The 57,671-nt window shown below is 33.2% G+C and carries 66 protein-coding genes and 1 tRNA gene (2 of these 67 running past the window's edge); 14 read left to right on the top strand and 53 right to left on the bottom strand.

Annotation, left to right across the window (positions count from 1 at the left end):
* From hflX to C5F47_RS08700, 4 genes are all read left to right on the top strand, one after another.
* Nucleotides 1–838: the 3' portion of a GTPase HflX gene (gene hflX / locus C5F47_RS08685; RefSeq protein ID WP_179360673.1), read on the top strand. The gene continues 284 nt to the left of window position 1, outside the view; 838 of the gene's 1,122 nt are visible here — the last part of the coding sequence; its start codon lies off the left edge, out of view; it ends in the stop codon at nucleotides 836–838.
* The gene (locus C5F47_RS08690) at nucleotides 828–1,361 is read left to right on the top strand and encodes a tRNA (cytidine(56)-2'-O)-methyltransferase (protein ID WP_179360674.1); all 534 of its coding nucleotides are present in this window, start codon (nucleotides 828–830) and stop codon (nucleotides 1,359–1,361) included. Before hflX ends, C5F47_RS08690 begins: the two co-directional genes overlap by 11 nt.
* Nucleotides 1,362–1,387: 26 nt before the next feature.
* Entirely contained in the window at nucleotides 1,388–1,903 is a 516-nt protein-coding gene (locus C5F47_RS08695; protein ID WP_179360675.1) for a transcription factor, read from the top strand.
* 79 nt (nucleotides 1,904–1,982) lie between these two features.
* On the top strand, nucleotides 1,983–3,374 hold the full coding sequence (locus tag C5F47_RS08700) for an NAD-dependent succinate-semialdehyde dehydrogenase (RefSeq protein WP_179360676.1): 1,392 nt from the start codon (nucleotides 1,983–1,985) through the stop codon (nucleotides 3,372–3,374).
* A gap of 18 nt (nucleotides 3,375–3,392) precedes the next feature.
* On the opposite strand, the gene C5F47_RS08705 is transcribed toward C5F47_RS08700, so the two are convergent.
* The 12 genes from C5F47_RS08705 to C5F47_RS08760 form a co-directional block, all read right to left on the bottom strand.
* Nucleotides 3,393–3,701 (bottom strand): hypothetical protein, encoded by a 309-nt coding sequence (locus C5F47_RS08705; RefSeq protein WP_179360677.1) that lies wholly within the window; start codon nucleotides 3,699–3,701, stop codon nucleotides 3,393–3,395.
* A 2-nt stretch (nucleotides 3,702–3,703) separates the two neighbouring features.
* A complete protein-coding gene (locus C5F47_RS08710; RefSeq protein ID WP_179360678.1) occupies nucleotides 3,704–4,261 on the bottom strand; it encodes a hemerythrin domain-containing protein in 558 nt (185 codons plus the stop codon).
* Between the two features lie 100 nt (nucleotides 4,262–4,361).
* A complete protein-coding gene (locus C5F47_RS08715) occupies nucleotides 4,362–4,637 on the bottom strand; it encodes an SWIB-MDM2 domain-containing protein (RefSeq protein WP_179360679.1) in 276 nt (91 codons plus the stop codon).
* Between the two features lie 36 nt (nucleotides 4,638–4,673).
* Nucleotides 4,674–5,330, bottom strand: coding sequence for a 2,5-diamino-6-(ribosylamino)-4(3H)-pyrimidinone 5'-phosphate reductase (locus tag C5F47_RS08720; RefSeq protein WP_179360680.1), 657 nt, complete (start codon nucleotides 5,328–5,330; stop codon nucleotides 4,674–4,676).
* Entirely contained in the window at nucleotides 5,317–6,507 is a 1,191-nt protein-coding gene (locus tag C5F47_RS08725; RefSeq protein ID WP_179360681.1) for an amidohydrolase family protein, read from the bottom strand. The genes C5F47_RS08720 and C5F47_RS08725 overlap by 14 nt, the downstream gene beginning before the upstream one ends.
* Nucleotides 6,501–7,253, bottom strand: a complete 753-nt coding sequence (locus C5F47_RS08730) for a GTP cyclohydrolase IIa (RefSeq protein ID WP_179360682.1) — start codon at nucleotides 7,251–7,253, stop codon at nucleotides 6,501–6,503. The genes C5F47_RS08725 and C5F47_RS08730 overlap by 7 nt, the downstream gene beginning before the upstream one ends.
* The gene (gene ribH, locus C5F47_RS08735; RefSeq protein WP_179360683.1) at nucleotides 7,250–7,666 is read right to left on the bottom strand and encodes a 6,7-dimethyl-8-ribityllumazine synthase; all 417 of its coding nucleotides are present in this window, start codon (nucleotides 7,664–7,666) and stop codon (nucleotides 7,250–7,252) included. The genes C5F47_RS08730 and ribH overlap by 4 nt, the downstream gene beginning before the upstream one ends.
* 2 nt (nucleotides 7,667–7,668) lie before the next feature.
* Complete coding sequence (gene ribB / locus C5F47_RS08740) at nucleotides 7,669–8,334, bottom strand: 3,4-dihydroxy-2-butanone-4-phosphate synthase (RefSeq protein WP_179360684.1); 666 nt, start codon at nucleotides 8,332–8,334, stop codon at nucleotides 7,669–7,671.
* 77 nt (nucleotides 8,335–8,411) lie between these two features.
* A complete protein-coding gene (locus C5F47_RS08745) occupies nucleotides 8,412–8,996 on the bottom strand; it encodes a riboflavin synthase (protein ID WP_179360685.1) in 585 nt (194 codons plus the stop codon).
* Nucleotides 8,997–9,037: 41 nt separating this feature from the next.
* Nucleotides 9,038–9,736 (bottom strand): tetratricopeptide repeat protein, encoded by a 699-nt coding sequence (locus C5F47_RS08750; RefSeq protein WP_179360686.1) that lies wholly within the window; start codon nucleotides 9,734–9,736, stop codon nucleotides 9,038–9,040.
* A 71-nt stretch (nucleotides 9,737–9,807) separates the two neighbouring features.
* The gene (locus C5F47_RS08755) at nucleotides 9,808–9,951 is read right to left on the bottom strand and encodes a hypothetical protein (protein WP_179360687.1); all 144 of its coding nucleotides are present in this window, start codon (nucleotides 9,949–9,951) and stop codon (nucleotides 9,808–9,810) included.
* Nucleotides 9,952–10,019: 68 nt separating this feature from the next.
* Nucleotides 10,020–10,370 (bottom strand): response regulator, encoded by a 351-nt coding sequence (locus C5F47_RS08760; protein ID WP_179360688.1) that lies wholly within the window; start codon nucleotides 10,368–10,370, stop codon nucleotides 10,020–10,022.
* Between the two features lie 58 nt (nucleotides 10,371–10,428).
* Between C5F47_RS08760 and C5F47_RS08765 the strand changes: the two genes are divergently transcribed.
* Complete coding sequence (locus tag C5F47_RS08765) at nucleotides 10,429–11,040, top strand: transcriptional regulator (RefSeq protein ID WP_179360689.1); 612 nt, start codon at nucleotides 10,429–10,431, stop codon at nucleotides 11,038–11,040.
* Nucleotides 11,041–11,056: 16 nt separating this feature from the next.
* On the opposite strand, the gene C5F47_RS08770 is transcribed toward C5F47_RS08765, so the two are convergent.
* From C5F47_RS08770 to C5F47_RS08830, 13 genes are all read right to left on the bottom strand, one after another.
* A complete protein-coding gene (locus C5F47_RS08770) occupies nucleotides 11,057–11,911 on the bottom strand; it encodes an HpcH/HpaI aldolase/citrate lyase family protein (RefSeq protein WP_179360690.1) in 855 nt (284 codons plus the stop codon).
* A gap of 7 nt (nucleotides 11,912–11,918) precedes the next feature.
* Entirely contained in the window at nucleotides 11,919–12,998 is a 1,080-nt protein-coding gene (locus C5F47_RS08775) for a zinc-binding dehydrogenase (RefSeq protein WP_179360691.1), read from the bottom strand.
* A 41-nt stretch (nucleotides 12,999–13,039) separates the two neighbouring features.
* Nucleotides 13,040–13,321 (bottom strand): DNA-binding protein, encoded by a 282-nt coding sequence (locus tag C5F47_RS08780; RefSeq protein WP_179360692.1) that lies wholly within the window; start codon nucleotides 13,319–13,321, stop codon nucleotides 13,040–13,042.
* Between the two features lie 7 nt (nucleotides 13,322–13,328).
* Nucleotides 13,329–13,781 (bottom strand): 30S ribosomal protein S19e, encoded by a 453-nt coding sequence (locus C5F47_RS08785; RefSeq protein ID WP_179360693.1) that lies wholly within the window; start codon nucleotides 13,779–13,781, stop codon nucleotides 13,329–13,331.
* Nucleotides 13,782–13,812: 31 nt separating this feature from the next.
* A complete protein-coding gene (locus C5F47_RS08790; RefSeq protein WP_343045168.1) occupies nucleotides 13,813–14,079 on the bottom strand; it encodes a ribonuclease P protein component 4 in 267 nt (88 codons plus the stop codon).
* 87 nt (nucleotides 14,080–14,166) lie between these two features.
* Nucleotides 14,167–14,240, bottom strand: a tRNA-Gly gene (locus C5F47_RS08795).
* A 22-nt stretch (nucleotides 14,241–14,262) separates the two neighbouring features.
* Nucleotides 14,263–14,934, bottom strand: coding sequence for a ribosome biogenesis protein (locus C5F47_RS08800; protein WP_179360694.1), 672 nt, complete (start codon nucleotides 14,932–14,934; stop codon nucleotides 14,263–14,265).
* 1 nt (nucleotide 14,935) lies between these two features.
* On the bottom strand, nucleotides 14,936–16,054 hold the full coding sequence (locus C5F47_RS08805) for an SRPBCC family protein (protein WP_179360695.1): 1,119 nt from the start codon (nucleotides 16,052–16,054) through the stop codon (nucleotides 14,936–14,938).
* A 46-nt stretch (nucleotides 16,055–16,100) separates the two neighbouring features.
* Nucleotides 16,101–18,752 carry an adenosylcobalamin-dependent ribonucleoside-diphosphate reductase gene (locus tag C5F47_RS08810; RefSeq protein WP_179360696.1) on the bottom strand — a complete coding sequence of 884 codons (2,652 nt, stop codon included), beginning with the start codon at nucleotides 18,750–18,752 and terminating at the stop codon, nucleotides 16,101–16,103.
* Between the two features lie 232 nt (nucleotides 18,753–18,984).
* A complete protein-coding gene (nrdD, locus tag C5F47_RS08815) occupies nucleotides 18,985–21,153 on the bottom strand; it encodes an anaerobic ribonucleoside-triphosphate reductase (protein ID WP_179360697.1) in 2,169 nt (722 codons plus the stop codon).
* 110 nt (nucleotides 21,154–21,263) lie between these two features.
* Nucleotides 21,264–21,425, bottom strand: coding sequence for a hypothetical protein (locus C5F47_RS08820; RefSeq protein WP_179360698.1), 162 nt, complete (start codon nucleotides 21,423–21,425; stop codon nucleotides 21,264–21,266).
* A gap of 70 nt (nucleotides 21,426–21,495) precedes the next feature.
* Complete coding sequence (locus C5F47_RS08825; protein WP_179360699.1) at nucleotides 21,496–21,861, bottom strand: Zn-ribbon domain-containing OB-fold protein; 366 nt, start codon at nucleotides 21,859–21,861, stop codon at nucleotides 21,496–21,498.
* 1 nt (nucleotide 21,862) lies between these two features.
* A complete protein-coding gene (locus tag C5F47_RS08830) occupies nucleotides 21,863–23,026 on the bottom strand; it encodes a thiolase domain-containing protein (RefSeq protein ID WP_179360700.1) in 1,164 nt (387 codons plus the stop codon).
* Between the two features lie 47 nt (nucleotides 23,027–23,073).
* Between C5F47_RS08830 and C5F47_RS08835 the strand changes: the two genes are divergently transcribed.
* Nucleotides 23,074–23,541: a DNA topoisomerase gene (locus tag C5F47_RS08835; RefSeq protein ID WP_179360701.1), complete on the top strand. Its 468-nt coding sequence runs from the start codon at nucleotides 23,074–23,076 to the stop codon at nucleotides 23,539–23,541.
* Here C5F47_RS08835 and C5F47_RS08840 read toward each other — a convergent pair.
* The 11 genes from C5F47_RS08840 to C5F47_RS08890 all read right to left on the bottom strand — a co-directional run bounded on the left by C5F47_RS08840 (nucleotide 23,525) and on the right by C5F47_RS08890 (nucleotide 33,666).
* Nucleotides 23,525–24,331 (bottom strand): carbon-nitrogen hydrolase family protein, encoded by an 807-nt coding sequence (locus C5F47_RS08840; protein WP_179360702.1) that lies wholly within the window; start codon nucleotides 24,329–24,331, stop codon nucleotides 23,525–23,527. The two genes, C5F47_RS08835 and C5F47_RS08840, sit on opposite strands and share 17 nt — an antisense overlap.
* Nucleotides 24,332–24,498: 167 nt before the next feature.
* Nucleotides 24,499–24,675 (bottom strand): tautomerase family protein, encoded by a 177-nt coding sequence (locus tag C5F47_RS08845; RefSeq protein WP_048114848.1) that lies wholly within the window; start codon nucleotides 24,673–24,675, stop codon nucleotides 24,499–24,501.
* A 33-nt stretch (nucleotides 24,676–24,708) separates the two neighbouring features.
* Entirely contained in the window at nucleotides 24,709–25,476 is a 768-nt protein-coding gene (locus C5F47_RS08850; RefSeq protein ID WP_179360703.1) for a rhomboid family intramembrane serine protease, read from the bottom strand.
* A 40-nt stretch (nucleotides 25,477–25,516) separates the two neighbouring features.
* On the bottom strand, nucleotides 25,517–27,073 hold the full coding sequence (locus tag C5F47_RS08855; RefSeq protein ID WP_179360704.1) for a peptidase: 1,557 nt from the start codon (nucleotides 27,071–27,073) through the stop codon (nucleotides 25,517–25,519).
* A 192-nt stretch (nucleotides 27,074–27,265) separates the two neighbouring features.
* Nucleotides 27,266–27,928, bottom strand: coding sequence for a CHRD domain-containing protein (locus C5F47_RS08860; RefSeq protein WP_179360705.1), 663 nt, complete (start codon nucleotides 27,926–27,928; stop codon nucleotides 27,266–27,268).
* A 59-nt stretch (nucleotides 27,929–27,987) separates the two neighbouring features.
* Nucleotides 27,988–29,259, bottom strand: coding sequence for a peptidase (locus tag C5F47_RS08865; RefSeq protein ID WP_246271097.1), 1,272 nt, complete (start codon nucleotides 29,257–29,259; stop codon nucleotides 27,988–27,990).
* Nucleotides 29,213–29,713 carry a winged helix-turn-helix transcriptional regulator gene (locus C5F47_RS08870; RefSeq protein WP_179360706.1) on the bottom strand — a complete coding sequence of 167 codons (501 nt, stop codon included), beginning with the start codon at nucleotides 29,711–29,713 and terminating at the stop codon, nucleotides 29,213–29,215. Before C5F47_RS08870 ends, C5F47_RS08865 begins: the two co-directional genes overlap by 47 nt.
* On the bottom strand, nucleotides 29,706–30,098 hold the full coding sequence (locus tag C5F47_RS08875; RefSeq protein WP_179360707.1) for a hypothetical protein: 393 nt from the start codon (nucleotides 30,096–30,098) through the stop codon (nucleotides 29,706–29,708). The genes C5F47_RS08870 and C5F47_RS08875 overlap by 8 nt, the downstream gene beginning before the upstream one ends.
* A gap of 63 nt (nucleotides 30,099–30,161) precedes the next feature.
* The gene (locus C5F47_RS08880; protein WP_179360708.1) at nucleotides 30,162–31,763 is read right to left on the bottom strand and encodes a peptidase; all 1,602 of its coding nucleotides are present in this window, start codon (nucleotides 31,761–31,763) and stop codon (nucleotides 30,162–30,164) included.
* Complete coding sequence (locus tag C5F47_RS08885; RefSeq protein WP_179360709.1) at nucleotides 31,720–31,926, bottom strand: hypothetical protein; 207 nt, start codon at nucleotides 31,924–31,926, stop codon at nucleotides 31,720–31,722. Before C5F47_RS08885 ends, C5F47_RS08880 begins: the two co-directional genes overlap by 44 nt.
* A 33-nt stretch (nucleotides 31,927–31,959) precedes the next feature.
* On the bottom strand, nucleotides 31,960–33,666 hold the full coding sequence (locus C5F47_RS08890; RefSeq protein ID WP_179360710.1) for a peptidase: 1,707 nt from the start codon (nucleotides 33,664–33,666) through the stop codon (nucleotides 31,960–31,962).
* Between the two features lie 114 nt (nucleotides 33,667–33,780).
* Here C5F47_RS08890 and C5F47_RS08895 point away from each other — a divergent pair, with 114 nt between their 5' ends.
* Entirely contained in the window at nucleotides 33,781–34,599 is an 819-nt protein-coding gene (locus tag C5F47_RS08895; RefSeq protein ID WP_179360711.1) for a CFI-box-CTERM domain-containing protein, read from the top strand.
* A 57-nt stretch (nucleotides 34,600–34,656) separates the two neighbouring features.
* The gene (locus C5F47_RS08900) at nucleotides 34,657–35,538 is read left to right on the top strand and encodes a PEFG-CTERM sorting domain-containing protein (protein ID WP_179360712.1); all 882 of its coding nucleotides are present in this window, start codon (nucleotides 34,657–34,659) and stop codon (nucleotides 35,536–35,538) included.
* Nucleotides 35,539–35,552: 14 nt separating this feature from the next.
* Here C5F47_RS08900 and C5F47_RS08905 read toward each other — a convergent pair whose 3' ends face one another.
* Nucleotides 35,553–36,182, bottom strand: a complete 630-nt coding sequence (locus tag C5F47_RS08905; RefSeq protein WP_425489566.1) for a hypothetical protein — start codon at nucleotides 36,180–36,182, stop codon at nucleotides 35,553–35,555.
* A gap of 101 nt (nucleotides 36,183–36,283) precedes the next feature.
* Here C5F47_RS08905 and C5F47_RS08910 point away from each other — a divergent pair, with 101 nt between their 5' ends.
* On the top strand, nucleotides 36,284–39,070 hold the full coding sequence (locus C5F47_RS08910) for a copper resistance CopC/CopD family protein (protein ID WP_179360714.1): 2,787 nt from the start codon (nucleotides 36,284–36,286) through the stop codon (nucleotides 39,068–39,070).
* Here the strand turns inward: C5F47_RS08910 and C5F47_RS08915 are convergent.
* The 3 genes from C5F47_RS08915 to C5F47_RS08925 are packed head-to-tail and all read right to left on the bottom strand — an operon-like array spanning nucleotide 39,060 to nucleotide 41,526.
* Entirely contained in the window at nucleotides 39,060–39,848 is a 789-nt protein-coding gene (locus tag C5F47_RS08915; RefSeq protein ID WP_179361838.1) for a metal ABC transporter permease, read from the bottom strand. The two genes, C5F47_RS08910 and C5F47_RS08915, sit on opposite strands and share 11 nt — an antisense overlap.
* Before the next feature lie 32 nt (nucleotides 39,849–39,880).
* On the bottom strand, nucleotides 39,881–40,603 hold the full coding sequence (locus tag C5F47_RS08920) for a metal ABC transporter ATP-binding protein (protein ID WP_179360715.1): 723 nt from the start codon (nucleotides 40,601–40,603) through the stop codon (nucleotides 39,881–39,883).
* The gene (locus C5F47_RS08925) at nucleotides 40,597–41,526 is read right to left on the bottom strand and encodes a metal ABC transporter solute-binding protein, Zn/Mn family (protein WP_179360716.1); all 930 of its coding nucleotides are present in this window, start codon (nucleotides 41,524–41,526) and stop codon (nucleotides 40,597–40,599) included. Before C5F47_RS08925 ends, C5F47_RS08920 begins: the two co-directional genes overlap by 7 nt.
* 90 nt (nucleotides 41,527–41,616) lie before the next feature.
* On the opposite strand from C5F47_RS08925, the gene C5F47_RS08930 reads away from it, so the two are divergent.
* Nucleotides 41,617–42,000, top strand: a complete 384-nt coding sequence (locus C5F47_RS08930; RefSeq protein ID WP_179360717.1) for a CopG family ribbon-helix-helix protein — start codon at nucleotides 41,617–41,619, stop codon at nucleotides 41,998–42,000.
* Here C5F47_RS08930 and C5F47_RS08935 read toward each other — a convergent pair.
* The 3 genes from C5F47_RS08935 to pyrB are packed head-to-tail and all read right to left on the bottom strand — an operon-like array spanning nucleotide 41,997 to nucleotide 45,053.
* Entirely contained in the window at nucleotides 41,997–43,361 is a 1,365-nt protein-coding gene (locus C5F47_RS08935) for a PEFG-CTERM sorting domain-containing protein (RefSeq protein ID WP_179360718.1), read from the bottom strand. The genes C5F47_RS08930 and C5F47_RS08935 overlap by 4 nt on opposite strands.
* Nucleotides 43,362–43,363: 2 nt before the next feature.
* Nucleotides 43,364–44,071 (bottom strand): LON peptidase substrate-binding domain-containing protein, encoded by a 708-nt coding sequence (locus tag C5F47_RS08940; protein WP_179360719.1) that lies wholly within the window; start codon nucleotides 44,069–44,071, stop codon nucleotides 43,364–43,366.
* 52 nt (nucleotides 44,072–44,123) lie between these two features.
* A complete protein-coding gene (pyrB, locus tag C5F47_RS08945) occupies nucleotides 44,124–45,053 on the bottom strand; it encodes an aspartate carbamoyltransferase (RefSeq protein WP_179360720.1) in 930 nt (309 codons plus the stop codon).
* A gap of 41 nt (nucleotides 45,054–45,094) precedes the next feature.
* Between pyrB and pyrI the strand changes: the two genes are divergently transcribed.
* Nucleotides 45,095–45,556, top strand: coding sequence for an aspartate carbamoyltransferase regulatory subunit (gene pyrI, locus C5F47_RS08950; protein ID WP_179360721.1), 462 nt, complete (start codon nucleotides 45,095–45,097; stop codon nucleotides 45,554–45,556).
* Between the two features lie 38 nt (nucleotides 45,557–45,594).
* Here the strand turns inward: pyrI and C5F47_RS08955 are convergent, their stop codons facing one another.
* From C5F47_RS08955 to C5F47_RS08975, 6 genes are read right to left on the bottom strand one after another with little or no spacing between them, the layout of a single operon-like run.
* Nucleotides 45,595–45,903 carry an ATP synthase subunit C gene (locus C5F47_RS08955; RefSeq protein WP_179360722.1) on the bottom strand — a complete coding sequence of 103 codons (309 nt, stop codon included), beginning with the start codon at nucleotides 45,901–45,903 and terminating at the stop codon, nucleotides 45,595–45,597.
* A gap of 55 nt (nucleotides 45,904–45,958) precedes the next feature.
* Nucleotides 45,959–46,084, bottom strand: coding sequence for a hypothetical protein (locus tag C5F47_RS09830; RefSeq protein WP_281361078.1), 126 nt, complete (start codon nucleotides 46,082–46,084; stop codon nucleotides 45,959–45,961).
* 2 nt (nucleotides 46,085–46,086) lie between these two features.
* Complete coding sequence (locus tag C5F47_RS08960) at nucleotides 46,087–46,716, bottom strand: V-type ATP synthase subunit D (RefSeq protein ID WP_179360723.1); 630 nt, start codon at nucleotides 46,714–46,716, stop codon at nucleotides 46,087–46,089.
* A gap of 4 nt (nucleotides 46,717–46,720) precedes the next feature.
* The gene (locus C5F47_RS08965; protein WP_179360724.1) at nucleotides 46,721–48,106 is read right to left on the bottom strand and encodes a V-type ATP synthase subunit B; all 1,386 of its coding nucleotides are present in this window, start codon (nucleotides 48,104–48,106) and stop codon (nucleotides 46,721–46,723) included.
* Nucleotides 48,103–49,881 (bottom strand): V-type ATP synthase subunit A, encoded by a 1,779-nt coding sequence (locus tag C5F47_RS08970; protein ID WP_179360725.1) that lies wholly within the window; start codon nucleotides 49,879–49,881, stop codon nucleotides 48,103–48,105. The genes C5F47_RS08965 and C5F47_RS08970 overlap by 4 nt, the downstream gene beginning before the upstream one ends.
* Before the next feature lies 1 nt (nucleotide 49,882).
* Entirely contained in the window at nucleotides 49,883–50,497 is a 615-nt protein-coding gene (locus C5F47_RS08975) for a V-type ATP synthase subunit E (protein ID WP_179360726.1), read from the bottom strand.
* A gap of 77 nt (nucleotides 50,498–50,574) precedes the next feature.
* Here C5F47_RS08975 and C5F47_RS08980 point away from each other — a divergent pair, with 77 nt between their 5' ends.
* A complete protein-coding gene (locus C5F47_RS08980) occupies nucleotides 50,575–52,674 on the top strand; it encodes a V-type ATP synthase subunit I (protein ID WP_179360727.1) in 2,100 nt (699 codons plus the stop codon).
* Nucleotides 52,675–52,710: 36 nt separating this feature from the next.
* Here the strand turns inward: C5F47_RS08980 and C5F47_RS08985 are convergent, their stop codons facing one another.
* Together C5F47_RS08985 and C5F47_RS08990 are read right to left on the bottom strand one after the other, a co-directional pair.
* Entirely contained in the window at nucleotides 52,711–52,908 is a 198-nt protein-coding gene (locus C5F47_RS08985; RefSeq protein ID WP_179360728.1) for a hypothetical protein, read from the bottom strand.
* 47 nt (nucleotides 52,909–52,955) lie between these two features.
* Nucleotides 52,956–53,747, bottom strand: a complete 792-nt coding sequence (locus tag C5F47_RS08990; protein ID WP_179360729.1) for a hypothetical protein — start codon at nucleotides 53,745–53,747, stop codon at nucleotides 52,956–52,958.
* A 290-nt stretch (nucleotides 53,748–54,037) separates the two neighbouring features.
* Here C5F47_RS08990 and C5F47_RS08995 point away from each other — a divergent pair, with 290 nt between their 5' ends.
* Entirely contained in the window at nucleotides 54,038–54,475 is a 438-nt protein-coding gene (locus C5F47_RS08995) for a universal stress protein (RefSeq protein WP_179360730.1), read from the top strand.
* A gap of 67 nt (nucleotides 54,476–54,542) precedes the next feature.
* Here C5F47_RS08995 and C5F47_RS09000 read toward each other — a convergent pair whose 3' ends face one another.
* Together C5F47_RS09000 and C5F47_RS09005 are read right to left on the bottom strand one after the other, a co-directional pair.
* Complete coding sequence (locus C5F47_RS09000) at nucleotides 54,543–55,319, bottom strand: sulfurtransferase (protein WP_179360731.1); 777 nt, start codon at nucleotides 55,317–55,319, stop codon at nucleotides 54,543–54,545.
* A gap of 71 nt (nucleotides 55,320–55,390) precedes the next feature.
* Nucleotides 55,391–56,953: an ammonium transporter gene (locus C5F47_RS09005; RefSeq protein WP_179360732.1), complete on the bottom strand. Its 1,563-nt coding sequence runs from the start codon at nucleotides 56,951–56,953 to the stop codon at nucleotides 55,391–55,393.
* Between the two features lie 127 nt (nucleotides 56,954–57,080).
* Between C5F47_RS09005 and C5F47_RS09010 the strand changes: the two genes are divergently transcribed.
* Nucleotides 57,081–57,671 carry the 5' portion of a hypothetical protein gene (locus tag C5F47_RS09010; RefSeq protein ID WP_179360733.1) on the top strand. The gene runs 90 nt beyond the window's last position, so only the first 591 of its 681 coding nucleotides appear in the window; its start codon is at nucleotides 57,081–57,083; its stop codon lies off the right edge, out of view.

A 57,671-nucleotide genomic window follows, 5' to 3' on the forward strand; every position in this document is an offset into this window, starting at 1 on the left:
TGAAATTTTTGAAAGTAGAGCATCTAGTGCGGAATCAAAATTACAAGTGAAACTAGCACAGTTGAGATATGAAATGGCAAGAGCTAAAGAGAAAGTTAGACTTGCAAACTTGGGCGAACAACCAGGATTCATGGGAATAGGAAAATTTGAAGTCGATGTGTATTATAACGATATCAAACATAGAATGCAAACAATAAGATCTAAGCTAGAAAAAGCTGGAAAACAAAGAGAGCTTCATAGACAAGGAAGAAAGAGAATGGGATTCAAAACCATATCACTTGCAGGATATACTTCTGCAGGAAAGACTACATTGTTTAACAAGACAACTGGTGAAACAAGAACTCAAAGCAAAGAATTGTTTACCACTCTAACTACAACTACACGTAGACTAATGATAGATCAAGAACCATTTCTAATTGCAGACACAGTTGGTTTTATCAGTAAATTACCAGCCTACATGATTGATGCATTCAAATCAACATTAGAGGAATTAATACATACAGATGTGATTGTTTTAGTAATTGACATTAATGATTCAATTGCTGAATTAAAAAAGAAATTTTCTAGTTGTATGAGAACTTTAAGTGAATTAGGAGTAGAACAAGACAAAGTAGTGTATGCTTTAAACAAATCAGATTTATTAAAAAATGAAGAAATTCAAAGGAAAGTAGAATTTCTTAATTTATCTGAAAATAAAAAATTGGTTTCAGTTTCTGCAAAAACTGGAAAAAATATTACAGAATTAAAAGGATTGATCAAAGAAATTATTGAAAGTCAGAGTTTCCATAAACCAAAAACTAACGCATGGGAAGGAGTTGAAAAAACATTTGGTAATTGAAGTAGTTAGAATTGGACAACGCCTAGTAAGAGATGACAGGGTAACAACACATGTTGCACTAGTTTCTAGAGGATTTGGTGCAGAGCGAATTTACATGACAGAGATAAATCCTGAGATCAAAGACACCATTGGGAAAATTAACAATACTTGGGGAGGTAATTTTGAGATAGAGTATATTGAAAAATGGAAACCAGTTGTAAAAAAGAAAAAAGAGGAAGGATTCAAAATTGTCCATCTTTCAATGTATGGTGAAAATATCAATAATGCACAAGAAAAAATTAGAAATGAAGAAAATTTGTTAATTGTTGTAGGTGCTGAAAAAGTTCCAAGAGAAATTTATGAATTAGCAGATTATAATGTCGGAGTTGGAAGTCAACCTCATTCAGAAATTAGTGCTTTGGCAATTCTTTTAGATCGTATCCAAAATGGAAAACAATTTGAAAAAGAGTTTCCCAATGCAAAAAGAAAGATCATTCCTACCAAAAATGGGAAAAATGTGCAGGTAAAGGAAACAAGGGATTAATAGTAGAAAATCAGGAGTGATTAGAGTTGGTAGACAAATACGAAGATCCTTTTGTAAGAATTGCTTCAATGATTGGAGGAGATGAATATCTCAAAGTAGCAAGATCTCTTCTAAAGGCCGAAGATGCTACAGATGAAGAAATAGCAAGTTCTACAGGTCTTAGAATTAACATGGTAAGAAAAGTATTGTATGACCTATTTGGAAAATCACTAATTACTGGAATTAGAGTCAAAGATGAACGAAAAGGATGGTTTGTCTATAGATGGAGAACCAGAAGAGAAGAAGTAGAGCATTTTATTGAAAATCAAAAGAAGAAAATTGATGAAAGGTTACAACAAAGATTAGATTATGAAAATGCTTCAGATTTCTATCACTGTGGAAACGAAGATTGTCCTAGAGTGACATTTGAAAATGCACTTGATGGAATGTTCAAATGTCCATCATGTCAGAATGTATTAAATCTAAAAAAGAATGATAAGTCTAAAAAAGCATATCAAAAGAAAATTGATGAGATCAAAAAAGACATGCAACAAACTTTTTGAAAATTTTTGAAATTATATTAAATAAAAAAATTGAAAACCAGGTTACTAGAATAAATAGGAGAAAATCGTCGGAATATCCTTGAGTCAAATAGCTACAGTAAATCCATCAACAGGAGAAGAAATTAAAACATTCTCAGCAATGGACAAAAATCAAGTATTTGATTTAGTGGGAAAAGCAAAAAGAGCATATCCAGAATGGAAAAAAGATTATGAAAAACGTAGAAGTTACATTTACAATTTAGTAGAATATCTAAAGAAGAATAAAACAAAACTTGCAACCGTAGCTACATCTGAAATGGGAAAACCACTCAAAGAATCAATTGGAGAGATAGAAAAATGTGCATGGGCTTTAGAATTTTATGCAGATCATGGAGATAGTTTTCTTTCTGATGAAGTATTAAACACGGATGCAAGAAAGAGTTTTCTAACTTTTGAACCACTTGGTGTAATAGGCTCCATTATGCCATGGAATTTTCCATATTGGCAAGCATTAAGATTTGCAGCTCCATGTTTAATGGCAGGAAATGTGATTGTGATGAAACCATCTAGAGTCACAATGCAATCAGGTATTGAAATTGAAAAAGCATTTACTGAATCTGGAATGCCTGATGGAATATTTCAAACAGTTGTTGGAAGTGTCGAATCTGCAAATCATCTTATAGATTCAGATGTTAATGCTGTAACTTTTACTGGAAGTACTAATGCCGGAGCAAAAGTAGGTGAAAGAGCTGCAAAGAATTTGAAAAAATGTGTATTAGAATTAGGAGGGAGTGATCCTTTCATTGTATTAGATGATGCAATTATTGAAAAGGCTGCTGAAGGTGCTGTAAAAGGTAGATTCATCAATTGTGGTCAAAGTTGTGTTGCATCAAAAAGATTTTTTGTTGGAAAAAATATTGCAGATGAATTTATTGAATTATTTATTAAAAAAGCATCTCAGCTCAAAGTAGGAGATCCCATGTCAATTGAAACAGATGTTGGGCCATTATCAAGTAAAGACGGTTTGGAAACAATTTCTGGAATAGTTGAAGATGCAAAAGAAAAAGATGCTGAAATTCTTTTGGGAGGATCTAAAATTGATGGAAAAGGATTCTTTTACAAACCAACAATTCTTAGAAATATTAAATCAGATATGAGAATTGCAAAAGAAGAAACTTTTGGTCCAGTAGCTCCAATTACAATTGTTGAGAATGAAAGTGAGGCAGTCAAACTAGCAAATGAGAGTGAATTTGGTCTTGGTGCAAGTATTTGGACAAAAGATCTTGCTAAAGCAGATAAGATGTCAAGACGAATAGAATCAGGGATTGTGAGTGTCAATAATGTTGTAATTTCAGATCCAAGAATTCCATTTGGAGGAATTAAGCATAGTGGATTTGGAAGGGAATTATCAAGATATGGTATGTTAGAATTTGTAAATTTGAAATCAGTTAGATTTTATGATAATTTAACTCATCATCACTACGTAGAATAGATATTTTTAATTTAAAAATTATTCCTCAGAATCTGATTCATCATCAAATTCTTCATCTTCCTCTAAGTCATCTTCTTCATCATCACATTCTTCTAATTCAACATAAGTTGGATTACCATCTTCTCCAAAGAAAATCTCAATGCAGATATCAGTATCTAAAGTGGAGACTAGGGTTTCGATTAATTCTTTAGGAAAATTTCCCAGTCGACTTGGATCAGATGAATATCGATATGTTGTTAACTCATTTTCATGGTAAAAATCAACTTCAATATCACCAGTGGTAAATTTTCTGACTGTTGTAACTTGACCAAATATACTTGTAGGCAAATTTAACTTCCTTGTTCAGAAACATCTTTTGTAAGATTTTCAGCTAATTGTTCATAATGTTCTCTTGTTTTACCAAGTTCATCAAGTTTTGATTTTTCAATTTCAGTTAATTCTTTATCAACTTTTTCAGATACATATTGTAACCTTGCTTCTGCCATCATGAATAATTTGTTATTCTCCTTCCACAAATGTTCAGTAATATGTTCTACATATTGTTGCATATCACTAACCAATTTTGTTGAATCACCTGATGCAAGATATTCTTTTGCTGATGCTTCCATTTCAGTGCCAATTTCTCTTGAACGTTGATGATCAATTAACATCATTGCAATTGGTCCCATATTGGTAGGTAATCCTGCTTGTTCTAAAGCAGGGAATAATGATTTTTCTTCTTTACTATGATGACAAACATCTGTAAAGTTTTTTGAAAAATCAATTACAGGTAATAATATTGATTCAGGAATTTGTTTATTATCGTTCAATAATTGAATGGTAGACTCCATTGCTTTGATGACTTTTTCAATCAATTCATGATCGCGTCTTAAAGATGCAGTTGACATGTAAATTATAAATTAAATCCAATATCTATACCTTATTCATTTTAAACTAAAATAATTAAAAGATAGAAATTAGTTAACGAAAATTCGTTAACATGTGGGTTTAACGATTAGAAAGGCTTTTTGATTTTACAAATGCCCAAATCTTTTTAGTCATTTCACTTGGAGCAATTGGTTTTTTACCAAAGACTTGTTCTACTGTTTCAGAACGTCCTGCAAAACTTATTGCATATCCACCAAATGCTGGTTTCTTAGATTTTGATTTGGTTGCTTTCTTTTTTGGAGCTGCTTTTCTTTTTGGAGCTGCTTTTCTTTTTGGAGCTGCTTTTCTTTTTGGAGCTGCTTTTCTTTTTGTTGTAGTTTTCTTTTTTACTGCCAATTTCTTGTAATTTTATTTCAAATAAAGTATAATAACTTACACTTTGAGATAATTCAAAACCAGATGATTTTTGAGCCTCTTGATAGATTTAAGACGAAGATGGGGAGATTTTGAAATTTTATCAAATCCAATTCCTTGAACAAGAGATATTGTATTATTTCCTCCAATCAGATAAGGTGACAGGGTGATTATCATTTCATCAAAAAGATTTTGCTTAATGAATTCCCAGTTTATTGTTCCACCTCCTTCTACCAATAGAGTATTCATATCTTTAGCTGAGAGTTTTTTCAATAGAGATTTGATGTTAACAGATTTTTCACCTGTTATAATTACCTCTACAGGAAATTTATTCAATTTTTGAAGATTTGATTTTGAAATAGTTTTTGACACAGCTATTATTGTAGGGATTTGTTTTGATGTTTGTAATATTTTTGATTTAGAAGAGATATTACCTTTAGAATCTAAAATTATTCGGACAGGATTTTTTCCTTTAGTATGTCGTACAGTTAACAAAGGATTATCTTTTATCACTGTATTTTTTCCAACAATAATTCCATCTACTTTACTCCTAAGTTTATGTAATCGAATAAAATCTTCAGAGGAAGATAATTTAGAATCCCCTGATCTAGTTGAAATTTTTCCATCAATGGATATTGCAGCACTTAAAATTACATGTGGTTTAGAGTTTGCCATGAACTAACTTTCCTCCTATCATTACAGCTTTGATGGTAGATTCAGATGCTCTATGAACAATTGATGCATGTGAATCATGCATTGGTTCTAAATCTAATGCATGTTTATCTAGAAATATACAATCTGCAATTTTTCCAGATTGAATAACTCCAATTGGTTTATTCAAAATTTTTCCACCATTTACAGTAGCCATTTTAAGAATTTCTTTTGCATCAATTCTTTTTTTATGAATTCCCATAGTTACTTTCCAAATGAAATCCATTTCTCTAAACATATCAGGAGAATTAATCATCACATTATCCGTGCCTAGAGCTAGCGTACAGCCTGATTTTTGCATTAATTCAATATCAGGAATTCCTTCTGCAAGAGCAGAATTGGCTCTTGGACAAATTACTATTCCTCTTGTTTTTTTAGAAGATTTTTGAAGATCAGTTTTTGAAGCATAAGTCATATGAACTAAAAAATCAGGTTTTAGTGTTAATGCTCTAATTGTTTCGGATTTTCCTGTAACTTTTTTGGATGTACTAGTACTTTGTTTAGTTTCAGCAGAATGAATTGCTTTTAGTTTAGTTATTTTTGAATAGTGATTTAGAACTGAAGTACTATTTTCATTTGCACCACTAACACCAATTCCATCACATTTTTTCAATAAATTAAGAAATTCAGTATTTTTTGTGCTTGGAAAAGATATGTTTTTTTTAATTTCCTTACTATTTTGATAAAATTCCATCCGTCCTAAAATAATTGAACGAATAGGTATTTCTTTTGTAACTTTTTTCAGTAGATTAACGCCATCTAATCCCCCTTCTCTAAAATCTACAAAAGTGGTGATTCCCTTTCTAATCATAGAATAACAAGTATTTTTCATGAAATTTCCTAGATTTTCATCAGAAGTATTTTTTAGAATTTTTGATTTTGCACCAAATACAGGATGGATTTTTTCATCTACTGTTTTGTTTAATGAAACATCTTTTCCTATTGAATCTCCAATGTGGGTATGAGCATTTATGAATCCAGGAATCATTAAAAGGCCAGAACAATCTATAGAATCTTCTTTTGTAATTGGTTGAATTTTTGAGCTGATTTTTTTTATTTTGTTATTAGAGATTCTAACATCAGTTTTTGAAACATAATCTAAGTTATCTCCAAATAGTATGCTGATATTTTTTATTAACATGATAATTCATAAACTTCAGGTTTTTCCTTGCCTGAATCTCGAATTTCTCTTATAGTATCAAGTGATTTTGTGGCTAATTTAACAGCCTCTCGTCCAGATTTTGCATTGCCAATTCCACAATTCAAAGAAATTTGATCATTATTTTTTACAATATTGATGAAATCTTGCACAGAATTTTTTGCTTCATTATCTGCTACTACCATGAAATTATCACCACCCATAAAAAATGTTAGAGAATTTTTTTCTAGAAAATAGTTAGACATCTTAGAATACAATTCAAAAATTATCGATGAAATTTCATAAGGAGAATCTGTTTTCCTTCTAGATGTAAGATCATCTACATCTAAATGCATTATTGAGACTTCTGAATCAGATGTTTCGTTCACAAATCCAAAAATATTATGTTCTGTGTTTAAAATGATTTTATTTTTCTTTCCTTCATATGCTTTCAAATTTGCTTCAAATGGAGTATTTCCAAAACCAATTGAAATTGTCAAACCAACATCAAATGATTTTTCAAGAATTTTTTGGATTTGAATATGATCCTCCAAAGTAAGACCATTTGAAACAACAAAAAATTCATCAGCCCGATTGAGAAATACAATGCAGTTTTTATCAGAAAATAATTTTTGAACTTGTTTATAGAGAGATGCTTGAAGCATTTGAAGTTCATGTTCTCTGTCACTGCCCAATGTCAATGTCCATGGACCATATTCTGTAATTTTTAAGATACTTAGCTGAATCATTTTTGAATCCTTTTTAGTTCATCAGAGATTTTTACTACAGCCTCTACTGCACGTTCTGCGACAGGTCTAATTCTAGCATATGCATGTCTCTCCTGCATTCCTGGTCCTGAAATGCCTAAAGAAACGGGTTTTTTGTATTTTAACGATAGATCAGTTAATGCCTGTGCTGCTGCATGAGAAATGACTTCATCATGTTTTGTTTGACCCTTAATGATAGCACCCAAAGTGACTACAGCATCAACATCTTTTTTGTTCAATAAAGCATCCACAATTATAGGCATATCATAGGCTCCTGGAACCACACAAGTATGAGTAATTTTTAATTTCAATAATTCTGCTTTTTCTTTAGCTATTGCAAGCATCCTAGACGTCACTTCCTCATTGAATTCAGAAGATACTATTGCAATATTCAAAACTAATTCACCTTAGCGTATTCTAACAATTCTTTTCCATCAATTAATGGAATTCCATTTTGTTTTGCAAATTTTTCTGCCTTATCAACAGATAATGCGGTATAAGTTTCAGCATCCATCATTTCACAAATTGCTGTAACAGGAGTCAAACCAGCTACTTGAGCTAAGTAAACTGACATTTCTGTATGACCTTGACGTGCTGCCAATAATCCTTTTGAGGCGATTAACAACGGAACATGTCCAGGGGTCTTGAATGATGATGCAAATTTTTTCTGTTTATTTTCAACATTATGGATTTTAGCCATTTCACTAATTGTCAACGCTCTATCTTTATCGGTGATTCCGGTGTATGTCTGATAATGGTTTACAGACAATGAAAAAGTTGGATGATCACCATAAGGCGCTAATCCCATAATCATTTCTTTATTTGAAATGGAGGATTCTGAAAGAATTTCATGCATATATTGTAAATCTAAAGAGGTTGCAAAATTATTATCAATTGCAATACACAATAATCCCCCAGCATGTTGACGCATTCTTGCTACATGTTCAGGAGTTACAAATTCTGCAGCTACTACCATATCAATTTCATTTTCTCTACCAGCAGAATCAAACAATAAAACAAATTCTCCACGTTTTAATGATTGTAATGCAGATTCAAGAGTCATATGAAAAAACTTCTTAATCTAATTATAAAGTTTACTAAAAAATTGGTAATTACCACTAAAATTGTAAGTAATTGGCTTTATTTTAGAATGTATTTTCCAAGGATGTCAGTTTCAATATTAACTTTATCGCCTACTTTCTTGGTATGAAAATTAGTAACATCAATCGTATGAGGAATCAATGAAACGGATGCAAGAGAATTTTTGATATCAGTAACAGTCAAACTAATTCCATCAACTGCAATAGAACCTTTTTTGACTACAAACTTTGATAATTTTTTTGGAACTTCAAACCAAACTTGTACTTCTTTAGGTTTTTTTAGAATTTTTTTGATAATTGCCACTCCATCAACATGACCTAAAACAAAATGTCCTTCAAGTCTATCCCCTGCTTTCAAACTACGTTCAATGTTTACAACTCCACCAACTGTTAAATTTCCAAGATCAGTTTTTTTTGTTGTTTCTTCAATCATTTCAAAAATACAGCTATTTTTTGAAAGTTTTGTTGCTGTAAGACAAACTCCATTTAGAGCAACGCTCTGTCCAATTTTTAAACCCTTTCCATATTTTCCTAGATTTACAGTCATTTGAATAGCACTTCGATTTTTTGTATTGCGCGATATTTTTTCTACTTTACCAATTCCTTCAACAATACCTGTAAACATTACAAATTCTGAAGTGTTTCTGTATAAAATTATTTTGTTATTTAGTTTGATTTTTCAAATTCATCATTACAAAATTGATGAAAAACAGAACATTTGTTTTCTTTAGCCTCATTTTTTATTTTTTCCATGTCTTTGTTTAAAATTCCCTGTGCGGCTAAAAATGCGTCATCACTCATACCTAATTTTTCAAATAATTTGGATTTTGCAAGAGGTAATTCTTTTAATTTTGAATCGATCATTTGAGCCTGATCATAATAATGGATGGCATCTTGATAATTTCCAAGATGACTAAGAGAATTAGCTTTATTCATTAATGCCGTAATATCTTTAGAATCTATTAGAAGAGATGTGTCATAACATTCTAAGGCTTCCTTGTGTCTGTCTAACTCATTTAATGCAATTCCCAGACTGTTTAGAGCCCAAATATCCTTTGAATCAATCGAAAGAATTTGTTTACAGAATTTTATTACTTGTTCATATTGTTTTAAATTTTCAAGAGCAAATATCTTATTTTTTAGAGCATAAATATCAGAATTTTTTATTTCTAAAACTTTATTGCAATAATCAATAGATTCATCAAATTTTTTTAAATAAATCAAAGATAATGAGATATTTTGAAGTGCAAGCATATCATTTGGATTATTTTCAAGTAATTCCTTACAATAATTATACATCTCATCAAATTTTTCAGCATCAAACAACCTAGTAATTACATTTGAAGGATCAAGGAGATCTATCATTATATAATAAATTAAAAATACATCATCTTTAATCTATTCTACTTAAAATACAAACTTGTAGAAGGATTTTATTATTTCAAAACTTTACGAAGCGTTTCATTCAAGACTTTAGAATAGCTGTATGAAGACTGTTCTTGTTGAATTAGTTTGGCTTGACGTAATCTAAGTTTCTTATCAAGATCTTCATCAATCATAATTGTTACTCGTTTACTCATTCTTATCACAGTAATGGTATGAAGTTTTGAATATAACATTATATGAAAAGTTCCAAAAATGGGAAAAATTAGTTTTTAATGATAGAAATTATTTGATCCATTTTGAATGGTTTTTGAATAAGAGGGATGTTGAGTTTTTCTAATTTTTCTTCAGTCGCAAAACTTCCATCAGCAGTAACAGCAATAATTCGTGCTTTTGGATTAATGTCTTGAATTTTTTTTATTGCATAAAATCCACTTCCATTAGGCATATTCAAATCGATTAAAACAACATCAGGTTTAGTTTCCTTGAATAATTTAACAGCAGTAACACCATCAAATCCATTTCCAATTACGTTGATATCATGTTCTTCAAGAAATTCACTGAATAATCTAACTGTATCTTCATCATCATCAATTACAATTACTGATTTAGACATGTCTAGTCATAGTACAAAGAGCAGTGCTTTAATATTTTCCATTTTTTACAACTAATGTATGGGTGGTATTGACAGGATGATTGCATCTGCATTATCATCTGAAATCAAAAAAGAATTAGATTTAGACATTCTGAAAAAAACTGAACGGGAGTTATTTTTGGAGCATGGTATGTCAATCAAGTTATCAATTGAGCATTTTCATAAATTTTCAAGTGTTTTGAGAAAAAATTCATCAATAGATGTTAAAAAATTTGAAAAAGATTGCATTGGTAAAATTCTCAAGATAAAGAAGAAAGATGATAAATTTTTAGTTACAATAATTAATTCAGATTTAAGAGATTTAATCTTAGAATTATTTGGAGAAGTGGAAACTAGAAAAATCATTTCGTCTCTTTTAGAGAATGAATATACTATTCCACAAATTCTTAAAGAATCCAAAGTTCCAAAGACATCAGGATATAGAAAGATAGAAAATTTAATTCTTCATGGATTAATCATTGAATCAGGGAAAGTACTCAGTGAAAGTAAAAAAATATCTAAATTACAATGTGTTTTTCAAGAAATGAAATTAGATATCAAGAAAGAAAAAATTGGAGTTATCGGAGTAGTAAATAAAAAAATGTTTGAGAAAAGCACCAGTATGAAAGTAATAATTGAATCTCTTGAATAAAATTAAAACGAAGAAACTATTTTACCAGATCGAGTAAGGCTTTTGCTTGCTTGTAATGAACCTCATCAATCATTTTACCCTCTACAGTAGTAGCGCCTTTACCTTTTTTTGTTGATTCAAGGTAAATTTTGCATACTTTTTCAGCCCAAGATATCTCACTTTTGTTTGGATGAAACAATTTGTGGACTATGGGAATTTGATCAGGATGTATGATACTTTTTCCTGTGTAACCTAGACTTTTTCCCAATTTACAGTCTTTTTCCAACCCCTTTAGATCTTTTAGATCTTGCCAAATAGCATCAATTACTACGACTCCTGCAGCATGAGCATCTACAGATATTTTTCTTCTAGAATATTTTTCACCTTCAGAATTTTTAGTATATTCAACACCTAAATCATTCAATAAATCAAAAACTCCGAAAACTACTGCAGATACTCTCTTTCCAAAAGATCCAATTTCATACGTGTTCACTACACCCTCAGCAGATTCAATAGATGGAATAATTTGTATTGGTTTTAGTTTTCGAGTTTTTTCCAAACTAGAAAGAATTTTTTCAATTTTTTTCATTTCTTTGATATTGTTTACTTTAGGGATTACAACTCCATCAATTCCTTTTTGTACAATTTCTTTAAGATCAGTTGGAATTTTGCCAGAACTTGGAGAGTTTGTTCTCACAAATATAGAAGATTTGTATAATTTTCTAGATTTTAATGCAGTTTTGATTAGTTTTCGAGCATTAGATTTTTCATCATCTGGAACAGAGTCTTCTAAATCAAAGCAAACAATGTCAGCTTGGAGATCCTTAGCTTTTTCAAGAAACCTTGGGTTGTTACCGGGTACAAAAATGAGACTACGAAAGAGCTGAGTCATTAAATGACTAAGCGCCTTCAGGCTTCATGATGATTTTACCGAACATACCTTTTCCGGTTAACATCTTTGTGTGAGCCTCTGCTGCTTGCTCAAATGTGTATGTAGAGTCAATTGCAGCTTTGATCTTGCCTTGGCCCATCCAATATAGACCTTGATCAAGTTCAGCTTTAGTTCCTTGTGTAGAACCCAAGACATTAATTCCTTTGAAGAATATGTGTCTAAGATCTATTTGTGCGTCATAACCTGTTGTAGCACCACATGAAACAAGAGATGCACCATACTTTAACAACTGTAATTGTTTGTTGAAGTGGGTTTGACCAATATGATCAAATGCAACATCAATTCCAGGTGCTTCACCTTTTGTTTTTGCAATTTCTTTTGAAATTTTAAAGACTTCTTTACTCCAACCGTCTTGTCTATGATCAACTGCATAATCAGCACCTAATTCTTTACATTTGTCTAGTTTGTCAGGACTTGCAGTTGCAATTACGTCACAGTTATACAACTTGGCAATTTGAATTCCAAAGCTTCCAACTCCAGAACCACCACCCATAATGAGTACTGTTTGACCTGGTTGAATTTTTGCTCTTCCTACCAGCATGTGCCAGGAAGTAAGAAGTGTCATGGATGCAGCTGCTGCATCATCATATGAAACTCCTTCAGGAATTTTTGAAACATTAACTTCTGGTAAATGGATTTGTTCAGAATATGCTCCCCATAGAGGTCCAGTTTGGAAACCCCAAACTTGTCTTTTGACACAATCAAATTCTCGTCCATCAGTACATGCTTTACAAACTCTGCATGAAAGATTTGAGTGAGATACAACTCTGTCTCCAACTTTGAAATTTGTTACATCTTCACCTACGGCGATTACATCTCCAGCTACATCAGAACCTGAAACGTGTGGAAGAGGAACTGCAACTGGTACTCCTCTCATTCCCCAAATATCGTTATAATTTAGGGCAGATGCTTTATTGGTAAAAATTACCTCATCTGATTTTGGTTTTGGTTCATCTATATCCTGGACTTTAAGGATCTTAGCATAATTATCATCTGGTGCATATTCATTGTATACAACTGCTTTCATGAGTTAACGGAAATTGTTTCTAAATTTAAATTTTTTCTGATTTATACTCGATTTATCTTAAAATCACGTTTTGGTTGCTGTGTAGAGAGCAAAATTTGCTTTAATTGATCGTCATTGATTTGTCCAGGTAACTTGCCTTGAGTTGCCATACCGATCAAATATTGTTCAACCATATCAGATAACTCAGGTTTTACCATTTTGATATTATTTAGTCTACTTCTAGCTTCAGGGGTTAGAACTTGTTTTAGAATTTGTTCTTTTTGAGCAGCTAATTCATGATTAGTGTTATCGATGGGTGGTTCGTTAGAATCCGGAAAATCCATTTTTAATCTAAGAATATACTTTCAATTGAGGATTCTCAACAATTAGTTCTTTAAGAATTTCTGTTGATAATCTATCGAGTTTTTGCATTCCTTGTTTAGAAACAATTCTACCTTTCTTCTCAACTTTTTCAAGATAACCAAGTTTTTCTAATCCTTGAATTGCATTTCTAATAATTGCACCACCAGCATCTTTGTGATGAGCAGCTCCATATCCTGATGGTTTACCACCACCATAATCATTTCTTAAAGCGTTAATTCCAATAGGGCCATTAAGGTAAATTTTTCTCAAAATTGATGCACATCTAGTATACCACCATTCTCTATCTTGTGGAGGCTTGTCTGCATGAGCTCCAGTTTTGACAAATGGGATCCATGATGGTGCAGGAATATCTTCATTCTTTAATGCGGAAGACAGTCTACCTATCAATACATCTGCTGGTACATCGTATACCTTTGCCATAGAGTCAAAAACTCGATAATCGTCTTATAAATCATTGAGATATAATTTTGCGATAAGTATGCCCACACAAGTTGCAAGTAATTCTGATCGACTTGACAGATGTTCTACCTAAACGAATTCGAGAATTTATTCCAGGCGCAATAAAAGATTTACATTTTTTGCAAAAAACCATTCTGAGATTATATGGCATTCGGATTTTGTGTCTGGTACTTATTCTTCTAGCAATGGATGCTTGTCTCTGAGAGAGTTCAGGATTTTTCCTTGCATTACAAATTGCATTTTCAATAAGGATTTCCATTCTCTCCATTGCAATTTTTTTTGCTCCAAGTTTCACAATAATATCAAAAACTACACCTAAAAATTGGTTCTCATAATAATTGAAAAATGCAGTCAGCGGGATTCGAACCCGCGTCACAGGGTTGGAAACCCCGAATACTAACCAGGCTATACTATGACTGCAATGAAATGCAAATTTTATTTCCTACATAAAAATGGTTTTTTCATACTCATAGAGCATTCTAGCAACTACAACATGTCCTTCAAATGATTCATTTCCAACAGAATAGAGATCTGTGATTTTGTTTTCAATTGAATCAGAAAAATGTCCCTTTTGGAATCCTCCAACTACGATACAAGTGTCATCATCAATCTCTTTGGCAATTTTTTCATATGTGCTAAGAGTGCCATTTGTTGAAAAACCAATTACTTTTGATGGGTTGATCTCCTCAATTAATTCTTGAAATGTCTTGTCTTTAATTTCTAACAGAACATCATTATCTTTTGTAGTAACTTTTTCTTCTTGATATAATTTTTCTATTACACCTTCAAATCTATGATATGATTTTGGAATGTGTACATTTTTGCCAAAAGAGATTACTCTACCATCAACTGTATGAACATAAAGTTTCATTTTATTTTTTAGATATAATGGAATAGTTGTAGCTTCTAATATTGAAAAATGTACAAGATCAGGCCTCCCTCTTTTCATTTCATTATCAATTCCTTTCATAGCTGCAAAATGCCATGAATTATCTAGTAAAATTTCTGATGGACTTTTTCCAAGTTTTCTTGCATGTGAGACAACTGATGGATGATGTCTTAATTCAGAAGGAATTAGTTCTAATGACGATTCAGATAAGATTAATGAAATCATTTTAGTTAATCATTTCAATTTGCTTCTTAAATTCATTCCAACTGGATTTTGGATCTCCATCATTATTTATCAAACCCGCACTGCAAATGTAATGACTTAATCTTTCAGCTACATGTTCACTACTTCCAAAACCAGAACCTCCTACTACTAGTTCATCATCACCAATTTTCGGTGCTTCTACTATACAGCTTCCTTCTGGCCTATCATATTGCCTATACCAAGTAAAAAATTCTATTTCAGATTCATTTTCTGTGTAAAATTCAAAGGATTTCTCCATAAATTCTGTCTGTGATAAATCACTTCCACCTACAAAGTCAGATGTACTCCAGCTAATTTCAAAAATTCCAACTTTCTTATCTCCTGCTAAATCAAAGATTTGTTGTAGTTCTTCTTTTGCTTGGTCTGGAGTTTTAACAATATCATTTAGAGTATCAACAGGAGAATATGAAAAGGCTACAAAATCACCAACAGATAACTCAGTTACAATATAACGCAAATTTTTATTCAAAACTTGATCGAGAGCAAATGCGTTTCCAATTTTTACATCAGGGTGTTTTTCTTTGATTTTATCATAAACTCCATTGAATAGTTCTTTGTATACTGGAATATTTTGCTCATAAAATCGGAATTGTGATTCTGTTTGACCTGCAAGGATTACAGTATCCACAATATCATATCTGGATAGTATTTCATCTAATACACTAACTACTCTATCCTCACCAATAGAATTGATGGATGGTTTTCCAATCCAAGTTGGGAAAGGTCCAAGTGTCTCACCATTAATTATAGAAAAGTACAAAGTAACTTTGAGATTGTTATTTTTGTTAAAGCTCATCAAGGCATCAGATTGACTCCAGTCAAATTCTCCTCGTTCAGGCTCTATTAGATTCCAAAAAAGATAGACATTACTTCTTCCAATTCCTGATTCAGATGCTTTTGAATATACATCATCTAATTCTTGTAGTGTTACTGATTGATTTGGTGAATTAATTACAAGACCAATTTTTTCATTTGTTTGTTGTGGTAAAACGATTTCAGAATTTGGAATGCTCAAAACTAAAATTGATATGCCAATAATTGACGCTATGCCTAGAATTAAGCCTAGATGTTTTTTCTCCATACAGGTTGGAAAATAAAAGAAAGTAAAAAAGTTGTGATTCTGTTATTTATCCAGAAGTACAACCACTGTATCCACATTCGATACAGGTACTACATCCTTCAACAAAGACAAGAGCATTTTTACATGTTGGACATAGTTTGTCCTCAGGAAGTTCTTCAATCTTTGGAGGTTCTAGTGTTATTTCTTCGTCATGAACCTTTAATGCAAGTGCAGCATTGACTTGAGATTTGATGTATGGATTTGTAATATTTTTAGTTACAAACTCAGTCATGAAATCACTTGGTGTAACCTCAAAGGTCTTTGTTGCATTCTCACTTGTCATATGAAGAACTTGTTTGTGTCTTGAACCATCACGATAAACAGTCATTCCTTTTAGACCAATTTCATGTGCTAACAAGTATGCAGATTTTACATCCTCTACTGTTACATCATATGGCATGTTGATTGTTTTTGCAATTGCATTGCCAATCCAATCTTGCCAAACACCTTGAGCCATCAAATGATCAGCCCAATGGATATCCATTGCGGTAACAAAGACATCTTGCATCCATTGTGGAATCTCGTCTATTCCTTTCAATGAGCCATAGTTATCTGCAATCTTTTCAAGAATTTCATCTGTGTAGAGACCTTCTTCTTTTAGGGCTTCTTCAAGAATTTTGTTTGTGTAGAAGAATCTTCCAACAGTAACTCTCTTCTCAAACACTAGAGCAAATGCAGGTTCCATTCCGTTTGAACAGTCTGCAATCATAGATAGGGTTCCAGTTGGGGCCACTGTGGTTGTTAAGACATTTCTAATACCATATTTCTGGATTTTTTCAATCAATGGATCCCATTCGTAAGAATGAGCATCTTTTGATTTCTCATAATATCCAGATACTGGAATCTTTCCTTCAGGGAATTCTGTCTTTGCACAGAGTGGGAATTCACCACGAGCGTTAGCAAGTGCGACACTTTCTTCCATAGAATAGTATGTTAGGGCTTCAGATAATTTTGATTGTAGTTCGTATCCTTCTTTAGAATTGTATGGGATTTTTAGTCTGTATAACAGATCAGCTACTCCCATTACACCTAATCCAATTCTTCTAGATTCTTTAGATGCAGTATTGATTTCTGGTACTGGATAATTATTTACATCGATGATGTTATCCAAGAATCTGGTTGTCTTTCGGATAATCTCTTCATATCCTTGCCAATCAAATTCATAAGAACCATCAGCTTGTCTTTTTGCAAGATTTACCAAGTTGATAGAACCCAAGTTGCATGATTCATATGGATAGAGACTTTGTTCACCACACGGATTTGTTGCTCTTAGTGGTGCTTTTCTTGCTTTTGCAAATACATTGTATTTGTTAATTTGATCAAAGAAGATCAAACCAGGTTCTGCACTCTTCCATGCAGATAATGCAATTAGATCAATTAGTTGGTGTGCATTGATTTCTTTAACTGGTTTTTTATCACGTGGACTACGTAAAACATAGTTACCATCAGTTGTGTTTACAAGTGCATGCCAAAAGTCTTCCCAGATTCCAACACTAATGTTGAAATTCTCTAAAACTCCTGCTTCTGTTTTGTTTGTGATGAATTTTTCTACATCAGGATGCCATGCTTCGATGATTCCCATGTTTGCACCACGTCTTTTACCACCTTGTTTTACAACTTCAGTGACAGTATTGATAATATTCATGAAAGATACTGGACCGGATGCAACACCAGATGTTGATGCTACAATGTCACCTTCTTCACGAAGATCAGAGTAGTTGATTCCAACCCCACCGCCAGATTTGAAGATTAATGCAGCATCAGAAGTGGATTTCATAATTTCCTCCATGCCGTCATTCATTCCAAGTACAAAGCATGCTGAAAGTTGTCCTAGTCTTCCACCTGCATTCATCATTGTTGGTGAATTTGGCAAAAAGTCTTGGGCAGTCATCATTGTAAAGTATTCAGTAATTTTGTCTGAATAACTTTCAAGTTTTTTTCCTGCTAGAAGTGTCAACAAATCTTTGAAACTTATTTTCATTTGACCTTTGTTGGCTAGGGTTACATAGTGGTTGATTAAAGCCCTAAAGTGCCATTTATTGAAGAAGTAATCTCCGACTTTGAATTTATAGTCAAAGGCATCTAATTTTTCAAGATAAGAGTTTGCTTGTTCAATGTCTTGTTTATGACTACCAGATTTGTCAAATATTTGTGAATCATATAGCATGTCACCAATACCGACTAAAATTGCAACTCTCTCAAACATTTGAGTTGGTGATTCAATAATTTCACTTTTTGAATTTCTGAATAGATATCTAGAGGCTAGAACTCTAAGACAATTCAAGTCAAATTTCTTTGAGACTGGATCTAGAGCCTTTAGATTTAAGACCTTCATTTTTTCGTCTCTTAGTTTTCTTCTCTCATGTCGGTAAACGATGTATGCTTTTGCAATATCGCTATTGCCACTATCGATTAAAGTTGACTCTACAATATCTTGAATATCTTCAACTGTAGGTGCTCTAGAACTAGTAAATCCTTGTTCTACTAACTTGTTAACTACATCTTCTGCTAGTTTGTCGGCAACGCCACGATCGGCTTTAGAGGTGGCTGCCAATGCCTGGTAAATGGCATTTGAAATTTTATCTTTATTGAAAGCCGTAACTACGCCACTGCGCTTACGGATCTCACTGATCGTATTTTCTATTTGTGAATTATCCATTATAATCTCCCCGACAAGGGTAGAATGAATAGAGGTATAAACTATTTGTCGGTTTTTCCTAAAACTTTGATTCAATAAAATTGACAACGCTCCAATTTGCATTGGATCGGGTTGAATACATTATGAAGTTCATATTTGTACAGCATTGATAGTAGTTAACAATGATCGCGAGATCTGAAACTGATCAAAATATTTTGAAAAATGATCGGAACTAGTTTTTCATTTACGATTTTCAGACAACGTATGGTGACTTACACTTTGGGCACTTGTCATCAAACTGCTCATCTTTGAAACCACACTCACCACAAATGGCTGTATGTCTTGTTGGTTTGAAAGCAGGTGTGAGTTCTGATGCTTTCTCAATTGATTTTTTGATATCCTCAACCTTTGCATCTTTGTCAATATCTAATGTTACAAGTAACCCACCATTGAGTAATTTTGAGAGCTTGTTACATTCGGAGATAGGCTCACTTTTGTTAGTATAATCAGAAACTTCTGAAGCATTGATGACAATTCCCTGAGAATAGAAATCAGCGTCCATTGAATTTAGAGATGAATTTTTACCATATTTTTCGCCATCCAGAGTAGCAAAACGGCCAGATCCTTCAGTTTCAGTCATAGAAATAGCCACTGTGTCGCCTAATTCTTTGCCTTTTTTGGCACCTACATCAACTGCAGTCTCAATGACTTTATGAAGTATATCTCGTCCTTCTTTGTTATCTTGGAAACCTAGAATATTGAAAACTGCTTCTTTGAGTCCAACCAAGTTTACAACGAGAGAAACAGAACTTCTTTGCATGTATTGAGTATTCTTTGCAAGAATTGGATTAAGACCTCTTCTTGTAAGATCAGAGATCTCTTTCTTTCTTAGTGCCATTGAAGCTAGTGCGGGTTTCATTAGTAATGCAAGTCTTGCTCTAAAGTAAGTTTCATCTTTGTTTGATTCAAATGCCAATCTTGGAAGATTGATTGAAACAGATTGTAAAGTGATCGAGAGAGGGCCTGATGCTTTAGTAGATCCATTTGTAATTCCATAACTTGATGTTTGACCTTTAGCAAACATTACTTTACCACCTATGGAGAGAATTTCTGCTACTGCTTGTGAAACATCAGATACTTTTCCTTTATCAGCATCAATGATTAATCCAATCTTTGGAATTGGTGTAATTGCAACATAATTTTTGTATGCATTAATAATTGAGTGAATGATTTTTGTATCAGTTCCCAATTGTAAACGAATTGAAACATTAGTGCTTGTTTTATTATATTTTGAAGTTGTTGATGCAGTTGCAAATGCATCTGTTAATTTTTGTTCAAGTTCTGGTAATGATTTTGAATGTTTAGTAAACAATGCAACAAAACCATCTAGTACAATTTCTTGTGAAGCCTCTTTTGATAGTAAAGCAATAACTACAGATAATGAACTTGTAATTTCATCAAGTTGTTTTGATGCAGGAATTCTTGATACATCAAGATATTTTCCACCAAGATCAACTCCATCTTCAATTAATTCTTTAATGTTTACAAATATTGTATCAGGAATCATTGACCATACACCAGGGTTAGAAATATGTAAATCTCCAGAGAGATGAGAATCTGCCACATCCTTTGGTAAAACGTTGGTAAGAAGATGTTCTGCAAAAACTTTTTGTCCAGTATTAAACAAGAGTCCCTCAGCACCATTATCTACATCATCTAAATTAGAAATCATTTCCTGAACATCATAAACAGGCAAGCCTAGGCGTGCAAGTTTGTTCCTGTATTCCTCATGACCGTGCTCAAGCAGAACAGAATTAACCATTTCACGGATTAATGCGCCTGTAAGATAGGTAGTTTGATATTTGTAAATTCTATTTTCAACTTCTTCAGTAATTTTCTGTGCTAATTCTAATGGAAGACTTCCTTCTCTAACTAATGATTGAATAATTTTATGCGAATTAAATTCTTCAATTGATTCAGATGATGTTCTGACATACATTTTTCCACTTTCAATAATTGATCTTTCTTCAATTTGTCTAGCTAAACTTAGAACAAGTTTTCCAAGATTTGTAATTGTATAACGTCTTTCTGATTTATTTAATGCAACAAGTGATTGTCTGAGTAATTTTCTCAAGTGGTATGCAAATTTGCCACTTTCTTTTTTTGATTTGAATCCAGCTAGAGATTTTAATTCTGAATAAGTTAATGGGCCTTTAGAATTTAAAATTCTCAAGATATCTATTCTGTTAGGACTTGCCATAACAGAGAAAATCATTCTCACACGTTTTGAGGTAGATTGTAAGATTCCACCTCGTTTTGGATCTGAATCATCGTCATCTAGATCTATATCGATTTCAGAATCATCATCTAGATCAGCATCTACATCAAGATCTAATTCTAAATCTTCTTCGGTTTGTTTCACTATTGTTCCTAAATTTAATGCAGTAAATAAGACTTGTGACTAGATTATTTGTGACAGTATTTGATCAGATTCTCTGAAAAGAGAAAAAGATCTTTAAGATGATCAATTATTTATTTTTCTTGAACATCAAGTGAAAACTCTGATGTTGAAAGTTTCTGTCCACATGATGGACATTTTCCATTTGTTGGATTAAGTACATCTTTTAGAGATTTTAACATCTTCATGTTCGTGATCTTTTCTCCACATTTACCACATGTAATTTCTACTGACATAGAATTGATCACATATCCAAAATAATTAAGAAAAGATTCTGATTTTTTTTAATAATTCAAGCAAATTATTTTACTGTTTTTCGATGAGAATTCCGCGTTCATCAAATCCAGCAATTTTTGCTTTAATTCCTACAGGGAGATCATCAGGGGTAGCAATATTTGGCATAAATCCTGAAATTCTCAAATCTGTATTATCTACTTTCATTACAACAAAGGCATATGGGGTGTATTTTTCAAAGCCTGCAGGAGCTACGGTAATTATTGTATAGGTGGCAACTGAGCCTACACCATCCAAAATAGTATCTTCAAATCCTTTGCTACCACATTTTAGACAATAATATGCTGTGGATAAATGAAGATATCCACATTCAGTACATTTGTGAGTCAGTAGTTTGCCTTCTTTGGCATATTCAATAAGTTGTTCTTCAATAGTCATGTTATACACTTTGGAATACGTGAACTGCGCAACTTGCACCTGTTGCACCAAAGTTATGAGTTAAACCAATTTTTGCATCTTTAACAGTTCTATCACCAGCTTTTCCAGTTAGTTGATCAAATACTTCTACTACTTGTCCAACACCTGTTGCACCAATTGGATGTCCTTTTGATTTGAGACCACCTGATGGATTAATAGAAATGTCAGAATTTAATTTTGTTCTACCTTCACGAACAGCTTGAATACCTTGTCCTTTGTCAAAGAATCCCAAGTCTTCAGTGTCAACTACTTCTGCAATTGTAAAACAATCATGTACTTCTGCAAAGTCAATATCTTTTGCAGTAATACCTGCCATCTTATATGCATCTGCTGCTGCAAGTTTTGTACTAGGAATTGTAGTCATGTGTTCTCGTCCTTGCAAAGCTGCAGGTGAACCACCTCTACCAGAACCAGTAACTTCAATGTAATCACCACCATGGGCTTTTGCAAACTTTTCAGAACAAAGGATAACAGAACTTGCACCATCAGAGAATGGACAGCAATCATAAAGTTTTAGTGGACTTGCAACTACTGCAGAGTTCATTACATCATCAACAGTAATTTTCTTTTGCATGTGTGCTTTAGGATTTAGAACTCCGTTATCATGATTCTTTACTGCAACTGCTGCAAAGTCTTCTTCAGTTGCATCAAACTCTGTCAAGTAAGCTCTTGCCATTGATGCAAACAAACCTGGAAATGATGCACCGGCTTGGCCTTCATAGAAAAAGTCAGAACAATATGCAAAGTAAGTTGTTGTCCATTCAGTTCCTGTGTGAGTTACTTTTTCAACACCAGTAACAACTAGACAATCATAAAATCCTGCTGCAACATTTGCATAGGCTTCTCTAAAAGATACAGAGCCACTTCCACAAGCAGACTCTATGGTTAATGATGGTTTATCTGGAATTCCTAATCGGCTCATCAAGACTGGACCAATATGGACTTGCTTATCAGCAACTCCAAAAACGTTTGAAATGTAAGATGCTTGGATGTCTTTTGGGGAAATTCCTGCACTTTCTATGGCTGCAACTGATGCCTGGGTGGTAATATCAGCTATACTTTCACTTAATTTTCCATATTTGGTGCTACCAGCGCCAAGAACACAAACCTTTTCCACAAATGTCACTGACCCATTTCCCTATAAAAATTGTTTTAGTAAATTCATCATAGAAAATGCCAAGAAGAAAATCAAGTCTCAAAACAGTTCAGATCAAAAAACCTGTAATGAGACATGTAGTCAAAACTACAAAGTCTAGAACTAGTATCTTCAAAAAAGAAATTATTCAGTATTTTGATAGTAATGGGTTTCTTTCTTGGTCATCAAAGGAAAAAAAATACATTATTCTTGGAACAAATTCTCCTAAAAATGGTCTAGTTCCATGTCCTGAATGTAAACTGGGAGAATTGATGGTGATCAGAAATAAAGCCACAAGAAAACGATTCATGGGTTGTTCAAACTATTATAGCGGATGCAAAGCATCATCACCACTATTACAAAGAGCAAGAATGAGGGCAACAAAAATGCCTTGCGAGGTTTGCAAATGGCCAATGATTATTTTCCGATACACTCGAAATCAAAAGTGGACTAAACAGTGTGGAAATTTTAATTGTGAAAGCAGAAAGACTAAGCCTTCAAAGTAGGATAAACATCGGTTCTTCTATTTTTTAGTAATGGTAAAATTTTTCTTGTTTGTTTTACTTTGTTTAAATCAATATTTACAAAACTGATTCCTTGTTTCTTTTTCATATCAAGTAAAATTTTTCCATATGGATCAACTACCAAGCTTCGCCCACAGTAAATATTTCCAACTTGATCTGGTGCAATAACATAACATCCATTTTCAATTGCACGTGTTTTGTTAATTGTAATCCAGTGTTCTTCTTTCATGTTTCCTTTTACCCAAGCTGATGGTGCTACTAGTACTTCAGAGCCTGCAGCTGCAAGTGATCTTGACATCTCTGGGAATCTTAAATCATAACAGATCATCATTCCAATTTTTCCAATCGATGTTTTGATTGGCTTTGAAATTTTTGAGCCTGATTTCATTTTATCTGATTCTCTAAATCCTAGTGCATCATAGAGATGTATTTTACGATAGGTAGAGATGACTTTGCCTGATTTGTCAATTACAAATGCAGTATCATATACTCTGTCTTTTGTTCTACTTTTCTCATAAAATGAACCTACAACTTGGATTTTATTTTCTTTTGCAGCTTTTGCAATAGTGCTAACAAATTTTCCATTAATTGTTTCAGATAAATTTGCTAATTGTTTTGAAGTTTGAGATGAATTTGTATAAAACATCATAAATTCTGGGAACGCACAAAGTGTTGCATTTTTTGTTGCTGCTTTTGAAATGTATGAAATAATTTTTTTTAAGTTAACTTCCTTGTTAGTTGATGCTTTGAATTGAATAACTGCAACTTTCATGAAAGTAATTAATCACATCACAATAAAAGGATAAACTATTGGTACAACTTAGAAATGTACCATTTTCTTCTTATGTAAATTTGTACTATACAATACAAACCGATCATAGTGTGTATGTCAACCCTGGACTGGAGGGATATTTTCCAGTCAAATATTTTTAAAAATAATTAAAGTTGGTTTCCTGCTAAAAACCAATTTTCTTTAGGATTGTCTTCAAAAACAACAATAACATGACTTTCTTTTGTTTTTAGAATTTCAACTGCTGATTTTGTGATTGCTTTTGCATATTCGTCTTTTTGTTCCTGAGTTCTACCAGGATACATTGACACTGTAATCAAAGGCATGTGAATTCCAAGTAGATTCAGAGATTTATTCTTTCAATAGTCTGGTCTGTAACCATATCTTGTACCATATGTATAGTCAGAACTGTGCATTTTTTTGTAAAGATAACCAGTTCCTAAACCAACTGCAAATCCACCAATATGTGCAAGATATGCTACACCTCCACCTGCAATTCCGAATCCTCCAATGAAGAATGGTAATAGATTTTGAAAGACTAACCAAAATGGTAAGAACCATCGAGCCTGAATATGCATCATTCTCCAAAAGAATCCAAGCATCATGAAAGTCTGAATTCTCGCCCTTGGGAAAATCATCAAGTATGCACCAAGAACTCCTGAAATTGCACCAGATGCTCCAACTGCAGGAATTGCACTAGAAGGATCTCCAAGTATGTGAATTAATCCTGCAGCTATCCCCCACATTAAATAAATTCCAAGATATTTTATTTTGCCAAACTTTTGTTCAATGTTATCACCAAATATCCACAAGAACCAAATATTTCCACCAAGATGAAGTAAACCACCATGCATGAAAGTAGATGTTAGTAAAGTGATTTCTGAAAATGCAGGACACTGCACTATTCCATTTCCTGTATCTACTCCACTGTATGTTCCTGTGACACAAGCGGGAACCGCTCCCCAATTGTAAAACATTGTAAACGCGTTTTGATTTGTAAAGTCAAAAAATTGTCCTGTATATGCTACCTCCATAAAAAATACTATAACATTTGCAATAATTAATGCAATCGTAACTTTTGGTTTGAATCCTGGAGGATGGGGATTCTCATCTCTTAATGGAAACATTAGATGACTTATTTGATTAAAATTTGTATAATAAGATTATTCAGTTTTCAATTTGTATTATTCCTTCTTTGATTAGAAATTGAATGCCTTGTACGAATGAATCATCATCTAGTGTACCTTCAGACCACCAGCCAGCATTATTTTTAATCCAAGATGGGATTTCAGATGACATAGATTCTAAATTTTGTGGTGTATTTGGAATTTGTATTATTCCTTCTTTGATTAGAAATTGAATGCCTTGTACGAATGAATCATCATCTAGTGTACCTTCAGACCACCAGCCAGCATTATTTTTAATCCAAGATGGAATGTTAGAGGATTCAGATTGAGCCTGATTTGATGAATCAATTACTATAATGAAATTACCTTTTGATAGCGAATTACCATTAATATTTGAAAAAACTAAATTTGCAGATCCTGATTGTTTATCATCAAAAATTATTTTGTAAGAGTTAGGATTTGCGGAATTTACATTGCCAATCAGATGTTTTGAATAAATTTCAGAATCTTTTTGCACTATTTTCAAATCATATTCAACAACTTTTTGTGCTTTATCTGAGAATAATTCTTCAAAACTTACAAAAAATGTTACTTCTTCTGATGTGTGAATAATTTCAGGTTCCCAAGATAGGAATACTTTGTATCTCAAATCTGGAGTTGTAAACTCTAGAGGAAATGTCACCTGTTGACTTGGTTTCAACTCAAAATTCATTATCGAATCAGAATCAGCAATAGCATTATTGTGAATTTCTTTGATTAATTTTTGATTCAAAACTATGTGAATTGTTCTATCCTCAAAGGAATAATCATCTATTGTTACTGCATCAGCAGGTAATTTAATGTCGTTCACTAGTGATGTGTATGTTGTAGAAAGAAAACCATCAAAAGTGTTGGGGATTCTAATTTCTTCATGTACAACACTTAGTTGTTCTAGATCTTGATTCCAATCAAATGGCATTGAAAATTTTATTGTGTTTGATTCAAATGAAAAGTTCTGAATCTGATCAAAATACGAAATCAATTGAATTGTTTGTTCATCATTTATGGTAAAAGAATTATTTTCAGCAAGACTAATTGCTCCTTCTAATTTTATTTCATCAGTTAACACGTTAGAATCAGAATCAATTGTAAGAATTTTTACCGTATAATCATATAATCCTCCAGAAGTAAAGACAGGTCCTCTAACTATTATAGGCTCAAAATCTCTATTCATCCAACCATCTGAAAGAGGTTCTTTATTTCCTTCAATTGTTATTTTATCAGAATCATCTGTTATCACTTTGATGTTAAGATATCCAAGTTCGTCATGAAAAATATCTTTAAAGATTTGTTTACCATCTTTTTTTAATTCAAACTCATATGTTACATGTTCAATTATTGCAAATGATTCAGAATGATACAGCTTTAATGAGATGTTTGATTCAGATTCATTTTCATCATAAATAGATGGAGAAATTCCAATGGATAGAGTTGCATCTTTATCTCCAATAGTTACAGGAGGAAGAACTTCCCCTCCCAATCCATGACCAAAAATGTCAGGAACTAAAGTAATTGAAAAAAATATGCAAAGTGTAATTGCAGTAAGTAGAATTTTCAAGTTTCTATTGCTATGAATATCTATTATTAAAATTTCATTGATTTAAAAAAATGAGATGAGAAACGGTACCAAAATGACTCCTTTGTTTCTCACCTAACTATGGCCTGTGTAATTTACTATTGTATAATAGATTAAAACAAAATTGGTACATTCGAAGAATGAAAAAATAAAAAGAAAAGAAAATTTTTAGGATTAGTGTTCTTCTTCTATTGGACTTTCAAGTAGACCTTTTTTATCTAATTTTTTACAGATTTTTTCGCCGTCACTTGTTGGTTCAATATCACCTTTGAGAACTCCAACACCACCAACACCATGAATCATAGTAAAGAGATCTCCTTCACATAGATTCTTTAGTTGGGAGGTTAAAGTTTCAGAATTATTGTGACCACCATAAGTTTGGTTTTCATCACCATCATCCCAAATTCCTTTAATGATTCCTTTAGTTGGTTTTACAACTAAATTATCATCATCTTCTCCAGGTGCTTTGTAGACGTTAAGAACATGTGCTCCATGATGTGATTCATGAAGATGCAATTTAGTAACATCGTCAGATACATCTGAAGTTGCTCCGCCACTAATATCCATATTTTCAATGGTTATTTTGTACTTTAATGCATCACCATCTTTATCCAGCCAAAATTTAGCTGTAGCAGTACCTTCAAAACCTTCAGGAGTAGAAGGAACTGTACTTAATGTAGCTGTAAAGCTTGGTTTTTTCTTGAAGTTGAGTTTCTTCTCATGATCATCATCATGATCTTTATCAGCTACTGCTTGTGGAAGATCTCCCATTGCAACAACAGATAAAGAAAGAATTGCAGCTAGTGAAAATACTAGCAAATTTGTTTTTGTTTGCATTAGAAACAATTTCTAGTTTTTTTATAAAACAGATATGGGTTATTCGACGAATGTACCTGTCATATTACAATAATTTTTCTTTTAACTAAATTTTCAATAATATTTAGATAATCATCATCTGAAATTTTTTCTTCATACCACCAACCTGTAGGATTTTTTACCCATGAAGGAATATTCCATTGTGATTCGTTAATTACATCTCTCTCAGGAACTGATACTATTTGTTTTTCAAAAAGAAAATCTAGTCCTTCAAGAAATTCTGAATCAGAAATTTGATTTGTTATCCACCAATTGGCATTAGTCTTAATCCATTGTGGAATCTTTGGCATTTCAGGAGGTAATCCTTTATCAAAACCTGAAATTTTGAGCGTACCTTGTGATGTAGGACCTACTTGAAAGGCAACATGCCAAAATCCCATCTCATCTATACTTTGAATGAATTCTATAGGTTCATCATTTAGAGTAACAGAGAATTTTTCATTTCCTGAAATTGGAGGAAATTCAAAATTAGCATATGTCTCTAACGGATAGCTGTTGTATCCTTTGATACTTAGTATAGTTCCTGTCTCATCAAACTTTGCAGCAGAATACCAAGCTCCTGAATCATATCTAAAGTCAAAGTCTCCATCATTTTTCTTTGCAGTTACAGGAATTACAGTAGTATCTACTGGTGCAAAGCAGCTATAGTAAAAGACATCTTCAGTAATTGCAGGATCAGGATACATTGAAAATGCCAGGATTTCTCCCGGTTCAATTTTTTCAATATATTCAATATTTTGTGTAATATCTAATACGTTCTCATATCCATGAACTACAGCATAAATTTTAGGATAAAAGATGGTCTGATCTCCTGTGTTTTGGATTCTTCCTGTAATGTGACCATCACTGTGTTTTACCAAAGTTTTGTCATATAGTATTTCAATGGGAATATCATGTGTAATTGCTTTTTGAAATATAATTTCAGGATTAACTAATACTGGAGTATTAGATAGTAATTCAGGGAACTTTATCTTAAATGGGATTTCTTTTCCAGGACCTAATGGAACATGATTAATAATTTTTGAAATCGTTTTAGAATCATCAATAACAGAAACTGTGATTGTAGGAACAATTCCAAAATCATTTGTGTTTTTTACATTTCCAACAACAGTATAGATTCCATTAGAATCAAAATATCCTAGGTATTCATGTAATGGAACATAGACATCAGCAAATGCTAATTGAGGAACTAGCAATATTGCAACTAACAATCCCAAAAATAATGGGATTTTTGAGGCTAAAACTCTAGAACGAATTGATGATATCTTCGAATCCAGATGTTGGTTTTTCAAGTAAGCTTGGTCTGTAATCTTCAATTAATTTATCTATTAGATCTCTTGCCTTAATATGATATCTCTTTTTTAGGTCAACAAGTTTTATTTCTACTAATCCGTCTTCTACAATTTGTGACAAGTATAATGAAACAGTTGATGGTGATTTTTTAACTTCTTTAACTAGTTGTGAAAATTCTAATCCATCATTTTCAACTAGTGCAAGTAACAAATCACGTGGAGTTTGTTTTCTCAAAGCTTTGATAACAATTGATTCGGCTTCAGTAATTTGAGGTGGGTAAAATCTTGATTGACGTGGTCCACGAGTTACTTTGATAATGCCACTTTTTTCTAATTTTCCTAAATAATGACTTAGTACTCCATTTTTTAATCCAGATGAACGCATAATCTCACGGAATTGAATGCCAGGATTTTGTTCAATTATTTGTTGTAATTGTGTATCTCTATCAGTCATTTCTAAACACTCCTAATGCCAATAAGCCTAATGTAATAAATGTCAATAAATGTCCAATTTCTGGAAGAGTCATATCTCCAATATCAAAGACAGATGGCCAAGTTGCATCAACAAGTAACACTACTTCTGCTGCAATGAAATTTGCAAAAGCAGTTGCACTTAGTAAAAGTCGTTTTGTTCTTAATCTATAATATGCAAAAGTTGCAAGTACTGAAATAAACACTGCAAGTGTAATTCCACCCACATGCAAAAAGATGTGAGCTAAATGATAGCCATGTAAAAGATGAGGAATGATAATTGGTAATGCAAGAATTGCTACTACACCAGTAACTACAATTGAGAATAATGCGGATTTTCTTTCAACTATTCTTTCAGGCCTAAACAAAGTGATCAAAATTACGGTTTTAGAGATTTAAAGCGACTGGTTCATTGATCGAATAAGAATCGATCAAACACGAAGAATTCCAGCCTTTATCATAAATTCCAATCCTTGAACAAATGTCTTATCATCGATTTGTCCATCAGCCCACCAGGAAGCATTATTTCTAATCCAAGAAGGAATTTCTTTTGACGTCGAAGTTTCTTGTTGAGTTTGTGGAATTGAAATTATTTTGTTTTTGATCATGTATTCGATACCTTGAATGAATGTATTATCATCGATTTGTTCTTCTGACCACCATGCTGCATTGTTTCTAATCCAATTAGGCAAGATAATCTCTTCATTTATCGATATTCTGTCAATTACAATTGGAATTGTTGTCTTTGCAAGACTGTTGTTATCCAAGTTTCTAAAATTTAGATTTACAATGCCTGATACATCTTCAGGCATAAAGAATTCTGCAATGTTATGTTCATCTTTTGAGTCAGTACTAACACCGCTTTGTTCAAAAATTATTCTATCATCCTGAGTTACTGAAAATTCATAATTTGTTGCAACCGGTTTATTTTTTAAGAAAATATCAGTTACATCAAAAAGGATTTTTGTATTTGAATTTGATTTTAAATTTTCTGGTTCCCAAGATACAAGAATTCTAAACTGTCCATTTTCAGTTACAGAACTTAGATGAGGATAATCACGATTTGGTGTTATAACAAAATCCATTCCATTTTGATTTGATTTGCTATCAAAAATATTCTGTAATTCTTTTTGATATATTATAAAATGAACAATTCTACCATCAGCAAAAAAGTCATCAATGTTTACAATATCTTCAGATAATTCTACTCCATTAACATGCATTGTAAATCCAGATACTAGTAAATCTCCAAATGTTTTGGGAATCACTAGTTCTTCATGAACAACTGATGTTTGATTGATGTTGGATTGAGTCCAATCAAAAGGCATGAAAAAGCTAATTTCTTTTGAATTTGAATCATAATTGAAATTTGATATTTCATCATAGTAGGTAATTACATGAATATTTTGTTCACCAAAGTTTGGATCAACAAAATCATGTCTAGAGGTTTGGGCAATAGAAATCCCTGCATTGAAAACTAGAGGTTCATCTAATTTTTGTGAATATCCATCTGCAGTTAATACACTCACATCTAGCTTGTATAGGCCGCCTTCACTAAGTTTAGGACCTTTAACGTGCACCATTCTGCTTTCTAATCCCAATAATGAACCAAATAATCCACCTCCATTTTCTTCTTCGAGAATAATTGAATCAGTTTCTTCAGATACAAAATTAAAAACTATGAATCCATTATCGGCTTTGAATTCTTGCTCAAAAAGAAATTGTTCTCCGCGTTCTGATTTTATTTGAAATGTAACATCTCGTAGAGTTATTTTGGAATTAAAATCAATTAATGAAATAGAGATTTGTTGATCATCACTTGCTTCAGGATCACTTTTTGATGATGAAACCTCTAAAGTTACTAGTTTCCCATTTAGATCTACAGGAGGAAAAGTTTCACTACCCACACCGTGACCATATGCATTATCAAATCCTATAACAAATACAAATGAAAATATTAAAACTGCAAATAATGAAAAATTTTTCAATCTAAGTCCACTTGTCTGGATTTTTCTTTCTAATTTCTTTTCCATCAACTGTAACTTGATCTTCTTCTTCAAAAACTGTATGCCATCTACCATTGTCTGGGAAAATTTTATTCATTTCTTTAACTTTGTCATTTGTTGGTGCTTTGTTCATCAAAGCTCCCCATCTCATGTTAGGAACTTTTGGCATGATGTCGTTGATATCTTTCATTATAGTATCACTTAACAGAATTTATTTAAAAACCTATGATTGTACTCGCATAATTCCTTCTTTAATCAAGAATTGAATTCCTTGAATGAATGAATCATCATCTATTTGTCCTGCTGCCCACCACTCTGCATTGTTTTTAATCCAGGCGGGAATATCATTTGAACCAGAACTAGTTCCTTGTGAAGTTGGAGGAATTTTTAGAACATCTTCTTTAATCAAATATTGAATGCCTTGAACAAATGAATCATCATCTATTTGTCCTGCTGCCCACCACTCTGCATTGTTTTTAATCCAGCCTGGAATTGATGCTTTTTCTGGAACAGGAGTAGTTGTTGTAGAACCAGGGCCAATCTCAACTATTGCAGACCCAATACCGGCATAAGTTGGATCATAATCAAATCCTGTTCCATAAACTAGAATATCAACTCGAATTTGACCTGCAGATGGAACATAGATTTTTTGCACATCTAATCCTTCAATAGATACAATTCCTGGATTAGCTGAATCAACACCATCATTTCGGGCTATTTCATTTTCATTCTCATCTAAAACAACATAAGCATATCTTACATCTTTGATTAGTTCTCTATTATCATCAAAGAAAGTAAATTCAAAAGGAATTTCTTGATTGGCCCCATATTTTCCATCCCATGCTATATTGACTGTAGTTGGGACTTGTTCATAGTTTGTAGTGTCCACAAGGTAAAATTCAGTAGAGCTTTTTGATGCTTCATCTAATGGAACTAATTTCAAATCCATTTTCAGATTTCCATGATTTGATGGACCAAGAGTCTCGTTGATTCTTTCTAATTCATTTTTAGTAATTAAGAAATGAACGATGTTAGTGTCTTCTGATGAATATGGATCATTTAGTAATGCCCTTTGATCAATTTCAACACCATTAACATATCCTTTGAATTGTTTTCCATCGGCATATGGGACAAATGTTTTTGGAACTCTAACTTCCTCATGTACTACCTGAACCAATCTAACATAGTCAGGATCCCAATCAAATGGCATGTCAAATGATATTGAATTATCGGATTTATCAAAAGCGAAATTATCTACATCATCATAATATGTTTTGATTACAACTGGGATTTCTTCTGCATTAGCGGTTTGAAAAGAAAAGTGTTGAACTTGGGCGACACTAACAAATGTTTCATAACTTAGTAAATTAGCTACAATTGATTTGGGACTAGTAGCAGCCTCAATGTCAACTCTGATCGTGTACAACCCGCCTTTAACAAATATTGGACCTGTGATTGATGGTCTTGCACAAATATCTAAATTATCATCAGTACAATCTGCCCCTTGTACAAATAAAGCACCAGGTGCACTGACATGTTGGGAACCACCATATGTTGAGCACTCATGAAGGTTAATTTCATTACAATCAGCTTTTGGTTTAATTTTGACATCTAATCTTCCATCCATATCATAAAACAAATTTCTAGCCAAAAGTTCACCACTTTGCCAAACCTCTACTCTATATGTCACCTTATCAAGATTTTCATCAGTTAATGTATCAAAGAAACGAACTTGCATGTTAGCAGAATCAATGTCACCTACAGTAATATCAGATGGACTCAATTGGGTACTAACAGTTACTTCCATACCACCAAATGATATTGGTTCAGCTTGATCTCCTCCAAGCCCATGTCCAAATGCATCAGGTAGAATAGTTGCAATTGAGAAAATACCAATTATTGAAACGAATAATGCAATCTTAGTATACAATACAAAAATTGTGTTAATTCCATATTTAAAGCTGGTACAGCATTCCTACGCGTGGCAATTTTTTTAATTAGAAAACAGAGTACAACTTTTATTTCCGATTTTTAAAGTCAGAGTATGAAATTTCTACTTGCAGTATTATTCATTCCGTTATTGATTATTCCTGCATTTGCTGAATCACAGACTTTACCTACAGAAAAAGGAACACTAGATGTAAAATTAACCTACGATACTATAGAACCAAATGTTCAAACAAAAATTAATATCGATTTTCTAAATCCTCAAACTCAAAAAGTTCAAGAACATATTGACTATACAATTGCTGTTTCAAAAGATGGTGAAAGAGTATTTGGACCAATTCCACTAACTCATACATCAGTAGGTTCTGTAAAAATTCCAATTGAATTCAATCTTGGAGAAGGAATGTATACAATGGACTTTGAAGTTGAAGGAATTTTGTTTCAACCAATTCCAACTGAAACAGTATCATTTGATATTATAGTAGGCGATGCTCATGCTCAACCAGTACCTAACAATGATGTTCCACCTGTTGAGGAAAATGGTGGTTGTCTAATAGCTACTGCAGCATATGGTTCAGAAATGGCACCACAAGTTCAACAACTAAGAGAACTTAGAGATAACACTGTTTTATCAACAGAGTCAGGAACTGCTTTCATGAGTGGATTTAATCAATTCTATTATTCATTTTCACCAAGTGTAGCTGACTTTGAAAGAGAAAATCCAATTTTCAAAGAAATTGTCAAAGCTGGATTAACTCCAATGTTGTCATCATTATCTTTACTTAATCACGTTGAGATTGATTCAGAGCAAGAAATGTTAGGATATGGTATCTCTCTAATTATCCTAAATATTGGAATGTATGTAGGAATTCCTGTATTTGGAATTCTAAAATTGTACCAATTTAGAAAAAACTAGTTTTATTTCTGGGAATTCCAGTGAAGTTTTTATGTATCCCACCAAGTAATTCCTTTAATGAAGACTAAAGCAATTAGCTCTTTCTTCGTACTATTTGCTATTGCATCTGTCATTGCTATATCAGCACCAGATGCTTTTGCAGATCATTCAGAAGTCACAGTCGAAGCTGCCCAGGGTTCTGGCGCACCAGGTTGTGAAGAAACCGCAGAGGGATGTTACATCCCAAGCACTGCAACAGTTGATGTTGGTGGAGTTGTTATCTTTTCAAATCCAGATAGCGCAGCACACACTTTCACATCAGGAGATCCAACAATGCCTGAAACAGTTCAGGTTCTATTCGATTCCGGTCTTGTAATGGCAGGAAGTACATACGAATGGTCTCCAACTGAAACAGGAGAGGTTGATTATTTCTGTATGGTTCATCCTTGGATGCAAGGAGTGATCATTGTACAAGAAGTAGGAGCTGCTGAAGAAGACGATCATGGTGACGATCATGGTGATGAAATGATGATGCCAACAGGTGCTGCATCAGCAACAGGAATGTTGTCTGACGGTACTAAGGTTTCAGTTTGGACTACAGCACCAACAAAAGGTGAGATGTTAGAAATCAGTGTTCAATTTGAAGGTGCAGAACATGTTAATCACGATATGAAAGTTACACAAAATGGTAATACAGTATTAGATGATAAAGCTGCACACCATCACGATGGAAAAGGAGTTCATATGACAAAAGCTCTTGGTTCATCAGATCCAGTAAATATCACAATCACTTTCCAGGGTTATGGAGTAGATAATCCAAAAACTGGACCAATTGGTGAAAAAGTAGTATTCTCAAACGTTGTCCCAGAATTTGGTACAATTGCAATGATGATACTAGCTGTAGCAATCATAAGCATCGTAGCAGTTACTGCAAAATCTAGAGTCGTTCCAAGATTTTAGGAATTCCTCTTTTTCTATTTTCTTTTTACTAAAGCAATTATCGCTAAGATTATGGCTGCTGCTGCAATTGATAATCCAAATATTGCAAAGTCATAAGTTTGACCACCATCAGATGGAACTTTAGTTTCTCCAGAATTTAGTTTCGAAACATCTTGTTGTAATGATGAAATTGCATTCTTTAGTGCTGCAATGTCAGTATCACCTCCACTACTTGAAGGTGGGAAATCTAAGACTGCAGTAGGCTCAACATCTTCAACAGGTATTTTCACATCTACAGATACGCCCCTAATTTCACCTTTGAATTCTACTAGATAGCTTCCAGTTTTAGTTGGAATGATTGGTGAATAGTAGTATCCAGGTCTTGGATCAGAATTAATATCAATTTTTTTGGAAGCACCTCCATACATTACTGTGGCATCAGTACTTTTGAAAACACTAGTCACACCACTACGAGTTCCTTCTGTTTCTCCAGCCTCAGTAATTTTGAAAACTAGATCATTTCGTATTCCTACAACAGGCGGTTCAATTCCCCATCCTGCTTCAATTTCATATGGACCAACTTCAACAGTTGTATGTGCAAATGAGGGTGCAATCATGCCTATTGAAAACAATAATGCAATAAAGCCGAAAACTGCTATCTTCACGACCATCAATGACAATTCATCAGTTATTATCTTTATGTAAATTGGTACAAATTTAGAAAAATGTAAACTCTTTAAATTATCATAAATGATCTTATCAACAAATGAGAAAATTTCTATTTATTTTACTAGTATTATCATTTATTTCAATTCCATTTGCAACAGCTCATCCATTTACAGAAGAAACAATTCCAAGTCTAGGATCAAATGCGCCTGTAGGAACATCAGAAGTAATTGTATTTTTTTCAGAACCAGTTGATATCAACTTTAGTGAAATCAAAGTTTTTGACAGTAATGGAAATCAAATTGATAATAAAGATACCAACTATTATGAAGATGGAAGTGAATTATCGCTAATTGTCACCACTTCGCCATTAGAGGATGGAGTCTATACTGCAGCAGTTAAAGTTCTATCAAAAGTTGATGGTCATTTAGTTCCAAGCGCATTCTTGTTTGGAGTTGGAGATGTCATAGTACATGACGATGATTTATCAAAATCATTAGTAGAATCAGAAATAATATTTTTCCCTGAAGCTGGAGCGAGGTTTCCTGGAATTTTAGGGCAAACCATAGTTTTAGGTGCAGTAATAGCATCATTACTAATTTGGGGAACACAAAACAAACAACTAATCAAAGAAGAATTAGAGAAAGTAGAAATTTTTCATCACGGAAAATTCATGTCCATTACGGGCATAGGATTGATGCTAGTATTCATTTCAGATATTTTGATGATTGTAGTTCAAACTGTAAGATTAGAAACTTCACCAATTGATGTGATAGGGACATATTTTGGAACAGTTTGGCTTGCTAGAACGATTATCACAATTATCTTACTCGGTATTTGGTTTGGAATGGATAAGAAAAAGACCCTATCAAAGAAAAATCAAATTCCATTGCTTGTTACATCTTTAGTATTAATTTCAACTTCTAGTTTGATTGGTCACGGTGCAGCTAGTGAACAAATAGGAGCCTTAGCATTAGATTACATTCATAATTTAGTTTCAGCAGTTTGGATTGGTGGAATCATATACTTTGTTTTCACTTTACTTCCAACATTTTCACAATTAAAAGAAATTAGTAGAGAGAAAATGAGTCTACTTGCAATACCAAGATTCTCAATAGCTTTTATTATTTCTATAGGAATTGTGATAATTACTGGACCAACTTTAATGTGGTTCTTAGAAAGTGATGTAGGATTAATTACAGAATCAGTGTTTGGTCAGTTAATTATTCTAAAAATTGCAATTGCGGCAATAATAGTTGGATTGGGTGGATTTTTGCAATTTAATATTCAAAATAAAGCTGAAAAGAATTTTTCAACAGGTAAGATAACAGTGCATAAAAAATTAAAAAAATCTCTTAGAGTTGAAGCAATTTTAGGAATAATTCTTCTTGGAGTTGTTGCATTACTAACTAATGGAACTTTACCTGCAGGTGAAATCCAAAAAGTTGATGCACAGGAAATCGTCTATGGATTCAAAACCATGGAATTTTCAGAAAATGCAAAATTTGATATCGATATTTCTCCATTTTCTAGTGGAATAAATACAATTCTAGTAAAAGTAAGTGATTTTGAAGGAAACCAACTTTATGATTCAGAACAAATTCATGTGAAAATATCAAATCCATCAAAGAATATTTCCCCAATTGAAGTTCCAATAGAAGTAAAGAATCTCTCTGATCCGATTCAATTTCAAGGAGAATTAACATTTGGATTTTCAGGTGAATGGTTAGTAGAGATAGAAGCTCAAAGAACAGAGAATGCCAATGAATCAATTATGTTAAATTTACTTGTAAAACCTAGACTAGCAAATATTCAAACACAAATTATTGAATATGATTTACCTGAAAATGCCAAACCATTATTTGCAGTATATGATGGAAAAGATTCTTTGTGGATTAGTGATGCATCTGCTCCTAGATTATGGGAGTTTTCACTTGAAACAAATGAATTTACTTCGTATTCATTTGATGGTTTAGCTACAACTTTTCTAACACAAGATAACAAAGGAAAAATTTGGTTTACAGACACACCTCGAAACCAAATTGGATTTATGGATATTGAAAATAAAGAAATTACAACTAAGACCCTACCGAAACTAGATCCAGTAATTTCAGAAAATACTCCATTATTCCTTAAAGCAGACTTTGATGATAACATTTGGATAACAATTGTCAACAAAGACAAAATTTTGAAATATTTACCAGAAGAAGATACATTTGAAGAGATAGGTTTGCCAAACAAACAATCTCTTCCATTTGCATTGACATTAGATAGTGATGGGAAGGTTTGGTATTCTACAACAGGTGCAGGTAAAATTGGATTTATAGATCCTCAAAATAATAAATTAACACAAATTAATACTGAAACAGTTTTGCAGGCACCAGAAGCTCTGATTTTTGATGAAGATGGCAATCTATGGATTGCAGAACATACAGGATTGGCAATTACAAAATTCAACCCAATTTTAGAGACATTTAGTAAGATATCTGTGCCTAATGAAGAGGCATTACCATTTGGCATGACATTTGACAAATATGGAAACATTTGGTTTGCACAACATACGGTAGATAGTTTAGGTGTTTATGATCCTGACAATAACGACTTGATAGAAATTCCAATTCCAACTGAAACATCATTTATTCAATTCATGGCATCAGATGGAAACGACAATGTTTGGTTTGTTGAACAACAATCAAATAAAATTGGCACAATAAAAATGACAGAAATTCCAGTTTCTATTTCACAAGTTCAAGAATCAAATAATGTGGAAATAAAATATACAGAACTTGCATCGCCATTAGTTGCGTTAGGGATTATTGCAACATCATTGTTTTTTGTAAAGAGTATAAATGATAAAAGAAGATTAAATTCTTTAATTAATTCTTAGATAATAATCCTGCAGACTTTATTCCCATTGTTCCTGCAAGCAATCCAATTGCTACCAAGACAATAGTTCCTGCAGGAGTAATATCAAAAACATAAGAAATCAATATTCCTGAAACAACTGAAAAGATTGAGAAACTCATTGAGATAATTGCAGTTTGTTTGAATCCTTTACCATACATAATTGCAGTTACATTTGGAATTACAAATAGAGCTGAAATTAACAATACACCTACAAGTTGTATTGATGTAACTACAGTAATTCCTGCCATGAATACTATCAAATAATTTATTTTTTCTACAGGAACACCACTAACTTTAGCTTGTTCTTCATTAAATGTGGAATAGAGAAGTTGTCTGTAGAGACTCAAAATTACAATTAGAATTACACCAGTCAAAGTTAAGATTAGTATTGTATCATCTACACTAACAAGTAGAATACTTCCAAATAGAAAACTAAAGATGTCAATTGTAAAACCTCCAGACAATCCAATAATCACGAGCCCAACTGCTATGCCTGAAGATAAGAGTACAGCAATAGATGCATCTCCAGATATGTTGTATCTATCTTTGATTTTTGTAATAATTAATGCACTAGCTATTGAAACTCCATATGCTGTCCATAGCGGATAAACACCTGCAAGTAATCCTAATGCAATTCCACCAAATGATGAATGGGCAATTGCATCACCAAATAAGGAATATCGTCTCAAGACTAGGAACAATCCAACTATTGAACAAAGAATTGCAATGGCAACACCAGAAATTAAGGCTCTATGCATGAAGCTAAAAGTTAGAATTTCAAAAGACATGATTAATGATGATGCATATGTTCCTGCATAGAAGCTTCTGAATATTGTTTAACAAGATCATCATCTGAAAAGAATTTTTCTGATTCACCATGAAAGAACAGAGTCCTATTCAAACATGCTACATGATTTGCTAGTTGATTTACTGCATCTAAATCATGAGAGGACCAAATAATTGTAATTTTTTGTTTAGAGTTTAATTCACGAAGTATACTGTAAAACAAATCAATGCTTTGCTGATCAATTCCAGTTACTGGTTCATCTAAGATCAAAATTTTTGGATTATGTACCAAAGCTTTTGCAATAAAGACACGTTGTTGTTGACCTCCAGACAGTTCGCCTATCCGTCTATCACGTAATTCATGTATCCACAACTGTTGCAAAATTTCATCAATTTTATTTTCATCAGATTCTTTTCTTAATCCCATTCTAACTACATCGGTAACTGTTACTGGAAAGTTTTTTTCAAAGACTGGTTTTTGTGGAACATATCCAAGTTCTTTCAAATAATTTTTTGATTTTTTAATATCTTTATCAAAAAATTTGATTGTTCCTTTGTATTTTGTATTCAAACCAAGCATGGATGCAAAAAGTGTGGATTTTCCTGCCCCATTAGGCCCAATTATGCCTAAAAAGTCACCTTGATTAACAACCAGACTCACATCATCTAGAGCCTTAACATCAGGATATTGAACTGTCAAGTTGTTGATTTCAACTACTTTCAACATAATGCCTCCTTTAGATTTTCCAGGTTTTGAGTCATTTTTGTGATATAATTATCATTTGATACAATCTCAAGAGGAGATAAAACCAAAACTTTACCACCTATTTCATTTGCGATAATTTGAGAAGTTTTTGTGTTAACAGTTTCTTCACTAAAAATTACTTTGATGTTAAGTTCTCTAGCTTTTGAAATTACATTCTCTAATGTTTTTGCAGTAACTTCTCCATGAGAATTAGTTGTTGTAAGAATAGTATGTTGATTCAAATTATATTCATCTGCAAAATAAGAAAATGCATCATGAAATGCAATAAAATCTCTACTACATTCAGATAATTCCTTTTGGATTTTTAAATCTAGTAAATCTAATTTTTTATTATATTCTTCTGCATTTTTATGATAAAATTGAGAATTTTTAGCATCAGAATTTGAAAAAGCAGTTGCAATATTTTGAACTTGTATTTTTGCATATACAGGATTTAACCAAATATGTGGATCACCTAAAAGATCATCATGTTCATTGTGTTGTTCTTCATTGTGTTGTTCTTCAGATTGAATAATATCAATTCCATTACTCGTATCAACAATAATTCCGGAGTAATTATTTTCAATTAAATCATCAACCCAATTTTCAAAACCTATTCCATTAATTACAATTATATCTGATTTTTGCATTTCTTGAACATCTTTTATTGTAGGTTCCCAATCATGAGGTTCAACTCCAACGGGAACCAATAATGTTGCATCAATCTTATCCTGACCTACTATTTGTGAGAATTCGTATAATGGATTAAATGATGAAATTACTTGAAGTTTGGAATTATCAGAATTAGTAAACTGTTGATTAGTATCAGTCCCATAGACAACAAGCGAAGTTAATGGAATTACTACAATTATTGCTACTATCGCCATCTTGGTTTGGGTATTCACGCAGCAATTCAATCCAAATTATTAATAAATTTATAAAATCTTAATAAGATTAATTGCTAAACTTATAAGATAATTAATAACATTAGGCGTATGCCAATTGTTTCAATCTCTCTAAATGATGAGATTCTATCAGAATTAGACAAGCTTCAATCTTCAATGGGATTCTCTGGAAGATCAGAAGTTATCAGAGCAGGAATTAGGGCATTTGTTTCTGAAGAAAAACAAAAAGCAGATTTGGAAGGAAATATTCATGCAATACTATTGGTTGTGCATAATGATGAGTTTGATCATGTTGTTTCAGGCATTACACATAATTTTGAGGATCTAATTACGACTCATCTTCATAGTAAAATTGAGAAAGAAAAATGCATGGAGTTATTTCTAATTGATGGGGATGCAGAAAAAGTATCTACCATGACAAAAGATTTTCAGACAAACAAAAACATGGATACTGTAAAGCTAGTAGCACTTTAGATATTTAACGAAGTTTTTCTTGTTACAAAAATTATACTCATTATAGAAATAATCAGAATTAGAATTGCAATACTTCCAAATTCAGGTACAACAACTAGTGCAAATTCAGTTTCTTGTCCTGTATTTCTAATATTTTCAAATTTTATTATTGTTGGGCCAGTTTGATCTTCAGAAAATGTAAATTTTTCAAACTCACCACCGACTTGTGCAGTTCCAGATACACGATGAATTTCTTTTCCATTTTGAATTAATACAAATGTATAGTCAGAACTTCTCAAAGGATCATTTGTTCGGCCATCTCTAATTGTAAAAATAAAATTAGTGTCAACACCAGGTTCTACATCTATTGGATCCCATGAAAGATTTACTTTGAAGTCTTCACTTTTTGTGTATGCTTCTAATGGGAATGCTATTTCTTCACTGGTGGATAACCTAAATGAAATATTTTCAGGTAAAGGTTCATCAGATTTTTTCATTTCATTTTTCAAAAATCGTAAATGATCCTGCAATAAGACTAGATGGACTACTCTTTCATGATCCTCCGTGTAATCATCAACTGAAATAGATGATTTGAATAGTTCAATTCCATTTGCATAAGCAGAATAACTAGGGGGTAAAAATTCTACAAAATCTTTAGGAAAGTGGGTTTCTACGTGAACTACTGATACGTGAGACATTTGTTTTTCACTCCAATCAAAAGGCATTTCAAAAGTGACTTCTTTAGCATCAGGATTATACTCAAAATTAGATATGGTGTCAAAATAGGATTTTGAACGGAATTCAACATCATTGTTCTCAGAATCTTGTTCAATGAAGGATACAGTCTCAATTAGGCTCAGATCTGCATTATAAACGCCTGAATCCTCAATGATGTTTGTAGGCTCATCGATGGTTCTTACTTCAATTTCAAAATTATACAGTCCACCTGATGTAAAAAGAGGACCAACTATTTCAATAGGATTTGATTCTGTTCCATACCAAGCACCTAGTAGAGAATCCTGCTCCCCTTTAATTACAAAATTATCATATCCTTGTTGTGGTGTTATCTTTATTGGCAACACACCATTGTCAGTAAAGAAATAATTTCTAAAAATCATATCATCTTTATGAAATAATCCAATGAGAAAAGTTACATTTTTTGCATTTTCTTTTGTTTCATCTTCTGTTGCAGTAATTGTAATTTGACCTTCCTGATCACTCTCAAAATACATTGGCATCTCTACTAATATTGTCAGTTGTTTTCCCTGAACATCTACTGATGAAATAGTATCAACACCAAAACCATGTCCATAAACACTACTAGCAGGAAACAACAAACATGCCACTAGTGCAAATATTCCAAAATTTTTTAACGACATCATATCTATACTGCTAATAATTCTTCAACTCGCTTAATTAGTTCATCCATAGTTGTAGCCTCTAAGATTGGTTGAAGTTCATTTGGATCTTTAGCTCCTAATGCAGATAATGAGTAAATGTAATCAATTGTAGGTGTATCAGTATTCAGATAGTATTGTTCTAAAACATGATCTAAGGAATGTGAATCAACAACTTGAGGTAGTGCTTGTTTAATGATTTTCTTTTTCCATAATTCAACTAACGCCTCCCATTTTTCAAGAGAAATATTCTCATCTATTTCAGGAATCATTTCAACTTCAGCTTGAATGTACATTTTTTCTTCTGTTCCGATTTTTTCATGTATTTCAGAAATTTCTTGATGTCCCTCTACTGATAATGGATCATAATTTGCAGGTTGAGAAATTGAAGGAGGAATAATTCTTTTAATTTTAAATGAATTTCGTCCTAGAGTTTCAATATGTAATTGTAATCCATCTAGTTCGACATCTTCACACTTTGAAATTTTAGCAATTGTCCCTACCAATTTAGGAGAATTCCATCCATTAACTGAACTATGTTCATCAATCAAACATACTCCAAACTGACCATCACCAAGCATACAATCATCAACTAGTTGCTTGTATCTAGGCTCAAAAATTCGAAGTGGCAATTCTTGTCTTGGGAATAATACCAAGTCTAATGGGAAAATTGGAATAATTTTTGTTTCAGTCAACTAGTGATATTGAAATGTCTCTAGATATATGGAATACGGATTTTCTAAAAAATTAAAACCCATTCTCATTGAGAATCATACCTAATAGGGCAGAACGTGTGTGTTTTCCATATTCTGCTTGCTCAAAGTACTTGGCATTTTTTGTTTTATCAACATCAGCTGCGATTTCATCTATTCTTGGTAAAGGATGCAAAATTATTGAATCATCTTTCATTCGTTTTAGCATGTCTAATCCTACAACATAGCTTCCCTTTACTTTGAGATATTCTTCTTCATCAGGGAATCTTTCTTTTTGAATTCTTGTAACATAAAGAACATCAAGTTCATCAAGATGCTCTTCAATGTCAGTAGTTTCAGTAAAGTCTAACTTCTTTTTTATTTCATAAGTTGAATCTGATCTGATTCTTAATGATTCAGGAGAAATTAATCTAACATCAACATCATAGTTTCCTAGACCATGTAGTAATGAGTAAACAGTTCGTCCATACTTTAGGTCACCTACTATTCCAATTTTAAGACCATCAATCTTTTTCTTTTCTTTTTTAATTGTAAACAAATCTTGAATTGCTTGGGTTGGATGTTCTTCAGTTCCACTACCTGCATTAATTACAGGTTTATCAGAAATTTCAGCTGCAAATCTACTTGAACCATCCAAGGTATGACGTAAAACAAGTATATCAGAGTAAATAGACATTATTCTAACAGTATCTGCAAGACTTTCACCTTTTTGGGTAGAAGAAGACGTTATGTCAGAAATACCTAAAGAGTTACCACCAATTGATGCCATGGCAGAATCAAAACTAAGACGAGTTCTAGTACTTGGCTCATAAAACAAATATCCCAAAGTATTGCCTTTACAAATCTCCCTCCTATCTGAAGGGTTTAGTTGCATGATTTTATCAGTAGATGCAAAAATGGATTCAAGTTGTTCTTTGGTATAGTCCTTAATTGAGAGGATATCTTTTTGGTAGAACTCGTTCATTCTTTCAATAATATATACAGGTGACTATACAAAGTATTCTGATGGAACAGTCCGACCTTATGGTTCGACGAATAAAGGAAGGTACTGTAATTGACCATATAGACGAAGGAAAGGGTCTACAGGTTCTCAATGCATTAAGAATTGATGGAAAAGATGGCAGTCTAATCACCATTGCTCTAAATGTACCAAGTGGAAAATTTAAGAAAAAAGATATCATCAAAGTCGAAAACAAGTTTCTAAAAGATGATGATACCAACAAACTAGCAGTTATTGCACCAACTGCAACAATCAACATGATAAAAGAATACAAGCTTGTTGAGAAGAGAAGAGTAGCATTACCTAATGAAATTGATAGAATTTTTAGATGTTCCAACCCTGATTGTATTACAAACAGTACAGAACACATTGAATCTGTAATGGATGTAATTGACAAGGGAGGGAGAGTACTCAAATGCAGATATTGTGCAAGGGTATTGGATGTTAACGAGCTAAAATATAATTAAATAATTTATTTAAAAATTTGAAAAATATGTAGTTTGGACTATTGTCCTAAGATGATAAACATCATAACTATACCGTAGATTGCAATGGATTCAACCATACCTACGAAGATGAATACTTTTGACTGTAGTGCTGGGTTTTCACTAATTACTGCAAGTCCTGCTGCACCTACTTGGCCAAGACCAATACCTGCACCAAATGCTGCTAGACCGAAAGCTAATCCTGCACCAAGAATTTTGAATGAATCAGAACTTCCTGCTGCATCGCCTTCTGCAGCATATGCGACTCCAGTAGATCCAATTACGGATATTACTGCTGCTGCCAAAAGTAGTAAAACGATAGGTTTCATTTTATGATCAGGCTCTCTCAAATCCATATTTAAATCATGATAATAAAATTTCAGTTTAACTGAGTGCTTTCTTTTTGAAAGAGGTCAAATCATCTTTGATTGATTTTGAGAATTTCTCATGATCTTGTTCTATAGCTTTTTTAGCGTTTTCAAGTAATTTTTTAATTTCTTCTTTTGCCATTATTATCTACTTTCCATCTTTGCCTTTACTTTTTTTAACTTTGCGAATTCTTCTCTTTCTCTTTCTTCAAGAGTAGATAGAATAAATCGAATATTATCTTTGTATTGTGGAATAATTACATTTTCAAGAGCATTTAGTAATTTCTGGGTCTTTTCTAATGCTTTTGCAAGACTAAAAATAGAATTTTCATATTCTGCTGCTTTACAAATTTTTGGCATCAATTCTTTGATTTGTTTTGCTGCTCTATCAATTGAAGAATTTGTATCTGCAAATCCATAAGGCATTGATTTTGTATCTTTTTCAGTTACAGTAAGTGCTGGAATTTTAACATCTACTACTCTTCTAACATGAACATCTACTTCCATTACAGGTGGAGTGGATTCTGCAACAGAGTCAACAGTGTTAGTACCTAGTGCTAGATATGCCTCATTAACGGATTTGTAAATATCTTGTAAAGGATCCCAAATTCCGCCTCTTGCTTTTGATGCTTCTTGAATCATCTCTTCAATATTTTTTAAGAGAACTTTACGTTTATCATCTAAGATTTGCTGAACCATTACAGCTATTTGTGTAGATTTTTTATATTTGAAAAGTTCAATTTTTGTTGCTGCAACGTTTTGTCCAAATGACATTTAGTTACTCTTCCTTGTAATATTTTTCTACGTGCTTGTCTTTGATTTTAGTAATCTCATTCTTTGGTAATTTTGATACAATCTTCCACATGAGAGCAAGTGTTTCTTCAATAGTTCTATTCTCATCGGTTGCTTGTGTAAGGAATTCTTTTTCAAAAGTATCACCTAGTTCAAGATATTTGAGGTCAATTTCAGTTAATCCTGCTTTACCTACAATACCTGCTAGTGCTTTTACTTCTTGTGATCTAGAATATGCATCATAAACTTGGTTAGAGACTTCACTGTGATCATCCCTAGTACTTCCTTCACCAATCCCGTCTTTCATTAATCTACTAAGACTTGACAAAATATTGATTGGTGGATAAACTCCTTGTCTGAACAAATCTCTACCAACTACGATTTGTCCCTCAGTAATGTAACCAGTAAGGTCAGGGATTGGGTGGGTAATATCATCAGATGGCATTGATAGAATTGGAACTTGTGTTACACTTCCTTTTCTTCCATTAAGTTTTCCTGCTCTTTCATAAAGTGTTGAAAGGTCAGTGTAAAGATAACCAGGATATCCTTTTCTTCCAGGAACCTCTTCTCTTGCTGCACTAATCTCTCTTAGTGCCTCTGCATAGTTGGTCATATCAGTGATTACTACTAGAACGTGCATTCCTAATTCAAATGCCAAATATTCTGCTACAGTTAATGCCACACGCGGAGTGATGATTCTTTCAATTGCAGGATCATCTGCAGTGTTTAAGAATAGAACACTTCTTTTGAGTGCACCAGATTCTTCAAGACTTCGTCTGAAATATTCTGCTTCACTGTATTGCACACCAATTGCTGCAAAGACCACAGCAAAGTCATCTTGTGTTCCAACAACACTTGCTTGTCTTGCAATTTGTGCTGCCAAAAGATTGTGAGACATACCAGAACCTGAAAAGATTGGAAGTTTTTGTCCTCTAACTAAAGTCATCAATCCATCAATTACAGATACACCAGTTTGGATGAAATCTTTTGGATATTCACGTTGTTCTGGATTCATTGGTTCTCCGTTAATGTCTACAAATTTATCAGCAATTGGATCTGGGAGTCCATCTTTTGGTCTTCCTAGTCCATCAAATACTCTACCAAGTACTTCTTTAGATACTGGCATTTCCATAACTTTACCTACAAATTTTGCATTAGTTCCAGAGATTGATAATCCAGTTGTTCCCTCAAAGACTTGGACAATGGCTTTACCATTTCCTACTTCGAGAACTTTACCTAATCTTCTTTCACCTTCAGTAGTTTCAATTTCTACTAGTTCATCAAATGCTGCATTTTCTACATCATCTACAACAACTAGAGGACCTTTGATTTCTGCAATCTTACTGTATTGAACTCCGCCTTCTGCTGTCAATGTGATACTTTCACTCCTGAAATTGATTTGAATTGTTCTTGCATATCTTTATCTAATTGTTCAAGTTTTGGCATCTCATCATCTTTGATATCCATTCTTGCTTTAAGTAAACTGCTTACTACACCAAGTTCACGAATGTCAGATAATGCTGCACCCTCTTTGAGTGCTAGTTGTCCTTTGTTGTAAAAGTCAACTAATAATTTCATTAATTTGAATTGTTTTTCTGGACTACAATAAGTATCGACATCATCAAATGAGTTTTGTTGTAGCAAACCAATCTTTACCATTCTTGCAACCTCAAGAATTAATTTTTCTTCATCAGGTAATGCTTCAGGACCTAAGAGTCTGACAATTTCTTTTAGTGTGTCTTCTCTTTGTAGAATACCATAAGTTTCACTTCTAATGTTAAACCAATCTTCACTAATGTTTTCACTCCACCATTTTGCAATATCTGCAAGATAACCAGAATAGCTGTTCATCCAGTTAATTGATGGATAGTGTCTAGAGTATGCAAGTTTTGCATCCAAAGCCCAAAAGGTTTTGATAAATCTCATTGTGTGAGTTGTAACTGGCTCTGTAAAGTCACCACCAGATGGAGATACAGCACCAATCAAAGTAACTGAACCGTTACGGTCTGGACTACCAGATGCCTGGACACGACCTGCTCTTTCATAAAATTCTGCCAATCTAGATGCTAAATATGATGGATAACCTTCTTCTGCAGGCATCTCTTCTAATCTACCACTCATTTCTCTGAGTGATTCAGCCCATCTACTTGTAGAATCTGCAACAAGTACAACGTCTTTACCCATATCTCTGTAATATTCTGCAATTGTGACACCAGTGTAGATACTTGCTTCTCTTGCTGCTACTGGCATGTTACTGGTATTTGCAACAAGGACAGTTCTATCCATAAGTGGTTTTCCACTACGTGGATCTTTAAGATGTGGGAATTCAACTAAAACTTCTGTCATTTCGTTTCCTCTTTCACCACAACCAATGTAAACAACAACTTGAGAATCAGCCCATTTTGCAATTTGGTGTAATGTAACAGTCTTTCCTGTTCCAAAGGCTCCGGGAATTGAACCAGTTCCACCTTTTGCAATTGGGAAGAATGTGTCAATAACACGTTGTCCAGTTAAGAGCGGTACAGTTGGATCGTGTCTCTTATTGTAAGGACGTGGTTTTCGTACTGGCCATTTGTGATACATTTTAACATCGACTGATTGTCCATCTTTTTCAGTAGTAGCTAGTACAGTTTCTAAATCATAATCTCCTTCTGATACAAGGTTTGAAAGTTTTCCACCTTTATGGTCTGGTGGTAACATAATAGAGTGTTCGATAAGATCAGTTTCTTGAACAGTTCCGATAATATTTCCTGCTGCAACTTCATCTCCATTACTTGCAGTTGGAACAAAGTGATATTTTTTTGTCATATCTACAGCAGATGTTGTGATACCCCTTCCAATGAAAGAACCAGATGCTTTAGATAATTCTCTTAGTGGTCTTTGAATTCCATCATAAAGTTGTCCAATAATTCCTGGACCTAATAATACACTAAGTGGGTTTCCAGTACCTACTACAGGCTCACCTGGTTTTAATCCACTGGTTGATTCGTATACTTGAATAAATGCTACATCTCCAGTAAGTCGAATTACTTCACCTACTAATTTTGAATTTCCTACAGTTACAGTCTCATACATTTTTGCATCAGACATACCGTCTGCTCTTACAGCTGGGCCACTTACCCAAACAATTCTACCTTGAGCTGCCATACTAATTATTCACTCCGAATTTTGCTGCAATATCCTTCCTAATTAAAGGCTTCAACCGCTCAATTCTTGCATCAAGAGTATTATCAAATGTCATTGCTCCATCCTTAGATTTGATAATTACACCACCAATACATTGAATGGTATCAGATGATAATTCAGATCCAGGAAATCCAGATAATGCGGATTGAACAACATCACGATCTTTAGAATTTGTAGAGACTAGAACTTCAGTTGTACCTAAAATTTTAGTTGATTCATCTAATAATGATTTAATGAGATTAGTATAATCACCGCTGCGATCAGTGTTTGCAATTTCATCTAATGCTTTAACAAAGACCTTATCTACGGACTCCTCCAAAGCCAAAAGTTGCTTATTTCTGGCTTCAATATCAGCACTACCAATAATCTGTTTTTCAATTTTATCTGCTTCTTTCTTGCCATCTGCAATGATTTTATCATATTCTTGCTCTAGTTTAGGAATAGCATCATCAAGGGTTTGATTTGAGTCAGATAATGCAGAATCTATACTTGATTCAATCTCTTTTTCAGTTTGAAGAAGGATTTTATCAATAGTTTGTTCTAAAGCAATATTTGCCAATGGGTGCCATTTATCCATAATAGATTTTAATGTTTGGGAATCAATTTGCCATTTCAGAAAGATATTAAAATCAAAGAAATTACCGATGGATTATCTTGGTAGTAGCCGATCTAAAGCTTGGAAGTTTAATTTTACCAAGAAGTGACTCTCCAAGAGCGATTTCGAGATTAACTGAATTTGAATGGTTTCATAAAATTGATACTGAAAATGACATAGTCACACCAGAAATTGATGATTTGTTATTGGATGCTCAACAAACTTACCAATCTATTGATGATGTGGTAAAAGGACTAGGCATTCCCCCAATGGTTGGAATATTAGAGATAATGTTCAAAGGCACTACTATCAAGAAAAAAGATTATGAAATAGATGAAATAGAAAGCATGGTAGAAGACCTTAAAAAAAGAACACCAATAATTATTGATGAATCATCTAAACTTTTAGAAGAACAAGCAACAACAAAACGCTCACTTGAAGAATATACATCATTAAAAGAAACTCTAGAAATTGCCAAGAAACTAAACATTGATCTTTCAGGATTTGGATTGATGAAGTATTTTTATACAAATCTTTTTGTCATAAACTCTGCTGACTTTGAAGAAATTAGTAGAGCATTAGAAGGGATTACATTTTACAAATATGATTTAGCAAGTAAAGAGAAAGCAGCAATTCTTGTAATTTCTAGCATATCTGATTCTGACAAAACACTCAAAGTACTAAGAGGGTTTAATGCAAATCCATTTGTAATTCCTGAAGGAATATCTCAAGTTCCATCTGAAGCATATGCATTAGCAGAGTCAAAAATTAAAGAGTTGACTGAGAAACAGAAAGTAAATGCAAAACAAATTGCAAAGATTACAAAAAAGATTAGACGTGATATTTTAGCAATTCATGAAGAAGCACAAGTAGCAAAAGATGTTCTTGAAACAGTTAGAAAACCAGGTGGAACAAAGCACTTTGCAGTAATTCAAGGATTTATTCCATCTAAAATGGAGGAAAAATTCAAGAATTCAACCAAACAATGGATGACAGTAGTTGAAGACATTACTGATCCAAAATTAAAAGAACAAATTCCAACATTATTTGATAATAAAAAATTCGTAAAAACTTTTGAAGTAATTACAGAAAGTCAAGGTATTCCAAAGCACGGGGAAGCAGATCCAACTCCAATGATTGCTTTAATGTGGCCAATTTTCTATGGGCTAATGTTTGCAGATATGGGCCACGGTCTATTATTGATGGGAATGGGATTATTATTCAAATTCAAAGGTCAAGGTACCCTTTCAAGATGGGGAATGCTGATTGCAATCTCTGGAGCTTCAGCTGCAATAGCAGGAGTTGGTGCAGGTGAGGCATTTGGATTCCATCTAGATCATATGGGACCATTAGAAGGCTTGTTGGAAGAAGGCGGAGCACTACATTCAGTTAGTTGGATTGTAGGTATTCTTAGTGTAGCAGAATTAACATTTGAACAAGTCATCAACATTCTCAAAGTTTCATTATTCATAGGAATTGTTCATTTGGTTTGGGCAATGATTCTAAGAGTAAAAAGATTAGCTGTAGAAGGTCACAAGTTTGTTATGTTTATGGAAGCAATTCCTAACATCACACTTTATGGTGGAATTGTTGTTATCATGATGTGTGCAATTGGAGCAAATTATGATGTGATGAACATGTATTCTAAAGTTCATACCGAAGCAGTTCCTTGGGTTACAATTTTCTTAGGAGAATGGGCCGAAGTATGGATCATTACAAGAATTGCAGTTGTAATAATTATTGCATCAATGGTCATGATGATGGTTGGTGGCGTAATGCATGCTAAGAAACATCCTGAAGATGGAGGTTCGGCGGCAAATGTAGTCATGGAAGTATTTCTTGGAAAGACAGTTGAAAGTTTAGCACATACAATTAGTTATGCTCGATTAGGAATTATGTTACTTGTACATGCAGCGTTACTCATGACAGTCAACAATGCATTTCAATCACTTGGGGGTGCAGAATCAGGAGCAGCAATGGCAATGATTATTGGAGGTAACTTGGGAATTATGATGATTGAAGGATTAATTGTATACATTCAATCTCTCAGATTGCACTTGTACGAGTTCTTTACCAAATGGTATGATGGTGGAGCACAACCATTTAGACAAATTAGACCAGAATTGATTTACAATCAATTTATTTGGAAAAAGAAATAGTTCTTAACTAATTTCGATTGTGATGAATTTCAGATTTTATTCTAATCCTTTTTCTAGCTTTATTTTTTGAATGACATCTTTAACTAATTCTTCATCTTTTATGACTAGTTCTTGTAGTTTTTTCTTGTATTCTTCGTCACCCCATTTTTCTAGATTAAACATTTCTTTCACTAATTTTACAATTTCAGATTTATTTCTCTGATGATCTCGTCTAGCTATTTCTGAACCTTCCATGATTTTTCTGAAATAATAATGAACTTAAGCGTATTGACAAATGAAATCTAATTTTCATATAGATTTACTGTAACTTTTGTCGTCCAGGGTTTGAGATCATCAGGAAATACAACTAACAATCCACTGTCTTTTTTGAGATTATTACATGTACCACTGTAACTTTGTTTGTTTTGTCCATAGCATCCTGATTCAGAGTAATAATCAAACTCTGAACTTGCAAATTGTTCTCTTTGCATATATGATGAAACAAAGTATACATCAAAACCCAAATCTTTGTTATCTGTTTTTACACTATAGTCATATGATGTGGAATCTTGTGATGTGCAAATGGGGAAAAATTGGACATATCCATTTTTAATTTTTGATTGTTGTTCTGAATTATCATAATTTTTGTTTTCAATATCAGGGTATACAGAAACACTAGGATCTGTACTTAGTTGCTGTCCTTGAACATATTCTATCTCATGTCGTACAGTATCTACTGCTTTTCTATACAACATTGGTTGCCATTCTTCTTGACAATCACTGAATTCGTGTTTTAATTCAACATAGGATTTTCCATTAATTTCATGGAGTTGATTTATGTTGTATTCTTTAGACTCTGCATCAAAAACATGATTTACATTATTGATTTTATCAGATTTATGCCAAGTATTAGTAACATCAAAAATGATATTTTTTGAATCACTTTGCCACTCAGATAGTAAATGAACGTACACTGAATACTTGTTTACAACCTCTTGGGTTTCTGATGCAAAAATCAAATGACCATAAAATGCATTTACAAATATTATAGAAAATGCTAGAACAGGGATTATCGCATAGAGAATTTTATTCATATTAAGACTAGTAAATTTCTGTTAGAGTAAAATAATAACTGTTGAAATTATTGTTTTTGAATATCTGAGCCACAATGAACGCAGAAATATGACCCATTAGGAGCCCAATAATGTTCACAATCAGAATCAGTCATAGTACTTTATGGGATTTTTAATTCATTATCTCCAAAGATTGCGATTTTATACTAAAGACAGAAATTAATTTACTAATTTATTATGATACTTAAAAGAAATGTTTGCTTGGAAAATCAACCACACGATATAAATTCTTAAAAAAATGATACAGTGTATTGAAAAAGATTTTAGTTCCATTTGACGGTTCAGGGTATTCTCAAAAGGCATTTGAGAAAGGACTGGAAATAGCTGAAAAGTTTGAATCAAAACTCATAGTTATGACGGTGTTACAATCAAAAATATCAGACTCTGCAGGAATTTCTCTTGAAAGACTAGAAGAAATTCAGGAAGAGGAGGAAGATGCAGCAACTGCAATGCTAAAGAAACTAGAAGACCAAGCTAATGAAAAAAATATCCCGTTTTCTATAAAAATAATTCACAATCCATCATCTTCAGACGGAATAGTATCTTTTGCTGATAACAACAACATTGATTTGATTGTAATAGGCTCTCATGGCAGAACAGGTTTTAGAAAGATCGTGTTGGGTAGTGTCGCAAGCGGAGTACTTGAACATGCCAAATGTCCTGTTTTAATTACCAAAGGAACAGAATAATCCATCAAAAATTTCATTCTTCAAATTCAATGTAATGACTCTTAGGTACTAGAACCTTTTTGGAGATTTATTTCTCTACAGGTAAATCCAATCTATTTCCCCATTCTCCCCAAGAGCCAAGATAAACTCTAACATTTTCAAATCCCAATTTTTTCAAAACCAAAAAGGAATTTGCAGCTCTATATGCCCCCTGGCAATAAGTGACTATTTCAGAATCTTTTGGGAAATCATACATTTGAGATAATTCATCATCATTTTTGAAAGTACCATCCTCGTTGAGATTTTGATTCCAATCAATATTGATGGATTTTGGAATATGGCCAGATTGTGCAGCACGAATTGTAGTTCCGTCATATTCTCCAGGAGAACGAGCATCAAGGATTTTCAAATTATCTAGATTATCTCTAATATTTTCAAATCCTGAAATTATATCTGGATTGATTTTTCCTGAAAATGTAGAGGGTTTGAAACCATTGGGTTTTGTCTCTAGAGAAAGATTCTCTTTTTTCCATTTTGTAATTCCTCCATCTAACATCAAGACATTTTGATGTGAAAAATACATCAACATCCAAACACCTCTTGCGGCAAGCATTCCAGAAACTGAATCATAAAAGATAACTTTCTTTTCTGGGGTCACTCCAAGAAATGAAAGTAGGTTTCGTGTTTGATTATTGAAATTTTCAATTCCCTTTTCAGTGGTATCAATCCAATGAAATGCAAATAGATCCAAATGAACAGATCCTGGAATATGACCTTCAGAATATTCTTTGAAAGAACGAGTATCAGCTATTATGACATTAGGATCATTTAGAATAGAATTCAATTCAGTCGTAGAGATTAACATGATTTAGATAAAATGATCAGGACTAAATTGATTTGGATTAAAATAAAAAGAAGAAGAAAAGGGTTTTTTTTCTATTCGTTAACGTATGCTCTTTCGCCATGCTGTGCCAAATCGAGACCAATCTCCTCTTCTTTAGGAGTGACTCTGATTCCGCCAGGCCATACGGCATCCATTACTTTGAGGATTACAATTGTAACACCAAAGGCATAGCCTATTGATATTGCAGCACCAAGGATGCTGATTGCTTGCTGTTCCATTCCTTCTGCAGTACCAGTCCATGCTCCGATACCGTCTCCAGTATCCCAAACGTGTGGGCTAGCTAATGTACCAGTCAAAATTGCACCTGTTAGACCACCCATTCCGTGTACTCCCCATACATCTAATGCGTCGTCCCATTTGCGTGCACTCTTGAACGCGATACTTGCATAACAAATTGTACCAGCTGCAATACCGATTATAATCGCAGCCATTGGACCTACCCAACCTGAGGCTGGTGTGATTGCTACCAATCCTGCTACTGCTCCTGATGCAGCTCCTACGACACTTGGTTTTCCTGTATGTGCCCAAGACATGAGCACCCAAGTGACTGCAGCCATACCAGTTGCTGTATTTGTAACAGTCCATGCGCTGACGGTAATGCCGTCTACCATAACTTCACTTCCTGCATTGAAACCAAACCATCCAAACCAGAGTATTCCTGCTCCGAGGACTACCATTGGGATATTGTGTGGTTCCATTGGCACTTTACCATATCCAAGACGTCTGCCAAGGACTAAGGCTCCAGCCAATGCTGCAAATCCTGAAGTAATGTGTACTACAGTACCACCTGCAAAGTCTAATGCATAAGATGGCGATAAGTCTGGATCGAGGTCAAGTGAACCTCCTCCTATGTAGCCTCCTCCCCATACCCAGTGTGCTACTGGATCATAAACGAAGGTACCCCATAAGAGTACGAATACGATCAATGCGCTGAATTTGATTCTGTCAATCAAGCCACCAATAATTAGAACTGGTGTAATGATTGCGAAGGTTGCTTGGAACATTGCAAAGAGTTGGTGAGGTACTGTACCTGGCCAACCTTGACTACAATAGTCGCCGTCCTTCATTTCATTCATTTGATAAGCAGCTGACCATGTGTCTGCACAAGGACCAACTTCACCTAATGGTGCCCAAGCTGATACCATGTTAAATCCAACATAGTCTAAGTTACCCATGAATAAGTTTGCATCAGAATCAACTCCACCAAATGCTAGTGAGTATCCCCATAGAACCCATTGTACTGACATTAGACCCATTACAATAAGGGTCATACCAAGTACGTTGACGATGTTCTTTGATCTGGCTAATCCGCCATAAAAGAAACCGACTCCGGGTGACATGAGTAGTACCATTGATGTTGCTGTTAGCATCCATGCTGTATCACCTGTGTCTATAAGACAAGGTAGCATGCCGCCTTCGCCATCATCATACCAACATTCTGCAGGATTGCCAGTGTAAATTCCACTGGTTCCTTTGACATATCCGTCCATACCATCTTCAACACTTTGTGCATATGCCTGAGACATAGCACCAGTTGCTGTGATAGATACTGCGGCTACAAGTAATAGAGCATACTTGTAGTTCCTAGAATTCATTAAATTTATCGAAATTGAAAATTATTTAAGGGTTGAAGACTCGAAAGCATGCAAAAAAGTAAATTATTATATTTTAGTGTATTCTGATAGTAACATAAAATATGAATATTGTGATAATGGTGAGCAAATGAAGGTAAAATCAGATACAAAATTAGCAATTTTTGATACATTCAAGACAAAAGGCAATGATCTTACTGGAGAAGCAAATAGACAAAGATCTATCATTACAATCCTTGGAAGTAATGCAAATCCTGCAGAAAGAACAAGAACCGGGATCTCTCAAAGAATTGCAAAAAAACACGATATTGCTTGGAAGAATATCTATTCAGGGATATTTCGTGATTTAGATGAGATCTTACTTCCTATGGGGATTGCAGAAGAAGATGGCAGATTACCTTTGAAAAGAGGCCCAAAAGCACTACAAGAAAAAGGAATTCCATATTATCATTTGACAAAAAAAGGAATCTTGGTTGCATTATCAATTACTGAAGTTAAAAATAAAGAAGATCTCATGAAAGAATTTTTTTCATTGGCAGATTCAGATGAAAAGGAATTTGAAGAAATTCTCTCTAGTTTGATTAGATCTAGTCCAAATTTCACTCATTCAATATTCCAAAAATATGTAAAACAATTTTGTGAGGATAAGATTAGTAAATTATTGCCCTTTGATCTTTCAAAATTAAGCGAAAGTTCAGATGAATCACTAATAATCCAAAAG

Source organism: Nitrosopumilus cobalaminigenes (assembly GCF_013407145.1).
GTDB classification, from domain to species: Archaea; Thermoproteota; Nitrososphaeria; order Nitrososphaerales; family Nitrosopumilaceae; genus Nitrosopumilus; species Nitrosopumilus cobalaminigenes.

Excerpts from the sequence above, each read along its gene's own strand:
- C5F47_RS08810 (WP_179360696.1), bottom strand. The coding sequence starts at position 18,752 with ATGGATAATTCACAAATAGAAAATACGATCAGTGAGATCCGTAAGCGC.
- C5F47_RS08930 (WP_179360717.1), top strand. The coding sequence starts at position 41,617 with ATGCCAATTGTTTCAATCTCTCTAAATGATGAGATTCTATCAGAATTA.
- C5F47_RS08755 (WP_179360687.1), bottom strand. The coding sequence starts at position 9,951 with ATGAGTAAACGAGTAACAATTATGATTGATGAAGATCTTGATAAGAAA.
- ribB (WP_179360684.1), bottom strand. The coding sequence starts at position 8,334 with ATGACTCTTGAATCTGCATTACAATCATTAAAACGTGGAGAATTTGTT.
- C5F47_RS08975 (WP_179360726.1), bottom strand. The coding sequence starts at position 50,497 with ATGGATAAATGGCACCCATTGGCAAATATTGCTTTAGAACAAACTATT.
- C5F47_RS08960 (WP_179360723.1), bottom strand. The coding sequence starts at position 46,716 with ATGTCATTTGGACAAAACGTTGCAGCAACAAAAATTGAACTTTTCAAA.
- C5F47_RS08730 (WP_179360682.1), bottom strand. The coding sequence starts at position 7,253 with ATGATTCAGCTAAGTATCTTAAAAATTACAGAATATGGTCCATGGACA.
- C5F47_RS08910 (WP_179360714.1), top strand. The coding sequence starts at position 36,284 with ATGAGAAAATTTCTATTTATTTTACTAGTATTATCATTTATTTCAATT.
- C5F47_RS08770 (WP_179360690.1), bottom strand. The coding sequence starts at position 11,911 with ATGACTCAGCTCTTTCGTAGTCTCATTTTTGTACCCGGTAACAACCCA.
- C5F47_RS08845 (WP_048114848.1), bottom strand. The coding sequence starts at position 24,675 with ATGCCTTTGATTACAGTGTCAATGTATCCTGGTAGAACTCAGGAACAA.
- C5F47_RS08785 (WP_179360693.1), bottom strand. The coding sequence starts at position 13,781 with ATGGCAAAGGTATACGATGTACCAGCAGATGTATTGATAGGTAGACTG.
- C5F47_RS08935 (WP_179360718.1), bottom strand. The coding sequence starts at position 43,361 with ATGATGTCGTTAAAAAATTTTGGAATATTTGCACTAGTGGCATGTTTG.
- C5F47_RS08805 (WP_179360695.1), bottom strand. The coding sequence starts at position 16,054 with ATGGAGAAAAAACATCTAGGCTTAATTCTAGGCATAGCGTCAATTATT.
- C5F47_RS09830 (WP_281361078.1), bottom strand. The coding sequence starts at position 46,084 with ATGGCAAAAGAAGAAATTAAAAAATTACTTGAAAACGCTAAAAAAGCT.
- C5F47_RS08955 (WP_179360722.1), bottom strand. The coding sequence starts at position 45,903 with ATGAAACCTATCGTTTTACTACTTTTGGCAGCAGCAGTAATATCCGTA.
- C5F47_RS08800 (WP_179360694.1), bottom strand. The coding sequence starts at position 14,934 with ATGATTTCATTAATCTTATCTGAATCGTCATTAGAACTAATTCCTTCT.
- C5F47_RS08860 (WP_179360705.1), bottom strand. The coding sequence starts at position 27,928 with ATGCAAACAAAAACAAATTTGCTAGTATTTTCACTAGCTGCAATTCTT.
- C5F47_RS08895 (WP_179360711.1), top strand. The coding sequence starts at position 33,781 with ATGAAATTTCTACTTGCAGTATTATTCATTCCGTTATTGATTATTCCT.
- C5F47_RS08835 (WP_179360701.1), top strand. The coding sequence starts at position 23,074 with ATGCCAAGAAGAAAATCAAGTCTCAAAACAGTTCAGATCAAAAAACCT.
- C5F47_RS08775 (WP_179360691.1), bottom strand. The coding sequence starts at position 12,998 with ATGAAAGCAGTTGTATACAATGAATATGCACCAGATGATAATTATGCT.
- C5F47_RS09000 (WP_179360731.1), bottom strand. The coding sequence starts at position 55,319 with ATGTTAATCTCTACGACTGAATTGAATTCTATTCTAAATGATCCTAAT.
- C5F47_RS08750 (WP_179360686.1), bottom strand. The coding sequence starts at position 9,736 with ATGATAGATCTCCTTGATCCTTCAAATGTAATTACTAGGTTGTTTGAT.
- pyrB (WP_179360720.1), bottom strand. The coding sequence starts at position 45,053 with ATGAACGAGTTCTACCAAAAAGATATCCTCTCAATTAAGGACTATACC.
- C5F47_RS08850 (WP_179360703.1), bottom strand. The coding sequence starts at position 25,476 with ATGTTTCCATTAAGAGATGAGAATCCCCATCCTCCAGGATTCAAACCA.
- C5F47_RS08970 (WP_179360725.1), bottom strand. The coding sequence starts at position 49,881 with ATGGCAGCTCAAGGTAGAATTGTTTGGGTAAGTGGCCCAGCTGTAAGA.
- C5F47_RS08725 (WP_179360681.1), bottom strand. The coding sequence starts at position 6,507 with ATGTTAATAAAAAATATCAGCATACTATTTGGAGATAACTTAGATTAT.
- pyrI (WP_179360721.1), top strand. The coding sequence starts at position 45,095 with ATGGAACAGTCCGACCTTATGGTTCGACGAATAAAGGAAGGTACTGTA.
- C5F47_RS09005 (WP_179360732.1), bottom strand. The coding sequence starts at position 56,953 with ATGAATTCTAGGAACTACAAGTATGCTCTATTACTTGTAGCCGCAGTA.
- C5F47_RS08985 (WP_179360728.1), bottom strand. The coding sequence starts at position 52,908 with ATGGAAGGTTCAGAAATAGCTAGACGAGATCATCAGAGAAATAAATCT.
- C5F47_RS08900 (WP_179360712.1), top strand. The coding sequence starts at position 34,657 with ATGAAGACTAAAGCAATTAGCTCTTTCTTCGTACTATTTGCTATTGCA.
- C5F47_RS08745 (WP_179360685.1), bottom strand. The coding sequence starts at position 8,996 with ATGTTTACAGGTATTGTTGAAGGAATTGGTAAAGTAGAAAAAATATCG.
- C5F47_RS08920 (WP_179360715.1), bottom strand. The coding sequence starts at position 40,603 with ATGTTGAAAGTAGTTGAAATCAACAACTTGACAGTTCAATATCCTGAT.
- C5F47_RS08760 (WP_179360688.1), bottom strand. The coding sequence starts at position 10,370 with ATGTCTAAATCAGTAATTGTAATTGATGATGATGAAGATACAGTTAGA.
- C5F47_RS08720 (WP_179360680.1), bottom strand. The coding sequence starts at position 5,330 with ATGGCAAACTCTAAACCACATGTAATTTTAAGTGCTGCAATATCCATT.
- C5F47_RS08780 (WP_179360692.1), bottom strand. The coding sequence starts at position 13,321 with ATGGATTTTCCGGATTCTAACGAACCACCCATCGATAACACTAATCAT.
- C5F47_RS08885 (WP_179360709.1), bottom strand. The coding sequence starts at position 31,926 with ATGAAAGATATCAACGACATCATGCCAAAAGTTCCTAACATGAGATGG.
- C5F47_RS08825 (WP_179360699.1), bottom strand. The coding sequence starts at position 21,861 with ATGACTATTGAAGAACAACTTATTGAATATGCCAAAGAAGGCAAACTA.
- C5F47_RS08710 (WP_179360678.1), bottom strand. The coding sequence starts at position 4,261 with ATGTCAACTGCATCTTTAAGACGCGATCATGAATTGATTGAAAAAGTC.
- C5F47_RS08880 (WP_179360708.1), bottom strand. The coding sequence starts at position 31,763 with ATGGAAAAGAAATTAGAAAGAAAAATCCAGACAAGTGGACTTAGATTG.
- C5F47_RS08870 (WP_179360706.1), bottom strand. The coding sequence starts at position 29,713 with ATGACTGATAGAGATACACAATTACAACAAATAATTGAACAAAATCCT.
- C5F47_RS08840 (WP_179360702.1), bottom strand. The coding sequence starts at position 24,331 with ATGAAAGTTGCAGTTATTCAATTCAAAGCATCAACTAACAAGGAAGTT.
- C5F47_RS08990 (WP_179360729.1), bottom strand. The coding sequence starts at position 53,747 with ATGAATAAAATTCTCTATGCGATAATCCCTGTTCTAGCATTTTCTATA.
- C5F47_RS08915 (WP_179361838.1), bottom strand. The coding sequence starts at position 39,848 with ATGCATAGAGCCTTAATTTCTGGTGTTGCCATTGCAATTCTTTGTTCA.
- C5F47_RS08820 (WP_179360698.1), bottom strand. The coding sequence starts at position 21,425 with ATGTCAGTAGAAATTACATGTGGTAAATGTGGAGAAAAGATCACGAAC.
- C5F47_RS08765 (WP_179360689.1), top strand. The coding sequence starts at position 10,429 with ATGGGTGGTATTGACAGGATGATTGCATCTGCATTATCATCTGAAATC.
- C5F47_RS08790 (WP_343045168.1), bottom strand. The coding sequence starts at position 14,079 with ATGGAAATCCTTATTGAAAATGCAATTTGTAATGCAAGGAAAAATCCT.